Here is a 56,203-nt window from a genome sequence, read left to right on the forward strand (position 1 = left end):
CCGCGAACCCATCATAAGGGGGAAAACTGTTACCTATCTATCCGGTTCAAACTGTTACCCATCTATCGGCTGGACACTGGCCGCGACGCCGGCATTCTTCCCGCAACGCTGGAGATTGGCGAAATCGCCGATGACAGCACCCCTCTCCCCGTCACTATACGGGGAGAGGATGCCGGCAGGCAGGTGAGGGGCGGCGCAGACGCTGGCCATTATGAACGGTCGCTGTGACGCTGTAGGATTATCCGGGTGGATCCTGGCGTCACGAGCCTGGAATCTTCGAAGACTGTTCCTCTTGCACGCCAACGATCTCCCTATATTCCCGCACTTCGCCATCGAGCCCGCGCAGCCGCCAGCTCTCCCCCTGCCTGCCCTCGACATGACAGGGCCCGATCGGCACCTTGCCGCCGCCTTCCGGCAGGTCGAGCACATAGACGGGGTTGCAGATGCCCGACAGCCGCGCCCGCAGCGCTTCAGTCAGCGCCTGTCCCTGCGCGATCGTCGTGCGCCGGTGCGCCATGCCGCGCGCGAGGTCGCCATGGTGCAGGTAATAGGGTTTGACGCCGAGGCGGTACATCAGCTCGCGGCAGAGCTCCTCCAGCGCCTCGATGCTGTCGTTGACACCCTTGAGCAGAACGCTCTGGTTGAGCAGCACGAAGCCGGCTTGCCGAAGCGTGCGGCAGGCCACCTCGGTAGCGCCGGTGATTTCACGCGCGTGATTGAAATGGGTGACGACAGTGACCATCAGCCGGCCCTGCAGCGCCACGACGAGCCCTGATGTAATGCGCGACGGCAGCACCACCGGCACGCGCGTATGGATGCGCAGCAGCCGTACATGGGGGATCGCTTCGATGCGCGCGGAGATTTCGGCCAGCGCCTTGTCCGGCAGCGACAGCGGATCGCCACCGGTCAGGATCACCTCGCGGATTTCGGGATGCTCGGCGATATAGGCCAGCGCCGGCTCCAGCGCCTCGCGCGTATAGCCCCTGCCGATCGCGGTCAGCGATTCCTTGCGGAAGCAGAACCGGCAATAGACCGCGCATTGATAGGTCGGGAACAGCAGCACCCGGTCGGCATGGCGATGCGTCAATCGCGGCACCGGGCTGAATTCATGGTCGGCGATCGGATCGTCGAGCTCGCCCTCCGCCTCCTCCAACTCCTGCGGAGAGGGGATGACCTGCGCCCGGATCGGATCGGCCGGGTCGTTCCAGTCGACCAGGTCGAGATAGGCTTTGGGCGCGCGCACCTTGTGGTTCGCCGCCGCGGCTTGGGCGGCCGCGCGCTCGGCTGGGGACAGCGGCAGAGAAGCAAGGTCGCGCACGTGGCGCACACCGGCGCGGACGTCCGCCTGCCAGGCGGTGTCAGGGCCGACGGCGGGTGCATCGTGGAGGTTGGTGTCTGAAGTCATCAGGGTTCTCAGGACAGTTTCTGGCGGAGCTATCGGCCGGATGGCCAGGCGGGTCAACCTTCTGGGGTGGTCGCCGCCATCAAATCAACCGCCTGCAAATCCGTAGGTATTTAGCCAAAATGGCACTATTCTGCGCAGTCTGGGCTTCAGGGAAAACGAATGGACTTCAGCACAGGCCATGGTTACCTGCTCATCGGCGGCCTCATCCTCGTCGGTACTGGGCTGCTCATCCTGTCGCTGATCGTCAATCTGCGCGTCGCCCACAGTGTGCGCGACGACGTGCGCCATCGCGAAAAGCTGCTGGAATACCACCGCAACATCTTCTCGCAGTTGGGCGTGATCCTGATCGGCATCGGCGTGTCGCTGTTCATCTTCTTTTTCCAGCAGAATTACCAAGACCAGCGCAGACGCGAAGCGGATCTTCAGCAGGTTCTGGCCAAGCTGGCGGCGCGCATCGCTCGCGGCGCTCCCCTCGTCGAGTCACTTGGCGAATTCGACGCGCTGCTGGATGACGGCGGGGCCTATATTAGTCCCGAACTTGGTGGAACCAACGCCGCCATCGGCGCGCAGGGAGCGGAGCTTGGCAAGCAGGTCCGCGAAATCCTGCTGGTTGAGCGCGACGTCGACATCCGGGACTTCGACATCCTCAACCTGTCGCGCGATTTCGAGTCGTCGTTCGTCGTCAACGAGCTCGATCCGACGCTATGGTTCGACATCGTGCGCGACGAGAGCGAGATCAAATATGCCATCACCCAACTCACCCTCGACTACAAGGACCTGCAGGATGCGATCGGCGGCGAGCCGATCGAGGTTGCGATCGCCAATCCTGAAACCGAGCGCAAGATCAAGCACGAGGTGCTCGACATCTTCTACGATGCCGACCTCTTGCGCCAGCGCAGCAGGCGATTTCTTGGCCGCGCATGCTGGCTTCTCAGCCACGGACGCAGCTTTGTCAGTCTTGCACCGGTCGACGCGATCGAAGCCGATGCGAGGTCACATCAGGAATGGATAGACAGGTCGAAGCCCTTGCTGGCGCAGACGAAATCGGGCAACGGCGATTGCTTCAAACTGCTCCGGTACGACCCGGAATCCTGAACTCCCGGCGGCACCGTTCGATTTGGAAGTCAGTCCCCCACACGTTGCAGCGTGGCGAGATGATTGTCGTCGAGAAAACCTACGGTCATGGCCGACGCCTTGCCGTCAGCGCCGACCACAAAACTTACACCCGAGGGGCTATCCGGCGTCTCCGCGTCGGGGAAGGTCAGGAAAAGGTCACCGTCGAAATGCCTCAATGAGTAGGACCGGCCGGCGGCCGGGCCTACCCTGAGCACAAGGTGGTCTCCCGCTTCCGACACAATCGCATCGCCGATGAAGTCGTTGGCGTACCGGCCGGCATAGACGCTGTCCGGCCCGGCTGGCCGTGGCGGAGACGGCGGCGCGGCATAGGCGGCCTTGGCCGCCGCGACCGCCGGACCGAACAGGCCCGCATAGATATCATTCCACGCCTTGACCCAGTCCTTCTCGACGTTACCGTCGAAGACGAGATCGGCGAAGCTGTCGGACAATCCCTCCGGCAGGCCAGTCGGAAAGGCGTTGGCGACGATGACGATGCCCAGCTTCTCCTTTGGGAAGACTGTCACCAGGGTACGCGCCCCGACACTGAAGGCGCCGGCGTGGCCCCAGCTCAGGCCGTGTCGGCCGAATTCGACGTTCCAGCCGAGGCCGTAGAACGATGCGCCGCCGGAGACGGGGTTGTTGCCGCGCGCTATCAGCGGAACATGCGTCTGGCTTAGCGCATCGGCGGCAATCAGTGTCTTGCCGGCATAAACGCCGTTGCCGAGGATGAGGCGCAGCCATTGCGAGAGGTCACGTGCCGTGGAGCTGACGCCGCCGGCGGGCGCCTGCGCATCCGGATCGCGCTCTATCTTCGCGGCCCAGGCGCCATCGACCTTGACGTGAAGCGCAGCACGGTTGCTTTGCTTGACGAAGTCCGAATGACGGGAACTGGTCGAGGCCATGCCAAGCGGACGGTAGAGTTTCTCCTCGGCGACCTCCTCCCAGGGCTTTCCTGTCGGCCTCGCGGCTGCCACGGCACCCTCTGTCAATCCGAAATTGCTGTAGGAATACCCGGCGCGAAAGCTCGACGATGGTGGCACGAACCGCAGGCGATGCAGTATCGCGACGCGGTCGTAGCCAATGTCCTCGAGGTCGTCTCCGGCGGTGCCCGGAAGCCCGCTGCGATGCGAAAACAGGTCGCGGACGGTGAGTTGGCTTGCCGGATAAGGATCAGCCAACCGGAAGGCCGGATCGAGATCGGCGATCTTCGAATCCCAGGACACGATCCTGTCGCTAACCAACGCCGCCACGACGGTGGCGGAAACCGGTTTGGAAAGGGAGGCGATCTGGAACACCGTGTCGGCGTCGACGGTCTCTGGCTTGCCGGCCTCGCGATGCCCAAAACCCTTGAGGAAGATCACCTCGTCATCGCGCACGACGCCGATGGCGAGACCGGGTACAGCACCGTCCGCGACGGCGGCTTCGGCAAGCGCTTCGAGCTTCGACAGGGCAGCAGTGATGCGCTCCGGCGTGAGGGTATCGGCCGGCGCCGTGCGCGGCCAAAGCGCCATTGCGGCGATGAAGACCCAAACCCTCCACTGACAGAGATTCCGATTCAGCCGCATGCACAAGCCTCCTCCCAAGTATTCACAAGGCCATGATACAGGCCCGCACGGGTGAGGCCAGCCCTTCTCGGGCCATTCGCGCAACCGGACGGTCGATCTCCTGATCGGCCGCGCCGACGACGTCATCGCCTCTGCCGGGCTACCGCATCGACATCGAAAGCGCGCTGATCGAACATCCGGCGGTCAACGAGGCAGCCGTCGTCGGTGTGCCCGACCCGCAGCGCACCGAAATCGTCAAGGCCTTCGTCGTTCTGGCGCCCGCCTTTCGAGGCAGCGAGGCGCTGGCCGAGGAACTGGCGCAGCATGTCCGCAAGCGCCTCTCGGCCCACGCCTATCCGCGCGAAGTCGAGTTCGTCAGCGAGTTGCCGAAGACGCCCAGCGGCAAGATTCAGCGGTTCCTGCTGAGGAAGGCCGAGGTGGAGAAGCGGAAGGGGTGACGCTGCCGATCTCCTTGTGGGGGTCCGAAGGACGGGCGAGACCCGTGGCTCGCCCGGGAACGGCCCGGCACTACTCCTTTGCGCGAAAAACCTCCGGCACGACGAACACTTCGTCGGCCCGGCCATAGCCGCCGTCGGCGACCTCCTCCACCAGCACCATCGTGAAGGGGCGCACACCCTCGCCGAAAAAGTCGACGAACATCGCTGTCGTTCGATGGATGAGGTCTTCCTTCTGCGCCCTGGAGAGCGCCGCTTGCGGTAACTTGATGTTGGCGAATGGCATGATCTTTTCCTTTCTGTGGAATTTCAGGTTCGGCGTTGAGCGGTCGGCGACGGCTCAGACGACGCCGCCATTGGCGCGGATGATTTGTCCGTTGACCCAGAAGCTGTCCGGCCCGGCCAGGAACGAGACCAGCCCGGCAATGTCGTCGGGCTGGCCGAGCCGGCCGAGCGGGATCATCTTGCCGATGGCCTCGATCTGCGCCTCGCTCTTGCCGTCCGTGAACAGCGCGGTCTCGATCGGTCCGGGCGCTACTGCGTTAACGGTGATGCGGCGCGCGCCAAGCTCCTTGGCCAGAATGTGGGTCATCGCCTCGACACCCGCCTTTGTGGCGGCGTAGACGCCGTAGCCCGGCTGGTAAAGGCCGACGACGCTGCTGGAAAAATTGACGATGCGGCCGCCGTCGCGAAGCCGGCGCGCACCTTCCCGCATGCCGCGGAACACCCCGCCGAGATTGATCGCGATCTGCGTGTCGAACGAAGCATCGTCGGTCTGCGCCATCGGCGACGTCTTCATGACGCCGGCATTGTTGACGAGGATGTCGATGCCGCCGAACGCCTTCTCGCCGGCGTCGAACAGTGCAGCGATACCGTTCGGATCGGCGATATCGGCCTGAACGGCGATCGCCTTGCCGCCGCCGGCTTCGATGCTGCGGACCAGTTCTTCGGCCTCGGCGCGGCCCCGTGCATGATTGATGACGACAGCAACGCCGTCGCGGGCGAGCCGTCGTGCGATGGCGGCGCCGATGCCTTTGGAGGCGCCGGTCACGATCGCGGTTCTGGTTTGGCCACCCGTACTTGTTTGATTGGATGTCATGGAAGTCTCTCCGTGTGTTGGTGACACGGATATAGGCCGGGCCACTTCCCGGATAATCGGCTGCCTATTGACATCACTATTCGGAAATTGCGAACAAAAGCCATGGATCGACTGGACACGATGCGGCTCTTCGTTCGCGTTCTGGAGCGGCGCAGCTTCACCGCTGCCGCGGCCGATCTCGGCCTGCCGCGTTCAACCGCGACGGAATCGATCCGGCGGCTGGAAGAGCATCTCGGCGCGCGGCTGCTGGAACGAACGACGCGGCAGGTGAACGCCACCCAGGACGGCGAAGCCTACTATCGGCGCTGCCTGTCGATCCTGGCCGAAATCGAGGATGCCGAAGCCGCCTTTCGCAATGCCGAGCCTTTCGGCCTGCTGCGCATCGACGCCAGCACGCTGCTCACCCGCACATTCCTGTTGCCGCGCCTGCCGGAGTTCCTCGCCCGCTATGTCAGGATCGACCTGCAGATCGGCCAAAGCGACCGGCTGGTCGATCTCGTGCGCGAAGGCGTCGACTGCGTCATCCGCGTCGGCGAGCCGCCCGACAGCGGCATGATCATGCGGCGGCTGGCTGTCATCCGCGAGATCACCTGCGCCAGCCCTGCCTATCTCGAACGCCACGGCACGCCCGCCTCCCCCGATGCGCTCGACGGTCACCAGGCGGTGGGCTTTGTTTCGTCGCGCACCGGCGAGACCCTTCCGTTCGAATTCACCGTCGCCGGCAGTATCCGTGAGGTGCGGCTGCCAGGCCGCGTCGCCGCCAACAATTCCGACACCGCCGCCGATCTGGCGCGGCTTGGCCTCGGCCTGATCCAGGCGCCGCGCTATCGCTTCGAAAAGGATCTGGCGGATGGGACGCTCGTCGAGGTGCTGGCCGACTATCCGCCCTCGCCGACGCCGCTGTCGGCGCTCTACCCGCAGAACCGCCAGCTCTCGCCACGCCTGCGCGTCTTCCTCGACTGGGCCTCGCGCATCTTCGCCGAGGCCGATCTCTAGGGCAATTCCAGGAAAAATGTGAAACGGTCTTCCGGGGAAAGCGCGTACGGGCTGAGGCCGTTCCGGTCCAAAGGCGGACAAAAGCGAATGAGCGCACTTGATCCGCAACCGAAGTTTCACGAAAATCGTCCCAAAGCCGGTTGCCGCCATTCAGTGCGCCACATTCGGTCTGTTGGACTGGACATTGCGGCGCCTGGCCCAATCGCCGCAGTTGAGGAACCGGATAGCCATTATGAGGAGACTGTTTATAACGGTCGCTGAAATCGCGATGACCAAGGGGAGACGATGCGCTACATACGTCCGCTTTCAATAGAAGATGCCGTTGGCCAGTTGGCCGGGTCGGCTGGTACGGCCGCCATCCTTGCGGGAGGCAGCGACCTCCTGGTCAGGATGAAGGGCGGCTTTGCCGAACCAGAGCTGATCGTCGACATCAAGGCGATCGATGGCTTGAGCGAGATCCGGGAAACGGCTGAAGGCTTCAGCATCGGCGCCGCGGTTCCCTGCGCCGTCCTGGGAGAGAACACCGCCCTCAAGAAGGCATGGCCTGGTGTCGTCGAGGCGGCCAAGCTGATCGGCTCGAAGCAGGTGCAGGGACGCTGCACCATCGTGGGCAATCTCTGCAACGCCTCGCCGGCCGCCGACAGCGTGCCGGCGCTGGTTGCCGCCGGCGCCAAGGCAGTGGTCGTCGGGCCGGCGGGCCGGCGCACGATTCCCGTGCAGAGCGTGCCGACCGCGCCGGGCAAGACGTCGCTGGCCAAAGGCGAGATCATCGAGGCGATCCTGCTCGACAAGCGCGAGCCGCGGTCTGGCGATACCTATCTGCGTTTCATTCCGCGCACCGAGATGGATATCGCGGTGGTCAGCGCCGGCGTGAACCTGACGCTCGATGAGCACGGGGTCGTCAAATCGGCCCGCGTAGCGCTGGGCGCCGTGGCGGCGACGGTGCTTTTGGTCGAAGAGGCGGCGGAGGTGCTCATCGGCTCCAGGCTGGACGAAGCGACGCTGGAGCGGCTCGCCAAGGTCTGCGCGGGCGCCTGCCGTCCCATCGACGACAAGCGCGGCACCATCGAATTCAGACGAAAAGTTGCGGGTGTGCTGGCCCAGCGGGCCGCCACATCAGCCTATGCACGTGCAGGAGGCAAATGATGGCCGGTATAGCAGTTTCAACGACAATCAACGGCGACGCTGTCGAGTATCTTTGCCAGCCGGACGAGACGCTGCTGGACGTCCTGCGCGATCGGCTGGGGCTGACGGGCGCCAAGGAAGGCTGCGGCACCGGCGACTGCGGCGCCTGCAGCATCATCCTCGACGACCGGCTGGTGTGCTCGTGCCTGGTGCTCGGCGCCGAGGCTGAAGGCCGGCGCGTCGAGACCATCGAGGGCATGGCCCATGGCGATACGCTGCACCCGCTGCAGCAGAAGTTCCTCGAGCATGCGGCGCTGCAATGCGGCATCTGCACGCCGGGCTTCCTGATCGCGGCCAAGGACCTCCTGGCCAAGAACCCCGACCCGACCGAGGAGGAAATCCGCTTCGGCCTTGCCGGGAATCTCTGCCGCTGCACCGGCTACGACAAGATCGTGCGCGCCGTCCAGGACGCGGCCATCGTGATGAAGGGAGCCTGAGATGAATTTCGATCCACGTTTTTCCGGACGTAAATTCACCTCCGTCGGCACGCGTCCGATCCGTCCCGACGGCATCGACAAGGTGACGGGCCGCGCGCGCTACGGCGCCGACTTCAACATGGCCGGCCAGTTGGTTGGGCGTGTTCTCAGAAGCCCGCACGCCCACGCCAGGATCGTCAAGATCGACACGTCCAAGGCGGAGAAGCTCGCCGGCGTCAAGGCGGTGATCACCGCGGCCGACCTGCCCGACCTCACCGATGGCGATGCCGCCATGTACGACGTCCTCGACAATTGCATGGCGCGCACGAAAGCGCTCTATGACGGCCACGCGGTGGCCGCGGTCGCCGCGATCGACGCCCGCACCGCCAGGCAGGCGCTGAAGCTCATCGAGATTGAATACGAGCTTTTGCCGCATGTCACCGATGTCGACGAGGCGGCGAAGCACACGGCGCCCCTGATCAACGATGCCATCTTCACCGAGGGCCTCGAGGAAAAGCCGGTAAAACCCTCCAACATCACCAAGCGCAGTCAGTTTGGCCATGGCGATGTCCATCAGGGCTTTGGGCAGGCCGACTTCATCGTCGAGCGTTCCTTCAAGACCGAGCAGACGCACCAGGGCTATATCGAGCCGCATGCCTGCGTGGCGAATTTCAGCTCCGACGGCACCGCTGATCTCTGGGTGTGCACGCAGGGCCATTTCGTCTACCGCCAGCACTGCGCCCAGCTGCTTGGCATGGAAGCCTCGAAACTGCGCGTCACCTCCTCGGAGATCGGCGGCGGTTTCGGCGGCAAGACCCATGTCTGGGCCGAGCCGGTGGCGCTGGCGCTGTCGCGCAAGGCCGGACGGCCGGTGAAGCTGGTGATGACCCGCGACGAGGTGTTCCGCGCCTCGGGCCCGACCAGCGCCACCTCGATCGACGTCAAGATCGGCGCCCGCAAGGACGGCACGATCACCGCCGCCGAAGCGACGCTGCGCTACAGCTGCGGCCCGTATGCCGGCTCCTGGGCCGAGATCGGCGCCATGACGGCATTCGCCTGCTACAAGCTCGATAACGTCAAGACGGTCGGCTACGAAGTGCTGGTCAACCGGCCGAAGACCGCGGCCTATCGCGCGCCTTCGGCGCCGATGGCAGCGTTTGCGGTGGAAAGCGCGGTCGACGAGCTGGCCAAGAAGATCGGCATGGACCCGGTCGACTTCCGCATCAGGAACGCCGCGCAGGAAGGCACACGGTCCTCCTACGGCCCGGTCTACGGACCGATCGGCATCGGCCCGACGCTGGAGGCGGTGAAGAGCCATCCGCACATGAAGGCGCCGCTCGGCCCGAACCAGGGCCGTGGCATGGCTTGCGGCTTCTGGTTCAATTTCGGCGGCCAGACCTGCACCGACCTCAACATCGGCATGGACGGCTCGGTCTCGCTTGCGGTCGGCACGGTCGACGTCGGTGGCTCCCGCGCGTCGCTGTCGCTGGTGGCGGCGGAGGAACTCGGCATCGACTATTCCCAGGTCAAGGCGATCGTCGCCGACACGTCCAGCCTCGGCTACAACGACATGACGGACGGCAGCCGCGGCACCTTCTCCTCCTCGATGGCAACGATCTCGGCCGCCCGCAACGCGATCAAGATCCTGCGCGAGCGCGCCGCGCAGATGTGGGACATTGCCGTCGACGACGTGGTCTGGGAAAAGGGCCACGCGATCGCCAAGGGCGAGAAGCACGGCAATCTCGGCAAGCTGTCGCTGAAGGAGATCGCAGTCGAGTCGGGCAAGACCGGCGGACCGATCGCCGGCCACAGCGAACTCGTTGCCGATGGCGCCGGCGTCTCCTTCGCCACCCATATCTGCGATATCGAGGTCGATCCCGACACCGGCGCCACCAGGGTCATCCGCTACACGGTGGTGCAGGATGCCGGCAAGGCGGTGCACCCGACCTATGTCGAGGGACAGTACCAGGGCGGTGCCGCGCAAGGCATCGGCTGGGCGCTCAACGAGGAGTATATCTACGGCAAGGACGGGCGGCTGCAGAACGCCGGCTTCCTCGACTACCGCATCCCGGTCTGCTCGGACCTGCCGATGATCGACACGCAGATCCTCGAAATCCCCAACCCCAACCACCCTTACGGGGTGCGCGGTGTCGGCGAGACATCGATCGTGCCGCCGCTGGCGGCGATCGCCAATGCGGTGTCGAACGCCGCGGGCGTGCGCATGACGCACATCCCGATGTCGCCGCCGCGCATCCTGGCGGCGATCGAGGCGGAACGGGAATGGTCGAAGTAACGCTCTGGGGCTCGCTCGCCGCGACCGCCGGAGGCCAGAGCAAGGTCGAGATCGAGGCCAAGGACATAAGGGAACTGTTCAGGAAGCTGGCTGAACAGTATCCCGGCCTCGAGCCCTGGATCGACAAAGGCATCGCCGTCGCCATCGACGGGACGATCTATCGCGATACGTGGTCGAAGAAGCTGCCGCAGGGGGCGGAGATTTTTCTGCTGCCGAGGCTGGCGGGGGGGTGAGCGGGGCGGATCGTGATCTCGACTCCAAGATACCAGCCTGAAGTGTCAATACCAGCCAACCCGCAGTAGCGCCTTTCAACGCAACGTCGGGCAAGAACTGCACTTCTGCACTATTAATCACTAGTTGTCCGTATCCATGAGTTGGCGCTTGCAAGGATTGGCAGCTTCGCGCCTCATGCCGGTCGTTTAAACAGGGCCAAACGCATCCGAAAGTTGACGCTGACCGCGCAGAACTCTTCGTTACGTCAAGAGGGAAGATTTGGCGGCTTGCCAATTGCCGATGGTACGTCTTTGACTGGAAAATCATTTAAGACTAGCTGTCGCCGCTAGCCGACCAACTGGCGTTCAACGGACATCACACCATGCGACAGGCGGTGCGCGATCGAATTGATTACGGCGGGGTGGCTGCTCTTATCCGATCGCTAAGATGGGTAGGGAGGTCTACCAAGCCAATGCAATTGCCAGAATAGCTCTCGACAATCTTGAAAAGGCTAGGGAAATAGCCCTGTTGCCGCTTGGTGCGATGGATCGGTATGTACGCTGAAAACGACTTTCAACTCCTCGAAGCCCGAACTGGCGATGTCCGGGTGGAAATCCCTTGGCGGCGTAAGACGGAATACATGAATCCACACGTAGTCTTCAGTGTGGAGCACCTTGAGCGTTCCGCGTTCGCCGAGAATATCACTGCGGTCATAGGCAAGAATGGTACCGGAAAATCGCATCTTCTAACGTCGATCGTGCAGACGTTCATTGCGCTTGAAGATGTTCAAGTATCAAGGCGCGACAAAGTCGGAAGCCTCCCACTCGAATATCTCTCTTATCGTGTCGATGGACAGCTATGCACCGTGGAGCGGCGGCGGAGGCGCAAATTGGAACTCCACGTTGATGGTCGAGAGGTCACCATTTTCGACCTGCCTTTGCCCCGGCGTGTCGTCGCCCTAACCGTCTCACCCTTCGACAAATTCCCCGTTCCGCGGGCCATGGGCTATTCGGCGGAACCAGCGAGGACATCATTATACGAATATCTTGGGCTACGCGATCGTTTCAACAAGGCGTCACTTGAAAACTTACTGTATCGGTCGCTGAATAATCTGTTTGACGAGGGGCACGATGATGCCTTTCGTCGAATCAACATTGGAGCTGTGTTTGAGTACTTGCAGCTGGGTCCTGCTTTAACGGTAGCCTACAGATTGAGGATACCGAAAATTATCCGAGATGCTATTGCCGAACAAAAGACTCTCAACTATCCGGAAATTGGCAAGGACTACTCACAGCGGCGCCGTGTTGAGCAAATGCTAGCGGATGGTCTGGACGTCAATTATCTGCGCGAACTCCTTGAGACAGCAATCTCACGCGCCGAATCGGGCATGATCAGAACAACGGCGAACTTCGCGCTCGGCGGTCAGATCGACGACGCGTTCAGGACACTACAACCGCTTCGACGAGCGGGTTTCCTTAGCATCAAGGGCATTGAGGTTACACAGTTCAACGGCCTCGTGTCCGACCTAAGGCGCGCAAGCTCGGGGCAACTGAGTATGATAGTTTCGCTACTTTCGCTTGCTTCAGTGATTACCAATGCCAGCTTGGTGCTCATTGATGAGCCTGAACTTAGTCTACATCCGGAGTGGCAGACCGAGTATGTCGATCTTCTTGTGAAGACGTTCTCGCGATTCCAGGGATGTCACTTTGTCATCGCCACTCATTCACCGATGGTCATTTCGGAGTTGCCGGATCACGCCAAGGTTATTGCGCTGGACCGAGCTGACATTCCAACAGTAAAGGAAACCGCAGGGCAGTCAGCGGACTTCCTGCTGGCAGAGTTGTTTGGGGCGCCGTCGCCGGGAAACCTGTACGTAAGGCAGCGCATTGTCGAAGCTCTGAAGCTCGCAGCCAACGGTCAAGCGCACTCCCAAACGTTCGAAGATGTGTTGGCGAATCTAAGGAAGTTAGCAACTGAACTAGAACCTAATGATCCAGCCGGTGAATTGATTGCGAACCTAGAAGATGTCGCACGCGACGCGGGCACGAAGGCCACGAAATGATTCCCGTCGCATACTCTCAGGCAAACCAGCAGATCGTCGACGGCTACAACAATCGCCCCCCAGCCACTGGTGACTTCGTTTACTGGAGTGACAACGCCGTGAGTCCGGTCCGTAAACAAATCAAGGATCACTACATCGCCGAGCAGCAGCAGCGGTGTTGCTACTGCAATCGCACGTATCCGACCAACAATAATGCGGTCTGGGATGGCGAACACATCATTGCAAAAAGCTTGGCGGCGAGATTTCTGTTTGAACCTAGGAATCTGGTTGCGTCTTGCAAAGACTGCAACATCTCGAAGGATGAGAACGAGGTACGGGTTACCCCCTCCCGAGTGAGCTTTCCTGACAAGTCAGCGCACTACAAAATCGTTCACCCACACTTTGACACCTACGCAGACCATATTCGGTGGTTTGGCGACGCCGTTAAATCGCTGACTCCGAAGGGATCGAAGTTGATCGCGATGTGCAACCTAACACGCTTTGGTCACCTCAAAATAGGTGCTGATCCGGCGCCGCCGAATCCTATGTTCGATCAGATGGTGGGAAAATTAATGGACCCCCAATCGTCGAAAATAGAGCTGCAAATGGCTCTGGCAAGTATAGGTGAATACGTTAAGTCTATCCCCCAAAAATGACACGCGAGACTTAGAAGGCGTGGAACGTCATCTGGATCGCCCCGTCAGATCAATTCCAACAACAGCTATTTCATCAATCGCTGGAAATCGTGAGGCTAGCAACTGCCAGTGACAACGTAGAGCGCTCACTAGCCCGTCGAAGTCGGTGCGGGAACCGGTTGGAAGCTCCCAAGAGTGTTTGCTCCCTTGGTGGACTAAGACATAGATACCCTGCAGTGAGCGGCGATCTCGGAGGTAGGCAGCGGACAGCTGGTTTTCGAGGCGCTCGAACAACTCAGGGCCGGTCCATTTATCGGCCAGCTTCAATTCTACGGCGACCGGTGTGTCTATTCCTGAGCCGTGAAAGCGGAGATCGGGTCGTTTTGCGTCCGCAAGCTCCTCCTCTTGTGGCAGAGAATAGCGGCCGGCAGCTTTCTCTCTTAGCTCCCTACCGATGAACAAACGCATGTTGCTTTCTTCGTTCACTTTCCGAAGGATAGACGCAATACTGCTAGCGCCATTCTCAAGATCATCTTTGAGATCTAGGAGACGACCAACCGCAAGTTCCGCAAGCTCGCGGTGGGACGTGGGGGTGCGTTCTTGACTTAGCGTAAAATCTCGCACCTGGTCAGGTGTCCAAGCGTCCAAGTCACCATCTTGCTCGGCTCGACGATGCGCGCGGAATAAAATCCACTGGCGCGTGGAGTCGCTTTCCTCGGCCTCGGCTAATTCCTTCATTGCGAAGTATGATTCCTTACCGGGAATATTTTCCAGGACGTTTAGAATCGCATTTCTTGCGTCTTGCGCATGATCGCGCAGTTCCGGCGAATAGACTCCACCATTTGTGCGATCGATGTCATCTGCCCGACGGATATGCAGATGCATTAGCTGATAAAGCGCCTTTAAGTGTGCAGGAGTCTTGAAGGTGTCGCGGGCGACCTTAAAATTACTGCGCCTGTCCCCAAACAGACGTGTGACGAAAATCATCGCCGCCCCGGTCCGCAGGTCATCGCTATCAATCTCTGAGAGATAGTGCTGCAGTGAGGAGATTGCTTCGTCCGGAGCGACTCCAGTCCATGTGGCAAACCAGTGAGCACTGTGAGAAGTGCGGGGTGTGGTCATTGCTTTCGACTTTGCCAGCGTGGCGATTTCATTATCAGGAATCGAAGAGCCCAGAACCATTTGGATCAGCTTATCGAGCGTTTCGGTGTTTCGGGGCTCCGTTGCTCTCAACAGTTCGAAAACTCTGCGTCCAATTTCGGACCAGGCCCACTGTCCCGACCAACTCAGGTCGTCGATGATGTAATGCATACCTTCCTCTGGCTCCTCATTCACTTCGAAGGTCAGTTCCTGCATGAGGAAGTTTGCCACGACGACAGGATGAGCCTGGAATAGGCTCGGGAACCATTCAGGAAATCCGTTCAGCTCATGCGACGCATAGCGGCACGCACGAAGCGCGTCATTCGCGCTGAGACCGGCCGCCCAACCGGCGGTCTCCCTGGCCTCAATAGCGAGCCCAGTTAGGCCAAAAATTATCGAAGCCGATGTCTGATTGGCAGGTGACCCTTCCGACCTGACCTTTGGTGTGGCGCGCCGCCAATGCTTGATTGCGCCCTCGCGATAAGCGAGCGCGACGGCTTCGCCGAAGGTTGGGATTAGCGTCTTCCACGCCCCCATAGTCCATTTGCCGCCACGTTCCGCAGCATCGCGTGTTTGGTGGTGCAGGTACCATTGCGTGCGGGAGATATCGTCGGGATTGGGGAACTTCGGGTCGCGTACGGACTCCACGTTGTTGCGAATGTATTCCTGCGACTTCCGCTTGTTCGCTTTCTCTGTGCGTTCGCGTGCCTTTGCCTGCTTTTTCCAGCGGGCTTCTTGGGGTGTTAGCTGACTACGCGGTGGCGGATTGATGAGCGTTTGGAAGCGTTGCGATAGCTCGCTATTTCCAGCGGATACAGAATTTTTAAGTAGGTCATAGGATTTCTTCGACCTACCGGCGAGGACATAGGCGTCATACGCGAGGGACAAGGCAATCAGCTTGTCGTCGATGAACGGCCTTAGTGCCACCTGGCCGCAAAGGTACTCGAAATCGTCCGGGCCAAATTTCCAGAATGCGCCAAAGATCGAAGCCTGCCATGGCGAGGTGACTCGGTTCTCGCCTCGAGATGCGTGGCGGGCGACGTCGACGTCCGACCAAAATACAGCGCGATTGAGTTCGGGCCACGAGGGTACCAACTCCGCTATCCCAGTCTTCAGCTCACGGATGTCTGGGCTAAAGTGATGCGATGCGCGCAGAGCGTGGAGAGTGCGCAATACTTCTGGGCCCAGCGCGGCAGGCGCGCGAGCAACAACCAGTCGCTCTGCGGTCTTTGCCGCGGTCTCAAGAAGCCAGCTATTTTCCTTCGATACGCGCGCAAAGCGTTGGTCAACGTATGGAGCGTGAGAAAGGAGTTCGTCGAACGCGGCCGCCAGTGACGCCAGAGCCTCGATTGCAGCGCCATCCACAAAGCGGCCCAGAGCGTCCGACAGCTGATCAACTTGGAACCGCTCAGGTGGCTCGGCCACGGCCAGAGCTGATATCAACCAGTCTAGCTCTGGCTTCGACTGGCCCAACACAGACACAATCTCGCCGAGCCACTCACGCTTGATTGGAGGCGTTTCAGCTAGCAACGCATCGCGTACGTCACCGAGGTCCTCAGGAGAACCGATTTCGTGAAGTGCGCGGATAGCCGCTATGCGACGATACTTCCCGCCATCACTTTTAAGGGCCACCTCCTTGGTCTCGTTAAGTGCCCCCTTGATCTGTCCTTGCCAAACCATTCGGAGGAGGAAACCGACAGCATCGTCGTCGTTCTTGTATTCTCTAAGCAGTTGGCGGATGTCGTCCGTAAGGTCTACATTCGCGAAGCGCTGGACGGCGCCCAAGTCTGTCGGCGAGCGGGGCGCGTAGTTGGCGGCAATTTCAGCCGTCACGTCTCTTAGAACTTGGCGCCGTGTCGCCAAAGGTAGCTTAGCCGGATCGCCGCCTTCAAAGAGGACCTCTGGAGCAACGCTGCGCACTCGCTCCCTGATCCGATCGTCGAACAGTGCAAGCCACGGAAGAAGCGGACGCGTCGTTGGAACGATGATTTCCACATCGTATTGCGTTCTAAAAAATAGACTCTCTATCGCACGCCGTGACGTTGCATGAGTGAGCAACTGCCTCAGCCAATCTGCCGCCAGATACTCGCGCACAGTTCGATGATGAAAACGCACAGCTCCATATGCAGGAGCGTCGAATATGGGTCGGTCGAGGATAGCTTTTCGCTCGCGTGAGTCCCAGTCGGGTAGCACCTTATCTGCGGAGATTCCTCGCAGTCCGTGGCCACCACCGGGAACCTGAATAGCTGGGTTTCTGCCTAGCGTCGTCGCGGCAGCAAGTAACCGCGCGCCAAAGGTCGCCTTGTCCTCTGAAAGCGGAAAGGCATCGTCTCTGTTCTGGTCCGGCTCCTTCAAACGGCGCGATATGCCATTCTGCATGATCTCAAGTCGGCCGCCGATCAGGTTTTGGTCCAACCAGAGTGAGATGAGGTCTTCAAGGTCTTGAGGGCGAGTTGTGAAGTACCACGCATCCGCTTTCTGGATGGCCTTCACAAAATCTTTGACGTTGGTAACGCCGGAGGCATCGACAAACCTCTCAACCCTCACCGGATCTAGGTCGTCTAGCGTGACGATGCGAAATGGTGCGGCAGGATTCTCCTCCGGTGCCGCCTTTGAAGATGTCGAAGGGTAGCGTTCGGGTTGGTCACCGTCAACACTATCAAAATCGGAGGAGTCCGTCCCGCTGTTGTCCGGGCCGCCGGGACTAGCGGTGTCCTCGTTTGCCACCCTCACTATTGGTGTATATGGCAAGTACCGCTTGCACATCTCGAGGTCGGTTTTCGGTCGCCATGCAGAGATTCTCCCCGTCAGCAGGATGTGTGAGCGGTCGAGAGCCAGCCGCACCTGGTCGCCCACCAGCTTGACGGCAAGTTCAAAGTCTTGGGCGTGTCGGAGCCGAGCCTCATCCACTGAGTCGAGAAGCAGCCAGCCCTCTCGCCCGGACGAGAGCCAATCCTCAAACTCCTTGAAACTGCCGACGTCGAAGGCATTCGCGAAATGCGAGGGAATGTTTTCGAGACGCAGGAAGAAGGCATCCTTGCCCTCAGAGCGCAGGCGTTGGGCGACATGTCGGATCTCTTCCGTCTTTCCAGAGCCTGCCTCGGAGAGTATGACGACCCGGTATTCGGCTAGGAGCTGATCCCAGGTGAGTGAGTCGCTGGCAAAGAAGGTCCGTGACAGGTCGGCGTCGTCGTTATCGCTTGCATAGCGAGAGAGCTCGTGAAACGTGCGATCCAGCTCGATGTAGCGTCGATTGCCCTCGGGTCTCGGCATATAGGTCCATCACTTGTTGCTTTATGAATCCTACTTGTTGGGAGGCGGCGAGGCCAGAAGATCGTTTGTGTCTACAGGGAAAGTCGCCGCGAATTCGACTTCTTGAGTCAATTGGCTGGCAAGGTGACCGGCTAAGGACATGTTGCACAACATGTAGTTCGTTTGTCGCATGCGATTTTGTGATTGGAAGCTGAGCGTCCGCTTTCCAATTTTCCGGCGTCCAAAGCTGCCAGCCCGCGTCCGGCCCAACAGTAGCCATCCCCCTCAATCCACCCCCCTACCGCTCCTCGACAATCCTCAGATAAGCCGCCGTCACGAACAGCACGATCAGCCCGAACAGGATGCGCCTCGCGCCCTCCGGCATCTGCAGGATGGTCAAGAGCGTCGTCAGCACGGTGAGGATCAGCGCGCCGATGATGGTGCCGGTGTAGCCGCCGCGGCCGCCGAAGATGGAGGTGCCGCCGATCACGGCGACGACCACCGAGGGCGGCACCAGCGGTTCGGCGAGCGACAGCGATGGCGCCTTGATCAGGCTGATAGCAGGCGGGTGAGGCCGGCGAGCACGCTGAAGATCACATAAGGCCCAACGGCGGCTTACCATCACTCGCGCCGCTTCGCAGGCCCCGGCGCCTTTTGCCCGGAAGGCACCGCCAAGGCTATGGATACTTCGTTGGACGCACCCCAGGGTTCAAATCGCCCTGCAGTTCCTTCGGCAGCGGCAGGCTTGAGCATTGCAGGTGCACTTCGCGGGCGAACAGCTTTCGTTGCTTCTGCTCATGCTCCTTGATGGCTGCGACGAGCCCCATCGAGTGTGGACCAAGCAGAACGCCGAACCCCCACCCCGGATGCTCCTTCTCGCGAGCCTGGTAATCCGAAGCCGCCCTGCGTGCCTGCTGGCATGCCGGCGAAGCCCATTTCTGGTCCTGCTGCGAAAGCGACGCCTCATAGTCGACCGGGGAGGTCGCGCATCCGGCCACTGCCGCAGTCAATGCGAGGCAGATTGCGTTTCTCATCCGAAGCCTCTCCTAAGCCTTGTGAAGGGGCCTGCATAGACCTCTTCATCGCACAAGGCGATAGCTCTGCGGTCAGGCGCCTTCCCCCGCTCTCCGCAACCCATCGCCCTCTCCCCGGGCCTTCCCGCAGCCGGATTCGAACATGCCTGGAACCAAATCACGGGGCCTGGAACCAAATCACGGGCGAGACTGTTCAGTTGTAACTTTGATCCCACGCCGACATCCCGGCCGGCAAAGCGGCGACATTGAGGAGTTCTCACCATGAAGATTTCATCCGGATTTCGTTCCATCGCGGTTGCCGCCATCGCCACCGCGAGCATCGGTTTTGCCAGCGCCGCGCATGCCGACAGCGGCACGATCCGCTTCGCCGTCTACAAGGCGGCGTTTTTCGTCGGCGGCTCCGGCGGCAAGGGCACCTTCACCTTCCATGGCAAGAGCTACCCGATCTCGATCGGCGCCGTGTCTGGAGGCCTGGCTTTCGGCGTGTCCAAGACATATTTCCGCGGCACGGTTCGCCATATCCGCCGCGCCCGCGACGTGACCGGGGTCTACGGAGCAGCCGGCGGCGGCGGCACGATCGGCAAGGGAGCCCAGGTGATCATCATGACCAATGACAAGGGCGCCCAACTCGAACTCACGGGCAAGCAAGTCGGCCTGCAGGTCAACGCCGACCTCAGCGGCATGGCCATCTCGTTCGAGTAAGGCCGTCATTCCAGCCGGACCATATTCAAAGGGTGGTGCCGGCTTCGAGCCGACGCCGCCCTTATCATTTACCTAGCTCCTCAACCCCGGCGCTTCCTGCCCCGTCCGCTCGACATATTCCGTATAGCCGCCGCCATAGGTGTGGATGCCTTCGGGCGTCAGTTCCAGCACGCGGTTGGAGAGCGCCGCCAGAAAATGCCGGTCGTGCGAGACGAACAGCATGGTGCCCTCGTACTGCGAAAGTGCCGTGATCAGCATCTCCTTGGTGGCGATGTCGAGATGGTTGGTCGGCTCGTCCAGCACCAAAAGGTTGGGCGGGTCGAACAGCATCAGCGCCATCACCAGCCGCGCCTTCTCACCGCCTGACAGCACGCGGCATTTCTTCTCGATCTCGTCGCCGGAAAAACCGAAGCAGCCGGCGAGTGCCCGCAGCGGCGCCTGGCCAGCCTGCGGAAACGCGTCCTCCAGTGTCTGGAACACGGTGCGCTCGCCTTCCAGCACCTCCATGGCGTGCTGGGCGAAATATCCCATTTTGACGCTTGGCCCGCGCGCGACCGTGCCGGTGTCGGGCTCGGAAGCGCCGGCGACCAGCTTCAAGAGCGTCGACTTGCCGGCGCCGTTGACGCCCATGATGCACCAGCGCTCGCGGCGGCGGACCTGGAAGTCGAGCCCCTCATAGATGGTGCGGCTGCCATAGCCCTTGTGGACGTTCTTCAGCGTCACGACATCCTCGCCGCAGCGCGGCGCCGGCAGGAAATCGAACGAAACCGTCTGGCGGCGCTTCGGCGGCTCGACGCGGTCGATCTTGTCCAGCTTCTTCACCCGGCTCTGCACCTGCGCGGCATGCGAGGCGCGCGCCTTGAAGCGCTCGATGAAGGCGATCTCCTTGGCCAGCATTGCCTGCTGGCGCTCGAACTGTGCCTGCTGCTGCTTGTCGGCGATCGCCCGCTGCTGCTGGTAGAATTCGTAGTTTCCGGAATAGGCGGTCAGCGAACCGGCGTCGATCTCGACCACCTTGTTGACTATGCGGTTCATGAACTCGCGATCGTGCGAGGTCATCAGCAGCGCGCCGTCATAGTTTTTCAGGAAGGATTCCAGCCAGATCAGGCTCTCCAGGTCGAGATGGTTCGATGGCTCATCGAGCAACATGGCGTCGGGCCGCATCAGCAGGATGCGGGCCAGCGCCACGCGCATCTTCCAGCCGCCGGAGAGCTTTCCGACATCGCCGTCCATCATCTCCTGCGAAAAGCCGAGACCGTCGAGCACTTCCCGCGCGCGGCCATCCAGCGCATAGCCGTCGAGTTCCTCGAAGCGGTGCTGCGCCTCGCCATATTTTTCGATGATCTCGTCCATCTGGTCGGCCTGGTCGGGATCGGCCATGGCCGCCTCGAGCGCTGCCATTTCGGCCGCGACTTCACTGACCGGCCCGGCGCCGTTCATCACTTCGGCCACAGCGCTGTGGCCTTCCATGTCGCCGACATCCTGGCTGAAATAGCCGATGGTGACGCCGCGATCGACCTGCACCTGGCCTTCGTCGGGCTGCTCCTGCCCGGTGATCATGCGAAACAGCGTCGTCTTGCCGGCGCCGTTCGGCCCGACGAGGCCGACCTTCTCGCCCTTCTGCAGGGAGGCCGACGCTTCGATGAAGACAAGCTGACGGCCGTTCTGCTTGCTGATGCTTTCAAGTCTGATCATGCGGTGTCCGGGCTATATGCTTGCGTGAAAGGATTTGCCTGGCGCCTTACGCGAAGGATGGCCGCAAAGAAAGAGGCGCAAGCGCCGCATACAGCGGAACGCCCTTGCCTTCCCCCCTTGTGGGGGAAGGTGGATCGGCGCGTCAGGGCCGAGACGGATGAGGGGTGTTCCAGCGGAATGAGACGTTGGTGTTCCCTGGAACACCTCTCATCCGACCTCGCTTCGCGAGGCCACCTTCTCCCACAGGGGGAGAAGGGAGAACCCCACCCAGACACACTCCAGAAACAACATTCAACATCCGGGAAAAACTCGCGAAAACATCGCCTGTCATAACCACCCTCGCGGCGGTCAAGCGGGCTGCTGCACAACGCGAAGAAATGGTCCCGAAAATGCAACGACGTTCGACCGGATGGATGGGTGCCCTGACAGGCATTTCGCTCGCCATGCTGGCGGTCGCACAGTCGGGGGCGGAAGCAGCGGTCACCCGGAGCGAATATTGCAGCCAGCTCGGTCTTCAACTCGACGGAGCCATCCAGACCAAAGCCAAACCCGGTGCCAGTGCGAGCCAGATCGCCGAGGCAACCGCGCTCCAGGACAAGGCGAACCGGTTTTGTGCCGAGCGCAAGCAGGCCCAAGGCATCAGGACCTACGCCAACGCCCTGAAGCTCCTTGGAGTGACGCCGGTCGACTTGAACCAATAGTATCTGCCTTTGAACCATCAAGCACGCCAAGGCTGCTTGATTGCCCCTCCTTCCTGACTTCCTCCCGGGAAAAGGCCGCCGCTCGCAAAAGCGAGGGCGGCTTTTTTCTTGGCTACGCAATGCCGGAGGAAATGCGCGACAGACACCTGTCAAATCCGCACAAAAACAGATGCTTATAACAATTCGGCGATTCAGATACTGAAGCACTTCATGCGACGCTGAGTGCCGATCGCAATCTGCCCAGGAATCGGGTGGCGGGCCGCATGCGCAACGCATACCCCTCGCCGCAGAAAGAGCCTGAGCGGCTTACTTCCTGCCTTGCGGGTAGATCGTCTCGCCGCGCTTCAGCATGGCCACAAACGTCTCGATCTTCTTCTTGCGCCCGGCCTCGGTCTTCATGTTGTGGGTGCGGAAGGCGAGCGCGAAACGGTTCTGCGCGCTGAGTTTTTCAAGCATCGCCTTCGCGGCGGGTTCGGCGTCTATGGCTGCTTGCAGATCGTCGGGGATCTTCATCTCCTTGCCGCTGCCATAGGCGCGCGCCCAGCGCCCGTCCGCCTTGGCCGCTTCGACCTGTTTGAGTCCATGCTCGGTCATGCGGCCCTCCTCGACCAGCCGCGCGACATTGTCGATGTTGATCAGGCTCCAGATGCTCTTCCGGCTGCGCGGCGTGTAGCGCTGCAGGAAACTCTTGTCGTCCAGCCCCTTGCGCACCGCATCGATCCAGCCGAAGCACAGCACCACGTCGATGGCTTGCTTGGGGGTGATCGACTTCAGTCCCGACCCCACCTTGTGAACCATGATCCACACTTCGGTTTCCGTAGCGTGGTGCTTGCCGAGCCACGCGTAGAAGCTGCCCGCATCCGGGAATTCATGGATCTTGTCGGGATCAACCTTGACCGGCGCCATTAGCCGACCTGCTTGTTCAGTGCCGCTCGCGCCACCATAGTTCCTGCTCCCACTGTCGTCTTGCCCCCCGCATTGCGCCCATCGTCATTGCCCGGCATGTGGCACCGATCGCTGTCAGTTTCCGTCAGTTGCGTCACCACAAGCTAAGGAAAGCATCGCCGCGCGACTTCGTCGGGGAGAAGAGAGGGCGCGCGATATTCCACCGCCATGCTATAGGACCGCAAGGTGTCAGTCTGGGGGAATATGCCACCGTGAAATCTCTGCTGCTCGCTTTTCTATCCTTGCTGTTGCCGAGCCTCGCCCTTGCGGAGCCGATCGAAACCCGGAAAATCGTCACGGCTGTGACTGGCGACTTCAACGGCGATGGCGCCGTCGATCTTGCCATGGTGGTCGAGACCGAGCCCGGCCAGCCGATGGACGTCCACTTCTTCCTCAGGGACAAGGAGCACAATTACCTCAAGCCTGTCGAGATCGTGCACGAGCAGATCCACGGGGAATGGAACGGCTACGACCGGCCGGGCTACGAGAACTCCGACACCGAGCCGGAACTGACGATGCTGCCCAACGGTTCGATCAAATTCTACCTGCCAGCGATGCCGGTCGGAAGCGAACGGACCGACATGACGCTGACCATCGCCTGGCGCAACGGTGCCTTCATCGTCGCCGGCTTCGCCTATAGCCATGATGACTATTTGAAGGAGAATGCCGAAAGCGCCTGCGAGTACAATGTGCTGACCGGCAAAGGCACCAGCAGCGAAAAGCAGCCGGACGGCAGCACCAAGCACAAGACCGTCTTGATCGAAGGCCAGGCCATCGCTTTCAAGGACTGGAACCCGGGCGCTGCCTTCACTGCTTGCGGCAACTGATCGCCCTGCATCATCGGCGCTTCCGATAGCGCTATCGGTTTCTTCTGTTTTCACTTGCCGCACCGAACTGCCATTTCCCTGCCCTTGTCCATCCAAGCAAAGGCAGAGCGAAATGAGCATTTCAAATCAGAAAATCCTGATCGTCGGCGGCGGCTCCGGCATGGGTCTGGCGCTGGCCCGGCGCTGCGTTGAGGCTGGGGCCATGGTGATCATCGCCGGTCGCGGCGAGAACCGGCTGCGACAGGCGCGCGAGGCGCTTGGCAATCCCGCCGGGCTGGAGACGGCCGTCGTCGACATCACGCGCGAAGACCAGGTCGCGGCTCTGTTCGCAGGCATCGGCGACGTCAATCACATCGTCAGCACCGCAGCCGACATCGAAGGCGCCTACCAGCTATTGCCGGCGCTTGACCTGAAGGCGGCGCAAAGAATGGTCGAGAGCAAGCTTTATGGCCCGCTGCTGCTCGCCAAGCACGGTGCGCCACGGCTGGCAACAACCGGCTCCATGACCTTCGTTTCCGGCATCGCCGCCTATCGGCCGGCCGCACGCGGCTCCGTCGTCGCGTCAGTCAATGCGGCGCTCGAAGGGCTGGTGCGTGCGCTGGCCGTGGAGCTCGCGCCGATCCGCGTCAATGCCGTCTCACCCGGCTGGGTCGACACCACGATCTGGGCGCAGGTGGCCGGCGATCGCAAGGACGCGACCCTGGCCGCGATGGCCGAGCGGCTGCCGGTCGGGCGGATCGGCCAACCCGATGACATCGCCGACGCCATCGCATTCCTGATCGGTAATGGTTTTACCACGGGATCGACGCTGCATGTCGAGGGCGGCCACCGCCTGATCTAAACCGCCGCTGCCTCCGTCAGAAGTTGTTGGCAAACAAGGCCTTGGAGCGATTCGCCGATTCAAGTCCTGAACCAGCCTTGGCTGGCGACGAAACCGGCACCAGCGTGTCGCGCGCGGCAGTGAGCAATTGCCGCAGTGCCGGCGGCTGGACGCGCCGGCGCCGCCAGATCATCGTCAGCGGCGCGGTTCGCATCGGACCGGGCCACGGCAGTTCGACGATTTCACCACGCGCCAGCGCATCGGTGACGGCAAGGCGTGGAACGAGGGCGGGCCCCGCGCCGGCCGCCACCAGCCGCGCAATGGCGCCGATGCTACCGACCTCGGCGGCAAGTCTGGGTGCGGCAACGCCCGCCTCGGCAAAGGCCGTGTCGAACATATGCCGGTAGATGCATCCGGGCTCCGTTGCCACAAAGGAGAGCGTGGCAAGGGCGGCCAGGTCATGCCCGGTGCTGCCCCGCCCAGGAGCCGCGATCAGCACAAGCGGTTCGGCTGCTATCGTGCGCCTGGCGAAGCGTTCATCGGAAGCGTCCTTCGCGAAGTCACGGCGGTCGAAACAGAAGGCGACATCGATCTCGCCTTCCTCCAGATGGCGCAGCAGCGCGCCGCTGCCCGCCACTTTCATCCGCACAATGATGTCGGGATGACCGGCCTGGAATCCAGGTAGCCAGGGCGCCAGCCGTGCCGAGGCAATCGTCTCCAGTGCGCCGATCGTCACCTGCCCGCTTGTCTGACTTGCCGCCGCCTGCACGGCCGCGCGCGCCTCGCCATCGAGCCGCAACAGATCCTCGGCGATCGGCTTCAGCGCCAGCCCCGCCGGCGTCAGCTCAAGGCCTGACTTCGCGCGTGTGAACAGGGCCGCGCCAAGCTCCGTTTCGAGCGCCTGGATCTGGTCGCTGACGCTCGATTGCGCGAGGTGGACCACTTCTGCGGCACGCGTGATGCTGCGGCTCCGCGCCACCGCAAGGAAGGTCTTGAGCAGTCTCGGATGCATCGGCGGCTGACGCACCTACTGCAGCTGCGGCTTTTTCAGAAAACTGCCGCGGTCGGCCGATTTGACGCGCAGCCAGGTTTCGCGGCCGTCGCGCAGCACCCGCATCGGAATCTCGGCCCCCGCCGAGCCGCTTTCCCACAGCTTGCGATAGAAATCGGCCAGCCCGTCGACCGCGCCGTCGCGGATGTCGGAGATGATGTCGCCCTGACGCAGGCCGGCCTTGGCCGCCGGGCCGCCCTCTGTCACGCTCATCACCACCACCCTGCCGTCGCTTTCGGCCGACAGGGCGCCGAGCCACGGGCGCGGTGGCTTGGCCACCTGGCCGCGCGTCAGGAGGTCGTCGAGAATGGGCGGCAACAGATCGATCGGCACCACCATGTTGATGTCGGCCACCTCGCCGTTGCGGCTCATCTGTAGGCGCAGCGAGCCGATGCCGAGCAGCGAGCCGTCGGCGCCGAACAGCCCGGCACCGCCCCAGGACGGATGCGCCGGCGCAATGAAGATCGCCTCGTCGAGCAGATATTCCCAATAGCCGGCGAATTCCTGCTTGGTGACGATCCTGGCCTGCACCGACTGGCCGATGCCGTCGGCCAGCACGACGGCGTCGCCGATCCTGGCCTTGCCGGCATCGCCCAACGCCACGGCCGGCAGGCCGAGCGGCGCCAGCGCCTGCACCAGGCCAAAGCCCGATTCCTGGTCATAGGCGAGCGCGTGCGCGGGGATGACGCGGCCGTCATGGCTGGTCAGCCAGACCTCTTCCGCTTCGGTGATGAGATAGCCGATGGTCAACACCAGTCCATCATTGCGAATGACGACGCCGCTGCCTTCCCTGAGCGTGCCGAGCGCCCCGGCTGTAAAGGCATCTTCGGGAACAGTAGCCCGCACGGCAACGACCGAGCGCGGATTGGGATTGATGGTCATGCTTTTGTCCTGGATGGGCTTTGGTGACATCTTCTATAGGTATGCCACGCCGGAGAAGGCGCAAGGGCGAGGAAGTGCCCAATTGCCGATGCCGGCTCTGCGGGCATCGATAATAGTTCAACGCAAGTTGAACTTACACATCCGCAGCCCTAGTTTATGGCGACCTGCCATCCTTCCCCGACACGAGGCCACGAAATGACCGACTACACACCGCCGAAAGTATGGACCTGGAACAAGCCGAGCGGCGGAGCCTTTGCCAGCATCAACCGGCCGATCGCCGGACCGACGCATGACAAGGAACTGCCCGTCGGCAAGCATCCGTTGCAGCTCTATTCGCTGGCGACGCCGAACGGCGTCAAGGTCACCGTCATGCTGGAAGAGCTTCTGGCGCGCGGCCACAAGGGCGCCGAATACGATGCCTGGCTGATCCGGATCAACGATGGCGACCAGTTCGGCAGCGGCTTCGTCGAGGTCAATCCCAACTCCAAGATCCCGGCCCTGATGGACCGCAGCGGCGAAACGCCGGTGCGCATCTTCGAATCCGGTTCGATCCTGGTCTATCTCGCCGAGAAGTTCGGCGAATTCCTGCCGACCGAACAGCCGGCCCGCGCCGAGGTGCTGTCCTGGCTGTTCTGGCAGATGGGCTCGGCGCCGTATCTGGGCGGCGGCTTCGGTCACTTTTATGCCTATGCGCCGGAAAAGTTCGAATATGCCATCGACCGCTTCTCGATGGAGGTGAAACGCCAGATGGATGTGCTCGACCGCCGGCTGGCGGAGACCGAATATCTCGGCGGCAAGGACTATTCCATCGCCGATATGGCGGTGTGGCCCTGGTATGGCGGGCTGGCGCTCGGCCGCATGTACAATGATTCCGCCGAGTTCCTGTCCGTGCAGGAATACACACATGTGCAACGCTGGGCCAAGGCGATCGACGCACGACCGGCGGTCAAGCGCGGCCGCATGGTCAACCCCGCTTTCGGCGAGCCTGCCATGCAATTGCATGAGCGCCACGACGCCAGCGATTTCGAGACCAAGACACAGGATAGACTGGCCGCCGAATAGGCCATAGCGGGTCGCGGCAAAGGAAACCCGCCACCGACGCGACGTCGGGGCGGGTTTTCCCCAAGGTCCAGTGCTGCGGGAACCCCCCCCTTAGTGCAGCACTTCAACGATCTGGCGGGTCTCCGGATCGACGAGGACCGTCTGGTCATTGATCACGGCGACGCGATATTTGACGTCGGGCACCTCACGCAATTCGACAGTGTCCGGCACCGAGGAGCCGAGCTTGAGTTCGACCCCCAGAAGGTTCACCGAGGCAAGCGGTTCCCTCTTGATGTATTCGCGAACGACCGTCTCCTGCTCCGGCTGGACGACGACGACGCTCTCCGCCAGCGCCGCACCAATGCCGCCCATCAGGACGACTGCGGCCGCCGCGCTTGTAAGATAAAGTTTCATGACCGTCTCCTAGTGACAATTGAATTCCGCCCTCCATAAAAACTCCACCGCTGCCATGCGGTTCCATCAAACTTCAGAATTGAAGATGTTACGTTTTCGGCTCGGATATTAATTTGTTGCTGATCAGACATGCGGCAGACAGCGCGGAAATGCTTGAAAACTTGCACAAATGTGTACGGACATTAGAAGACGAAAAATTCCTGCTGTAGCCGGATTGGCGAAGCACCTGTCGTCGCCGCGTCAAATCAGCCTCGCGTCTGGACAATGGGAGCACGAAAAAGGCTCGCCCCGCCGGGAGCAGAGCGAGCCATGGCAGTTCCGATGGAGGTGGCAACCTCACCGGTACCGCTAGAGAACGCGAAGCATCATCACTTGTTCCACCTGACGGCCTGAGCTCCATGCGAAGGAGGTCGCGCATTCGTCATGTTCCCACGATAACGCTGCGCCGAAATCTCCGGCAGGGATATGCTCGGACGCTGTCTCAGTGACCAAACACCGTGGTCGCGCTGGTGGCGAGGTTCCCCGAATTGCCCGGGCGCACACGCGCGAGTGATCCTGGCTACCCGGTCTTAAAGCCGGACACCGTCGCGACGCAATGGCGGGAAGGCGTCTACCGGATCCTGGCTCGGCGCGATATCATGCGAGCCCCTGAAGATCAGCCTCACGATGAGCACGAAGTAGCCGACCTGCAGGACAAGCAGCGTCGCTATCGTCCAGGCAAATGCCTCCCAGAAAGAGCCGGTAACCATATAGGTCCAGACCGCGACGATGATGGCCGTGGCTGACATTCCTACGAGAAACTGTCCAAAATACATGGTTTCCCAAAACCGTCGAAACCGCGGCGGTTCCGATCAGTCCCTGCCTCATTCCCATTTCCCGCAGACAACATTTCATTATTTTAGCAACTTCGCAAGTAAGCGGCCCATCTCCACTGCGCTCTCCATTGCGCGGCGACTTGGCAAGCGTGGCGATCCGGGGACGGCGGCGGGTGCTGGCGGGGGCTGCCAGCTGTCGGCAATCCAGAAGCACGCCTGCAGTTCAAGCACGGGAACAAACGCCGGCACCCCGAGTTTCGCCTGCAGTTTTCAAGGAAAGGAGCCCAATATGGCACCGCGCAACAAACCAGACGCCGATATCGAAGATGACGCACCGCAGGCGGACGGGCCGACCATCGAGCAGCAGGATTGGGATGCAATCAAGGGCGGCGAGATCCTGCCAGAGTCCGTGCCGGAAAACGGCGACATGCGTTACGGCATCGAAAAAGACGGCGATCTGCCCGACGAGGACGACGATAACGCGTACCAGGACAGCGACGACGCCCTTCCCGATGATGAGGAAGAAGCCGCGATCACGCGCGATCAGAACCGCGAGGGCCCATTCGACGAGACGTGAGCCATTCGTCGCCCGAGACATGACTGCCTGTTGTTGAACTTGCCAAAGCCACATTTTCCATGCCCGTTTCGCGGGAAAATGTGCTTGGCTGGCTAAGTTTTCCCCCTAAGCTTTATATGAGATTTACCTAAAATAGCGGAACATCCAAGGGACATTATCGGAACTGAACAAGGCCCCTTGGACTTTTGCGCACAACAGATAAGACCTTGGTCCTACAGGAAATAGCAAAAGCCCGACCTGACCGATTGAAGCTCCGCCAAGGGAACATCGGGCCGCGCTTGTCGTTTGTCGCGAAGGTTCGGCACCCCTGGTGTGCCATATCTGGAGAACGGCGCGATGCCCCACCGATCCACCATCGTCAAGACAGGCCATGGTCCAGGCACGGCGATCGCCGTGCTCATGGTTGGATTGATGGCGGTGGGCATCGTCTTCGTTGTTCTCGGCAGTTCGCTCTACTTCAGCGAGCAGCCTGCGGATCAACGTGCCCTGCCTTCGCCGCCCGCTCGATCGACACACGATAGCAAAGCGGCAAACTGAACGAGCCCGAACCAATTGCCGAGCGATGGCGAGATTGCGGCCGCGCGGGTCCTCCAGGCTTCGTCCAGTGGAGCGGACGGCTTCGGGCGATGTATTGTCCACCGGAGGCTTTTGGCGCCGCTTGCATTAATATTAGACTTATAGAATATAAGGATGGCCGGCGACCGCCAGAAGTCGGCTGGCCCGGCGTGCCTCCCTTTGCACCTGGCTGCCGGGCCATTTCTCGCCAACGGATCGCATGCGTCGGTGCACCGTCATCTTGACGTCTTCGCTTCTGTCTGGCGCGGATTCACCTTCGCGCCGCCTCGCCATGTGGAGCTCCAGCCTCGGCAAACGGCATTCTGCTCGGCAACCGCCGGAAAAATGCGGACGCCGAGCCGATCGCGCTGGTCAAGCCGCTAAGACGTGCTGGCTAGCTGCTAAAACCGAAGGATGACCGAGGGCCCGCGTCTGCGATAGCACCGGACGCGACGGCGACCATGCCGCCAATAACTACGGCAGACCCGTCTCCATCGCCGCCCGTGCCGGCGCCGGCGCCAGCCCCGATCCCAGTCCCGATCCCGGTCCCGATCCCAGTCCCGATCCCAGCGTCGATGGTCGACCGGCTGCACCTCCGCATGTGTACCGTCGTCGAAGGCCTCTGTTTGTGACGCCTCTATTTCATCGAGAATGCCGTTTCCGGCGCCTGGAACACCGGCCACTGCTTCGGTCGGGCGAATTGCCCCTGCAAGGGCTGCTGCCCCGGCAATGCCAAACATTGCTGTCAAGAAGGATCGCCGATCCATAGTAAACCTCCCAACGTTGCATAAGCTGAACGAAGCGCTCGCTTGCCGAATGAGCAGGCCCGCGCTCGGTGAAGATAGAGGATTCGCCAGCCGCCGAAGCGGCTTGCGAATCCTATCAGCGCAGGAAGGGACGTTGCTGCGCCGATCGACGACATGTCAGCCAAGGACTATTCACATCCCCAGAAAGGTGACGGCCGTCGCGAAAATCGGTGCGAGCAACCAGCGCGCTTGGCCAACACTTTTGTCCATCTGTTTCTCCGAATCCGGGAGACAAACAGTCGTGAACAGAGAGCCGTTCCCGTCGGTAAGACTAATGCGCTCGCGGACCGGACTTAAGTCGCACTTCTCATCCGACCGAAGCCCCAGCGGAGGAACATTTTCATTTGGCTCAAGTTCAGTTGCTCGTCAGCGTTGGACGATCTTGTCATGCTGACTCGCAAGGAGAAACAGTATGAAAATGCACCTAACGGGCACCGCTGCGGCGCTATTGCTGTTGGCCGGAGTCGGCGCCGTTGCCGCTCAGGACGTTGTCATTCAGCCTGAACAGGACACGGTCATCCGCGAGTATGTGAAGAAGCAGCCCCTCGCTTCGGTCAAGGTTCCCGGTGTGGAACTGAATATTGGTAGCGCGTTGCCGGAAACGGTCGAGCTTCATGAGATCCCCGATGTCCAATACCGCTACGTGGTCGTCGACAACCGCACCGTCCTGGTGGATCCGGGCACCCGCAAGATCATCAAGGTCTACGAGTGAATTTCGAACGGTCCCAAACCCGCCGCCAGCCACGGCGGCGGGTCGCACATGTCAGGTTCCAATCAGGACGAGTGAAGATGACAAGCAAAGCTGTGAGATCCCCTGCTTTGGGCGTTCGCCTGGCCGATCTCCAAGCCAGAATGCGCGATGCGCGGGTAACGGATGCCGAAATGAAAACCTTTCAAAAGGTCGCGGCCATCATGGAAGATCGTCATGGCCGGATCGATGCCGACGACCTGATTGCGGCGTCGTTCCTCGCCGATCCGGTGCAGGAGCGACGGACGCCTTGAGGGGCATGCCGACAACCAGCAGACTTTTTGATTCCCCGTCCCGGGAAAGCGCGCCGAAAGTCTCAGCCGAATCCGCACTTTTGCTCCGGCCTATTCCGCTTTCGCGGAAGTTTCGAGCGACCTGCGATGTGCAATGTTGCTAATGCGGCGGTACGAGCCGCCCTGGTTGACGCGGGCGCCCGAGCCATCCCAACAATGCGCCCCCCCGTCCGCGTCGACCACGGCAGCCGCCCAGCGCTGTCTTCCCTCGCGAACTCCTCAAGCCGGCCTGCCTGATGCGGCCTGCGGCGACGGTCGGGCTTCAGCCGCCGACAAGCGCCTTTGTGGTCACCAGATTGACACCGGCCTCCGCGAATTCGCCATTGTGCCTGGTGATGACCTGTTCGGCACTCTCGCTGGCATTGTCCAGCGTGCTGTGCGCATCGGACACCACGGTCACGCCGAGCCCTCTGGCGATCGCGCCCTTGACCGTCGCGGCCACGCAAAAATCGGTCTGTGCGCCCAAGAGCACGACAGCACCCGCACCTTGCCCGGCCACCCAGTCGCCGAAGGCGGGATTGCTGAATGCATCGCGCACCGATTTGGCAAAGGTCGGCTCGTCCGCCGCCTGGCCGAGCGCGGGCCAAACCGGCCAGCCCGGCTCATCCGGTGCCAACGGATCGCCATCGGGTCCGTCATGCCTGATAAAAGCGACCTTGCGCCCGCCGCGCCGCGCCCAATCGATCACCGCCTTGGTGCGCTCGACAATGCCTGGCGCATCATGGATCGGCGGCTCGTGCACACCGTCGAACATGCCGGTCTGGAGATCGATGACAATGAGCGGCGCGTTGTCCGGGAGGCTGGGAGCTGACATGGTTTTTCATAGCACGGCGGACAATGCGATCAAGGTTCCGTTCACTCCGGCGCGCCGGCAAACAGCACGATGCTGTCGCCGCCGGCGGCCGGCCAATCCCTGATGGTGCGGTCGTTGCCGCCGGTCAGCACCGTGCCATCGGCGGTGAAGGCCACCGCGTAGATCGGGCCGGTCCGGCTATCGAACATCGCGATCTGGTTGCCGGTGTCCATGTCCCACAGCCGCGCCGTGCCGTCGAGCGAGCCGGAGACCAGGCGCTGGCCGTCGGCCGACAGCGCCAATGCGTAGACAGTGCCTTCGTGGCCTTCAAAGCGGCGCGCTTCGCGGCCGCTGTCTAGATCCCAGAGCTTGATCGTGTAATCGCCACTGCCGGTGACCAGATGATGCCCGTCGGCGGTGAACGCGGCGCCATATGTGCCTCGCTCATGCCCGTGCCACCTTCGTAATTGCTTGCCGCTTTCGATGTCCCAAAGTTTCAGTGTGCCGTCTATGCTGCCGCTGAGGGCTTGCCTGCCATCGGGCGCGACGGCGACGGCGCTGACCGACCAGCCGTTCCCGCTCATGGCGTGCAGCACAGCGCCCTTCTTGAGATCCCAGACGATGACATTGCCCGTGTCGTGCCCGCTGATGGCATGTTTGCCGTCCGGGCTGATCGCCAGCTTTCTGACGCCGCCATTGCCGCCCGAGGAGAAGACATGCAGCACCGCGCCGTCGGAAAGTTTGCGCTGCACGATCTCGCCGTCGTCGCCGGCCGTCAGCGCGCTGACGCCGTCGGGCATGAACAGCGCCGTGCGGGCCATATCCTTGTGCACGCCGAGAGTGCGGATCAGCTGCTTGGCGGCGATGTCCCACAGCTTGATCGTGTGATCGGTGCTGGCGCTCATGATCGAGTGCCCGTCGGGCGCCACCGCCAGCCAGACGACCGAGTCGCGGTGGCCCTCGGGCTGCGTCGGTAGCGGCGGCGGAGCCGGCGGCAATGGCGCCACGATGGGCGGCGGAATGACCGCGACCTCCGGCGGCGCCGGAGGCGCGGGCGCGGTCGGCGGCACTAGCGTTGGCGGGGTCGGTTGCACCAGCGCCGGCGGCGTCAGTGGGACCGGTGCCGCAGGCGGATTGGCGGCCTCCGGCGGCGAAGCAGCTTCTGCTGGTGCAGGCGGTGGGGCTGCCGGCTCTGAGGCCGGCGGCGCGCTGGCGACATCCTGCCCCTTGGGTTCGTTGGCCTTCGGCTCGCCAGGATTGGGTTCGTCGGCCTTCGGTTCGACGGGCTCGCTGGCTATGTCGCCGCCCTCATGCCAAGGGCCGAACCGGTCGGCGGCCAGTGCGGCGACCACGACCAATGGCAGGACGAGAAAGACTCTGCGCAGGCCGGGCCTGCCAACGTCCTGCATCTCCGCCGCGCGACCAAACAGCGGCGCGCCCGCTGCTTGGCCCGACCGGTCCGGCAAGAGGCCGGCCCAAAACAGCCCTGCACCAAGCAGGCAGGCGAACGCCGCCACCAGGAACCCCGCCAGCCGTAACGAGGCTGGATCCATCGGCGGGCCTGAAAAGCCGCGCCAGAGGAAAGCCTCGCCGATTGCCGGCCAATAGATCCGCGCCAGGCAGCCTATGGCGACAACGACCAGGGCAAGCGCGAGCAATCTGTCGGCACCCTTGTTCATTGAAATCCCTCGGGCGTTGTTGCGGCCCTCACCATGTGACGGTTGCCCCGCATGTCGACGTCGAGACTATCAGCCGCAAGCTCGTGTCGCCAAGAGCCCGTGTGGACGCCCGGCTTGGTTGACACATCTTGCGTATCTGCCATTCTCGCGTAGGGATGAGGAGAGATTACCATGAAGAAGACTTACGCGAAGCCGGCTCTCGTCAAGAAGGACAAGCTTTCAGCCGTCACGGCAAACGGCTCGACCAGCGCCACGATATAATCTGGCACACTCTTGGCCGAAACGTGCCTGGCGCTGGAGCAATTCCAGAAAAAGCATCGAAGGCCTTCGATCCCTGATGGCGTAAACAAGAATTGGAGGGCGGGCGCCTTGCCGCTCCTCCTTGGATTTATTGCAGTTTTACCGATTTCAGCCGCATGGTTGACAGATGGCCGCAGTCTGGCATCATCGGATCGGGATTTTAGGAGAGTCTGATATGAAAAAGATCTATGTGAAGCCATCATTCTTGAAAAAAGGCCGGTTGTCGGCGGTCACTGCGGCCAACGGCGCCTCGATTATTATTGTGCCGGGCTGACCGTCAACATAACCTGGATTGAAGCGGGGCGAAATTTCGCTCCGCTTTGGCGTGCCCAAATCTCAGCGCGTCAGGACCAAATCGTCCAACACCATTTGCCAATAGTGCTTCGTCGACAGGCGAACACGCGTTACAGCTTTGAGCATCGGGGCGTAGTGCAGCGGCGTCAGCGCCGACAGCGTGACCTCGTCGCTTGCAATCAGCTGCTCGCCAAGCCAGCTTTCGATCAGCGCCACCTCCCCTTCTGACGCCAGCCAGGCGGCGCTCAGCATGACCGAGTGAAAGCCGAACGGCCGTTCGCAGCTGAATTCGGCCGGCAGCCCGCTGCTGGTGTAGAGCACATAGTCACCGGAGACATTGCCATTGACATAGCCCTGGCTGTCCTTGGTGTAGTCGCGGGCCATCGCATTCAGGTTGCGCCACGTCAATCCGGCATGACCGGCCGGAATTTTCCTGAAGGGGCGCGACGTCACATCGTCGAAATCGATCGTTTCGAGGGCGGCATCAGTGTCGATGCCGGCGCGTTGCGGCGACAGCAGGCCGAGATCCGCCGAGTAGGGCGACAGCGTCAGCCGCCGCTCCAAGCCGCCGCCGCTGACGCTGGCCGTGTCGGCTTCTTCAGCCAGGTCGAAGCTGAAGACGGCACCCGGCGCCAGTGCCCGCGTCTCCAGGACGTGCCCGTTCCCCGACATGGAGAGGGTCGCTGGTCCATCGCCGGCAACGCGCCCGCTGACGCGGCGCGGCGGTGCCAGACCGACCGGCAGCAGCATCTCCTGCGATACCATCCCGGCCGGCGAACCCGGCAGCGGCATGAAGTGTCGGGACTGAATGTCATTTTCGCTTTTCGCCTGCCAGCCGGGCGGTACCGAAACCACAAAGCGCCAGTTGCCCGGCTTGCGGATCACGGCCTTTCTGCTTTTCACCGACATGGGAAAATTGGCAAAGCCGGCATTGTTGGTGCGCGCGGATGCGGCGAGCTTGCCCGCCTCGTCATACAGCCGCACCATGATCCCGGCCATCGGCCGGTCTCCGGCGCCGTATTTGCCGTCGCGATCGACATCGAAATAGACGAAGGATGAGTAATTGAGCATACCCCCGCCGGCGTTCCATTCGGTACGGACGGCATAGTCGGCAGCCGGATTGGTCTGCCGCCGTCCCTTGCGGCGGCTGCGCTTCCGCCACAGCAGCCAGGACATGACAGCAGCCGCAAGCACGACAATGGCGGCGGCCAGTATCTCGACGGCGCCCAAGTCAGGCATGGAGCCTCGATTCACAAATCTCGTGGGGGGTTGCGTTCACGGGCGATCCGGCTGCGTTGGAGTACTTTGCCGACAGGTTATTGCATGTCGGCCAAAAGCGAACCCGGATTGGGACAGCAACATGCATCGAGACAAAAGACTTTAAGCGCGTTGCAGGGACCCGTTCAAGCGCGACGCAATGAAAGCAGTCGCCTACTTCAATTCCACCCACACCGGCGCATGGTCGCTGGCGCCGTCCTCGCCGCGCACGTCGCGGTCGATGCCGGCGGCGGTCAGGCGGCGTGCCAGTTTCTTCGACAGCAGGATGTGATCGAGCCGGAGGCCGGCATCGCGCGGCCAGCGGTTGCGGCGATAGTCCCAGAATGTGTAAAGCGTTTCCTTCGGATGCTTCTTGCGCAGGGCATCAAGCCAACCCTGATCGAGCAGGCGCTGGAACGACGCCCGGCTTTCCGGCTGCACCAGCGCGTTGTCGTCATAGGAGCGGGTGGCGTAGATATCGCGCGGCTCGGGCACGATGTTGTAGTCGCCGGCCAGCACCACCGGCAGGCCGGTGTCGAGCAACTGTTCGGCATGCACCTCCAGCCGTGCGTGCCAGGCGAGCTTGTAGGCGAATTTCGGGCCGGGCTGAGGATTGCCGTTCGGCGCATAGAGACAAGCGACGATGATGCCGTTCACCGCCGCCTCGATATAACGGCTCTGCCTGTCGGCATCATCGCCGGGCAAGGCATCGCGGGTCAGCACTGGCTTGGCGCCCCGTGCCAGGATGGCAACACCGTTCCACGTCGGCTCGCCCTTCCACACCGCGCCATAGCCGGCCGCCGCCAATGCCGAGCGTGGAAACTGCATGTCGCGCGCCTTCAGCTCCTGCAGGCAGGCGACATCGGGCTTTGCCACAGCCAGCCATCCCAGCAGGTTTTCAAGCCGGCTGTTGATGTTGTTGATGTTGAAGGAGGCGATCTTCATCGCTTCAGGAAGCGATCCGACCCGACCACGCCTTGACCGTCTCGGCCAGCGTCTTCAGATGGTCGGCCGCCGAAAATCCCGAGATGCTCTTGCGAGGCTTGAGATCGTGGTCGCCGTCCTCCAGCCAGATGACCTCGATGCGATCGGAAAGGTCATAAGTCGCAACCTCGTCCCTGGTGCCGAACTCGTCGCGGGTACCCTGGAAGATCAGCGTCGGCGTCTTCAGATCGGCAAGGTGTTTGGTGCGCAATTGCTCGGGCTTGGCCGGCGGATGGAAGGGATAGCCGAGGCAAACCAGCCCTGAAATCTCGCCCTTGGCAAACATCTCGTCCGCGACCATGGAGGCGACGCGCCCGCCCATCGACTTGCCGCCGATGATCAGCGGTCCCGTCACGCCCTTTGCCCTGAGGTCGGCTATCGCCTTGATATATTCCGGGTTCAACGTCTCGGCCCTCGGCGGTGGCTTGCGGTGGCCGTAGCGGCGGGCAGCCATGTAGTGGAATTCAAAGCGTGCGACCTGTAAGCCTGCCGCGGCCAGCGCCTTGGCGGTGGCGGTCATTGAAGGCGAATCCATCGACGCGCCGGCGCCATGGGCGAGCAGGATGGTGATGGCAGCGGTGTCGGGACCGTCGAAGAGGAAGGTGGTCATGGTGTGATGTCCGGCGCGACGGCGACGCTGCTGATCTCCCCCCTCGTGGGGGAGATGCCGGGCAGGGCAGAGGGGGGCGTGAAGGAATGCCAGTCTTCGGTCCGGCTTGCGTGCGGGAACACGCCCCAAAATTGGCCGATCTGTTGGCGGGACAGCGCCCCCCCTCTGTCCTGCCGGGCATCTCCCCCGCAAGGGGGGAGATTGGCTGTCATCGCGGCCTTCGCCAATCATGCTCACCCCGCCGTCCGCGCCAGCTGCAGATCCACGAACTGCACTCCCTTGGCTGCAACCCGCGCCCATTCCGAATCCGCGTCGAGTTCGAGATAGCGCACCCACAGCTGCCGCGCCTCCGGCAGATTGCCCGCGTCGAACTCCAACCTCGCAAGGTTGAACACCGGATCGGCATAGGTCTTGTCGAGCGCGATCGCCTTCTGCAGGTGCCTTCGCGCCGAGGCTTCGCGACCTTGCTCGCTCATCAGTCCGGCCAGGTTGAACCACGCCTCGACGAAGGCTGGGTCGAGTTTTATCGCATTGATATAGTCATGCGCGGCGTCCACCGCGTGGCCGCCGGCGCGCAGGCAGTTGGCGCGGTTGAAGGCGGCAATCGCATCGCTCGGATCGATGGCCAGGCAACGCTGGTAGAGCGCGGCGGCCCCATCATGGTCGCCCTGCTCCTCCGCCGCTTCCGCCTCGGCGAACAGCTCCTCCAGCGTGTCGTCACCCTCTGCCCCGGCTGTTCCGAGATCGAACAGCAACTGCCCATCGAGTTCGCTCTGGCCGCCTTCGAGATAGATCGCGTCGGCGCGCCCATGCTGCGAGCCGACATTGAGCGACTTGGCGGTCAGCGACGCCACCGGGCCGGAGCGGTGGACGGAGCGCGCGATCGCCCCCCATGTCGCGCCGCCGGCGATGAGCCCGGCATATTTGCGCGCCAGGATCAGGTCGCGGAACGAATAAGGTTCTGTGTCATGCTCGAACGCATCGAACAGCGACAAAAAATCGAGGTCGGAGCCTGATAGCCGCGACTGATCGATCAGCGATTGCCGCGACAGTGAAGACGCCTCCGGTGTCTTCATCAGTCCGAGAAGGCGCAGGAATCCGTTCTCGCTGATCAGCGTTCGACCGGCCGCGCGCTCGGCGGCGACACTGCGCTCGATCCCGGCATCGCCGTTTTTGACGAGGCCTGCCCTGGCGAGAAGTGTCCGGCCGAAGACGACATGCGTGGTGCGCCTGGTGATACCGCGCCGCAGCTGGCCGTGCTGGCGTTCCACTTCCCGCGCAGCCAGCCTGAGCGGAAAAGCCGCCAGCGCGCCTATCGTGCCGAAAACAGCGCCGGTCGGCGCCGTCATTTCTTGCTCTTGCCGACCGCCTTCAGCAGATTGGCCTTCAACGGATTTTCAGCAGCGCCACCCGCTGCCGCCTTCTTCGCGGCGGGCTTGGCAACCTCGTCGGCCTTGCTCTTCGATTTGGCCGGCGGCTTCGATTGCGACAGGCTGGCCTTCAGCGCATCCATCAGGTTGATGACATTGCCGCGCTCTGGTGCCGCCGCGATGATTGGCTTGTGGCCTTTCAGCTTCTCGCGGATCATCGTCATGAGTGCCGCCTCGTAGCGGTCCTCATAGTTCTTCGGATCGAAGGTGGTTTCCTTCTGCTTGATCAGCGCTTCGGCGAGCTGCAGCATTTCGGGGTCGGGCTTGCCGGCTGGGATGTTGCCGAAATATTCAGCCGTCCCGCGAACTTCGTTCGGGTTCCTCAAGGTGCACACGAACATGCCGTTCTCGCGCGCGCCGATCGTCACCACGCGCTCGCGGCTGGACAGCACCAGGCGGGCGATCGCCAGCTTGCCGGATTTGCGCATCGCTTCGCGCAGCACGGCAAAGGTCTCTTCCGCCATCGCACCGTCGGGCGCCATGTAGTAGGGCGCGTCCTGATAGATGACGTCGACCTCGTCCTCGTCGACGAAGGCCTCGATGTTCATCGTGTGATTGGATTCGATGCGCACCGCATCGAGGTCGGCATCATCGATGATGATGTACTGCTTGTCCTCGTATTCGTAGCCCTTGACCAGATCAGCACGCTCGACGAGCCCCAATTCGGGGTCGACCGGTTTCATGTTGATGCGGTTGTGGGTCTTCTTGTGCAGCTGGTTGAAGCTGATGCGCTCGCTGGCGCTGGTGGCGGGATACAACCGCACCGGACAACTCACGAGGCTGAGTTTGAGGTAACCTTTCCAACTTGCCCTGGGCGCCATGAAACACTCCTACGCGGCCATGCACTGACATTTGCTGCAGCGCTTTTCGTCCGAAGGACGATTGGCGCCGAGGAAATCCTACACCGACCCCACACGATACGGGCAAATCCCTGACGAAATCTTCCGGTACGTCTTTGAGGTCGTGGCGGAGAGAATAATTCAAATTGTCGGAAGCGTCGATGGACTTGGAATTGAGACGCTGGCGGGGCTGCGCCCTCATCTCGCGACTACTTCCTCGTTCCCTCGAACACTGGCAAATCCCGCGCGAACTCGTTGATCTCCGCCCACGGATCACCCGACGTCGCCAGCAGCCCCGGCAGGGAGGAATAGTTCAGATCCTGCGGCGCATCGATGGATTCCAGATCGCTCCAGCTCACCGGCGTCGAGGCCGGCAGATTGGTGCGGGCGCGCAAGGAGTAAGGGGCTGCGGAGGTGTGGCCGCGCGCATTGCGATGATAATCGATGAAGATGCGCTTCTTGCGGTTGTCCTTGCCCATGGTGGTGGTGAAGGTGTCCGGCGCCGTTGTCGCCAGATGCGTGGCGATGGCGCTGGTCGCCTGGTGCAGTTTCTTCCAGTTCTGCTTGCCCGTCACCGGCACGGTGATGTGGATGCCGCTGCCGCCGGAGGTCTTGGCGAACGGCACCAGCCCCAGGCGCTCCAATTCGCCCTTGATGTGCACGGCGGCCTCGACCACCTCGCGCCATGAAATCCCCTCGCCCGGATCGAGGTCGAGGACGATCTGGTCGGGTCTGTCGAGGCCGGTGCGGTGGGTGCCCCAGGTATGGAACTCGACGACGCCGAACTGCGCCAGCGCCAGATACCCTTTCGCGCCTTCGACCGAGAGATAGGATTTGGTCTCGCCCTCGGAATTTGTCGCCTCGAATGTCACCACCGAGGGCGGCATGCCGGTGAAGGCGTGGCGCTGGAAGAAGCAATCCTTCGGCAGGCCGGTCGGGCAGCGCACCAGCGACACCGGCCGACCGAGGATGTGCGGCAGCATGAAATCGCCGACCAGCGCATAATAGACGGCGATGTCGAGCTTGGTCGGGCCGGTCTTGCCGAACAGCCGGCGCGTCGGATTGGTCACCCAGATGGTGGCAAGGTCGGCCTCGGCGATCAGCCGCTTGCGTTTGGACGAGACCGGCGTCGACAGGCCGACATCCCTCAAACCGCGGAAGACGCCGTGGCGCAGTGCGTTGTCCGATGTGCGGTTGGCGTAATGGATGTGCGCCGACAGCAGCGGCCGCACCCAGTTCATCTCGCGCATGATTTCGCGCGGGACGCCCTCGGGCGGCGTGGCGCCTTCCCCCAGCGGCTCCAGCCTGCCGAGCAACTCACCGGCGGTGGCGGCATCGAAACCGGTGCCGACCTTGCCGCGATAATGGAATTCACCATCCTCAAACTCTGCCATGCCGAGCGCCGCCAGCCCTTCGGCCGCATCGGAGATGGTGAAGCCTGCGATGACGAAGTCGTCCGACAGCAGCGCCTTGGTCTTGGTCCAGCTTTTGCTTCGGCCGCTCTGATAGATGGCCGTGGCGCGCTTGGAGACGACACCCTCCAGCCCCAGTTCCGCCGCCTGGTCGTAGAGCCCCTGCCCCGAGCCCTCGACATGGTCGGAGAACTGGATGGCGGAATTGGCGCCGAGGCCCGACAGCATCTGCGCCAGCAGCGCCTTGCGCCGGACCAGCGGCGCCTTGGTCAGGTCCCAGCCGTCGAGATGGAGAAGATCGAAGGCGTAGAAATGGAGCTTGCTGCCGGCGCCCTGCGCCAGCGCATCCTGCAGCAGCGCGAAGCGGCTGATGCCCTTGGCATCGAGCACCACGATCTCGCCGTCGACGATGGCGTCGCGGCACGGCAGTTTGGCGAACGCATGCGGCAGGTCGCCATAGCGCTTCGTCCAGTCGATGCCGCCACGGGTGATCAGCTTGACCGCGCCCTCAGTAAGATGCGCCATGGTGCGGTAGCCGTCGAATTTGATTTCGTGCAGCCAGACTTCCCTTGTGTCCTCGCCATCCGGTGGTTTTGGCATCTGCGTCGCCAGTTGCGGCTCGATGCGAGCAAGCATGGGGGCCTTGAACGCGCCCGGCAGCGTGCCGGGCTTCAGCGATCCCTGTCTGGGCGCGGGTTTGGCGGCTGGCTTCGCCGGCGCCGCCAGCTCCTCGATGCGCAATCCGGATTTGACGCTTTCCGGCCGGGCCGTGAGGATGTCAAGCGCGGTGTCGGCGGCGAGGTCGCGCTCCTTGAACAGCAGCCAGTTCTTCTTGTTTTCGTCTTCGCCGGGTTTCGGCTTCAGCCGGGTCAGCATCCAGCCGCCATTGAGCTTGTCGCCGGCCAGCCGGAACTTGAAGGCGCCGGTGCGCAAACTCTTTTCGACATCGTCCATCGGCGCCCAGCTGCCGGTATCCCAGACGATCATCGGCCCGCCGCCATACTCGCCTTCGGGAATGACACCTTCGAAGTCGATATATTCGAGCGGATGATCCTCGGTCTCGACCGCCAGTCTTTTGTCGGCCGGATTGAGCGAAGGGCCGCGCGGCACCGCCCAGCTTTTCAAGACATCGCCGACCTGTAGGCGCAGATCATAATGGTCCGCGGTGGCGTGGTGCTTGTGGACAACGAAGCGGTTGCCTTCGTCCGTGATGAGGCCGCCTGCCGGTTCCGGCGTTTTGGAAAATTCACGCCTCGCGCGGTAGGATTGGAGCTTTGGCGGGGTGGTCATGGCAAAGGTCCAAGCACGGAGGCCAGGAACAAGCCAGTCGCGCTCAATCGTCAGCAGCCGGCGTCAACTCGAGCTCCGCCGGCGACAGTCCCTGCTGCAGCTGGCTCAGCCGGAATTCGTCGACCCAATAGGCCTCGCCGTCGACCAGAACCCGGGCCTGGTAGCTGCCTGCCGAAAAACGCTGCGCGGTGATGTAGACCTTGTGACGATCGAGCGCCTTGCGCACCGCGGCGCGCTTGGAATTCTGACCTGTGACGGGACTGAACATGACACTGCCCTCGGTCGCCCCAGACACACAACGCGGCCGCTGCCGGCAGCCTGACGACTGGGGTCAAGGATGGCGGAGACGCGCCGTCCTGTCAATTTCGCGGACAGCGCAGGATGCGGCCCGGTCAAATTTGCCAATCTTTTGAAGATGTTTGAGCCTCGGCCTGAATCAAGACGTGAAGCGCGCCGCCAAACAATCGCCCGTCGCTGCCGCCCTGCTACGCGGCCGGCATGCCCGAATGAGCAGATTTTTGAACTTCCGTGCCGATGAGATCGAGTGTCACCGCCGCAACATCGGCAACCTGGAGCCGCTGGACGCAATAGACCCCACCGGCGTTGTTTTCTTTACACACACCTGGAGCGATGCATGGGCAAGGCATGGGCGGCTGGAGCGTCCGGTTGGGAACACCGAACGGGCCCCATTGCTCTGGCGACGTCAGACCGTACAGCCCCACCGCTGGAGTTCCGACAGAGGCCGCGATGTGCATCGGGCCGCTCTCATTGCCAAGAAAGATCGACGCTTCGGCCAACAATGCCGTCAGGACCTCAAGCGAGGCTTTTCCGACGACACTTGCGACCGGCGATGCTGCCACTTCAAGGATCCTTTGCGCGGCAAGCCCTTCATCCGGCCCGCCAACAAGGAGGGATCGCAGCCCGGTTTTGGCGTATACTTCGTCGATGACCGCAGCAAAATGTTGCGGCGGCCAACAACGGCCTTCGAACCTCGCGCCGGCATGCACGGCCACGTAAGACTTCTTCGCCAAAGCGTTTTCCGCAAGAAGCCTGGCACACTCTTCCTGGGCAGTACTGGTCAGCTGCAGCCGAGGTGTTGGGTCCTCACAATCCAGCCCAAGGGCGCGGAGTGGAGACAGGTTCCTGTAGAGATAATGCGGTCCGCCATGTCCGAAGGTCGCGGCGAGAACGTTTGCAAGCTGGATTTCCCAGAACTTCATCGGATGCTCGGAAGGATCGAAGCCGACGCGAAGTGGAGCGCCGATCAAACGATGCATGATCCGCGAGGTTTTTGAATCGGTAAGGTCGATGCTAAGATCAAATCTTCGACGCCGCAAATCAGAGATGACGCCACGATAGTCGCTCAAACGCTTGCGCAGAGTCCTTCCTCTGCCACGGGATTCAAAGCCAACGGCAACATCGGCGATCCCTTGCGCGACGATGAACTCCTTGAGACCCGGCGCACAAAGCATGGTCACCGATGCTTGTGGATAAGAAAGACGTAGATTGCGAACCAAAGCAGATGTCAGAACGACATCTCCAATGTACTTCGTTTGGATAATGAGGATGGAACGAATCCCATCTCCTAAACTTGCATTCATCGAGATGATCTGCCGAAAACGCTAACTAAAAAAATCTGCCGAGGACACTCATTTCTGAACGTCAAGCCGCGCTTTCAGATATAGAGTTAACCGACCCTGTCAACAAGCTTGCCTGCCGGCCTTGGTGCTCTGCATCGCAGGACCGGCAAACGTTCGTCCTCAGTCCTTCAATCGCCGCAAGCGGCGCGTCAGGCCCTGGACGGCCTTGAGCAGCCGGGGACGCGACCGCGTCATGCCTTCGACCCGGCTGCGCAGCAAAATGGCTGCGTTCGCAGCCCTGCCCCGCACCGTCACCGGTTCGCAAATCTCGGCCAGTACCGAGCTCGAGGCGCCGATATGTTGCTTGTAGCCCTGGCCGCCGACCGACAGGTCGAAATAGTCGAAGCCCCGCTCGCATCCCCACATCATCAGCTTGCCCATCGTCGTCAGGCCGGGTGAGACATTGGCGACCGCATTCTGGTCGATGCCGAGCAGGAGGGCGTGAAGTGTGCCTTTTCTGACCAGCACATAGATGGAGGCGAGCCAGGCTTCACCGACGCGTAGTCCGAAGAGCCGCACCGATCCATTGGACAGGCCTCGCAGCGCCGCGGCGCGGTAGAAATCGACGACCGGCGCCTCAGTCAGGAGGTCGAAACGCCCGAGCTCACGGAAACGCTTGAGCCGCAGTTCCAACAGCGCATCCAGGAGCTCCTCGGCCAGATCAGGCGTGTCGGCCTCGATCAGAGCGAGGCCACCAAGCTGTTCGAAGCCGCGACAATGCTTGCGGAAGGCCTTGGCGAAGGACGGCTTGCAGATCCGCTTGATGAGCGTCTCCGGATCACCATGCAGGACGAGGCCGGAGCTGACCTGGATGGAGTCCCGCGCCACCGAAAGCAATGCCAGCGGATTGGCCACGCCGTGGACCTGCTGCGGAATTCCCGCGATATGGATGCGATCCGCCGGTGGCAGCACGGCACGGACCGCCGCCCACATGGCGTCGGCACTCTGCCTGGTCCACGCTCTCCCATCCGCCAGCAGCGGCACTGAGTAGTCGCACACGCGACAGCTCAGCCATTCGATCACGTGGTGGCCGAGAGCCCGCCGCCGCATCAGCGGCAGCAGCATGGCCGGCGCGCCGGTCACGGCGTCACTCACCTCGACGAGGACCAGATCCGCTTCTTTGGGCATCAGCCGTGCGGCGATTCCTTCGACCCAGGCATAATGCTGGTGGGCAGTGCAGACGCCGTGAGCTTCAAGGAGCAGCCATAGCAGCCTTACGGTGTCGAAGCTGGTGTGCAGCCGAGCCGTGAAGTGCGCGGTTGCATCAACGTTGGCGACAGCAGGGGAAACCGGCCCACCGGGCAAATCCTTTATCGGAGTCGTTCCCGCCGCGTAGCTTGCCACATGCTTCTCCCGTCATTCTGATCCCCCGCGCAGGCGCCGCAAACCCCGCATCAGTCCCTGGAGCCTCTTCAGCAGCCGAGGTTTGGAGCGCACGAACACCTCGGCCCGGTTGCGGATCTCGATGGCTGCGCTCACGGCGCTGCCTCGCACCGTAATCCCGTGGCAAAGCTCGCGCAGACCCGAACCCAAGGCACCCATATGTTCCTTATAACTCTGGTTGCCTACCGACAGGTCGAAATAATTGAAATCGCGCCCGCGCGCCCAGCTCATCAACTTGCCCATGATCAGAAGTCCCGGCGAGACATTGGGCACCGCGCCCTGATCGATTGAGATCAGCAGAGCATGAACGGTGACTTGATGGATCAGCAGGTATTGGACCGCGATAAGAGCTTCACCCACACGCAACCCGAAGAGCCGCACCGACCCATCCGACAGGCCCTCGAGAGCAGCGTTTCGATAGAAATCGACAACCGCCGCCTGCGTCAGCAGGTCGAAGCGGCCCAGTTCGCGAAAGCGGCTGAGCCGCATCCGGACCAGGCCGGCGAAGATGACCTCCACCAGGGCCGGCGTGTTGGCTTCGACCAGTTCCACGCCGCCAAGCCGTTCGAGGCGACGCCAGTCCTTGTTGAAAGCCTTGACGAAGGATGGCCGGCATAGTCGCTTGAGGACGGTCTCCGGATCGCCGTCGATGGTGAGGCCGAAGCTGGTATGCAGGGAATCGCGCGTGGCCGCCAACAAGGCCAGCGGATTGGCGACACCGCTGATCGATTGCGGAATTCCCCTGATCTGGATACGGTCCGCCGGCGGCAGCACGGAACGCACCGCGGCCCACGCGGCCTGCGCCGACTGCGTCGTCCACGGGCTCGCATCGGCCAGCAACGGTGCCGAATAGTCGCAAACGCCACAGCTCAGCCACTCGATCACCCGATGGCGGAAAGCCGGTCGCCGTATCAACGGCACCAGCATTCGCGGCACGCCCGTCACGGCGTCGTTTACCTCCACGATGAGCAGTTCGGCACCTTCCGGCATCAGCCGCGCTACGATCCCCTCGGCCCAGGCATAATTCTGGTGGGCGGTGCACACACCGTCCGCCTGGAGGCGCAGCCAGAGCGGCCTCACCGCTTCCAGGCTGGTGTGGAGCCGCGCCGTGTATGCATCGTTGGCGACGACGGTGGCCGGATGGGAGGACTGGCCATCGGGCGAGCCGGTCGCCGCAGCAATTTGCACCGCCTGGACTGCCATATTTTTTCCTATCGCTTTGCCGTGGCGAACGACAGCGTGCGCCGCCACGCGCCCAACCGGCTGTCGCGCGCCTCGTCGGGATGCTCGATATTCCACATGCGGTGATGCGCGAAATACCATGATGCCACGAGCACGAACATCTCCGAGACGGCGGAACCCAACAACGCCCACGGCGGAGACGCGATTGCCAGCAGGGCCGCGATCAGTGCCAGCCCGACGACCGCGCCGCCCGTCGTGGTGAACGCGACGATCCGAAAATCGCCGAGTATCTCAAGCACGATACGGGGCATGATATAGAGCATGATCGGGACAAAATTCGCGATCACGAAAAGTCCGATGAACCAGGTCGAAGCGTCCTGGAGAGCCTGGGATTTTATCATCGGCAGGACGAACATGATGGCGCATCCATATGCAAGGCCGCCAAACCCCATGACGAGCGCCCAGATCTTGGCCTGCGTCCAGACACGGCCTGTTTCATTGTTCCGCATCAGCCTGGCGAGATCCGGCTGCGTCATGTTGACGAAAGCAAGGCTGATGATGCGCAGCGGGGCAAACAGCACCAGAACCGCCGCCAGCGGTGCGTAGGCGGCAGGACCGGCAATGCCGGCGACCAGCAGCGCCAGACATTGACCCTGGATGTTGGTGGTGGTCGCGCTGAATGCCGACCAGCGCAGCTGGGGCCACAGTCTGACATAGCGTCGCCGCGTCGGCATGCGGAAGCTGATGCGAAGCGAGCGCCGCGCCAGCCGGACCAGGACGAAAATGCCGAATACATTTGCCGCGGCTAGTGCATAGAACACGGTCTGCAGCGGGTCTTGGACCAACCAGATCGACAGCCCGGTCAGGACACAGCCGGCGACTGTAAACGCGCCATCGCTGATGGAGACGACAACCTGCTGGCGCCGTGCGAAGAAAGCCGTGCGCATATGGCTGCGCAACGACCAGGCACCGACGAAGCAGCCGGCGGCAATTCCGCTTGGATCGCCAAGGACATGCATCAGGACTGCCGTGCCGACGGCCATCAGCAACGCCACGATCAGCGCCGCCGTTCCGAACGCCACGTCATAGGTATCGACGCCGGCGCTGTTGGTGCTCTTGCTCATCCAGATGCTGGCGGGAACGGCGGTGAGTGACCTGATATAGGACAGGCCGACACCGCCCATCACCATGCCGATGGCGAAGAGGCCGTAGCCCTGCGCCGACAGCATGTGCAACAGCATGATGTTGAGGGCAAAATGAAAGCCGCTCTGCATCGCCTCGCCGCCGATCATCAGCACGAGGCGTCGAACCAGATGGCTCGGAAACGCTAACTTCACGGCCGCGTCTCCGCTTCGCGGGCAGCAGGCACCCTGCCCGGCCGCGCGATGGTCGTCTTCAGCTTGTCGGCGGCGATCGCGGTGATCGCCGCGGCCGCGACCGGCTCGCTGAAGATTGCCTCGTAGCGCGCGCGCCCGGCAGCGACAAACCCGCGCCAGGCCTGAGGGGCGAGGATGATCTCCTGCAATTTCGCGCCAAGAGCTGCTGCGTCGCCGGGCGGAACATGCCAGCCGGTCTCCCCGTCGCTGACCACTTCCACCAGCCCGCCTATCGCCGACACAAGCGGCGGCCGGCCGTATGCCATCGCCTCAATGGCGACGCGGCCCAGCGATTCCGGACGCCGCGACGGCACGGTGACGATATCGGCCCATCGATAATGCTCCGAAGGGTCGGGAATGAAAGGCAGGACTCTGACGCGCCCGGTAAGCCCCATGGTTTCGACCAGTTCGGCAAGCGCATGCTCGCGCTCAGTGCTTTCGAAGGCGCCGCCGACCAGTCGCACCTCGATCCTCGCTTGGAGTTCCGCCGGCATCGAGGCGATCGCCTCCAGCAGGATCTCCTGCCCCTTGATCCGGTTGATACGGCCAAGCAGCAGCACCCGCAATGGGCGCTTGCCATCATACGTCATCGGTTCGACCGCCGCCGGCCCGGCAACACCGTTGTAGACGACATACGCACGCGCCGCCTTGGGATCACCAAACGCGGCGCGTGTCGCGTGTGAATTGAAGATCAGATCGGCATGGCTCCAGCGCATCAGGCCGACGAGTATCCTGCGCATGGCGCCTTCGGGGATTTCGTGGATGTGCAGGACGGCCTTTTGGGGAAGAAGGCGTGCGGCCAGCGCGTAGTCGGCCACGATCGAGGTGTTGACATAGACGAGGTCGCAATCCTTGAGCCGCCGCCACGCCCTGAACACGGCAACCGGCAATCGCGCCATCTCGACGGTCGCAAGGCGCGCAATGGCCTGGCGCCTCAGCACCCACAGCGGTTCGAAGACGATCCGGCTGGCATGCGCTTCCAGAATCCGCACGATCGGCCCGCTACGTGGCAAAACCACTTCGATGTCGGCCGACGGAAACGCGGCGCGCAACGCGGCAACGCTCTCCGCAAAGCTGCGGTCAGAACCATAGAGTTCATAACCCTGATGAACGCAGGCAATCCGCATCTTTATATCCCGCCGGGTGCTACAACCATCGCGCTGGGCGATTGTGGCAGAAGCCCGTCCGCAAGAATCATGCCTGGTTCGATACGCCCGACTGCCGGCCGTACGCCCCAGGCATTGCTTCGTTTCGATACAGCTACGCACAGAAGGGTTGACCGAGAATGAAACAACCATCGGCTTCAACACCGTTTTTTTACAACCCCGCGCGATGATCCCTCGCAGGATACCGAAATCGGGAGCTGGCACGGAAGTTGCCATCTGCCCATTATAAATTAAGCAATATCTAATGTATGAGACATGTGAAAGTGCGCCGGCCATGAAACCAGAAACGCCCGCCATTCTGATCCTGGGGACCCGCGGCATACCCGCGGCCCATGGCGGCTTTGAAACCTTTGCCGAAAAACTGGCGCTATTTCTTGTCGGGCGCGGTTGGAAGGTCGGCGTCTATTGCCAGGATGAGGTCGAGCGGATCGACCAGAGGGTGCGCAACGAAACCTGGCGCGGCATCGAGCTCATTCACATCCAGGTCGCCTCCAAGGGACCGCGCGCGACGCTGGAATTCGACTGGCAATGCGCCCGCGACGCCGCCCGGCGACCGGGCGTTTGCCTGGTGCTCGGCTACAATGGCGCGGTCTTCCTGACTTGGCTCAGGCTGAAGCGACGCAAGATCTTCACCAACATGGACGGCATCGAGTGGCGCCGCCCAAAATGGGGAATGGCGGCGCGAACCTGGTTCTGGCTCAACGAATGGATCGGCGCATGGGCCTCGCATCGGCTGGTCGCCGATCATCCCGCCATCGCAGATCACCTGGCGACGCGCCGGCCGCGCAGCGCCATCGCCACCATTGCCTATGGCGCCGATCCGGTGACATCGGCGCCCGAGGCGCCGGTCCGGGCGCTCGGCCTCGAGCCCGGGCGCTATCTCATCTCGATCGCCCGCATCGAACCCGACAACAGCATCCTGCCGATCGTCGAAGCTTTTTGCTCTGCCAAGCGCGACATGAAGCTGGTGGTGCTGGGAACGCTGTCCGACGACATCCCCTATCATGCCGCCATCCGCAAGGCGGCGAATGACTCGGTGGTCCTGCCGGGCGCCATCTACGACCAGGCGACGGTCAAGGCGCTCAGATACCACGCCCGCGCCTATCTGCATGGCCACACGGTCGGCGGCACCAACCCCTCGCTGGTCGAGGCGCTGGCGGCCGGCAACATGGTGATCGCCCACGACAATCCCTACAACAGATGGACCGCCGGGGCTGCGGCGATCTACTTCACCGACAAGGACAGTTGCGCCAAGCGGATGCAGCAGGCGCTGGACGATGATGCCTTGGTCCAGGCCTGCGGCGTTGCCGCCAGCGCGCGCGCCCGCGAAGCCTTCCGCTGGGACGATGTCCTGCTTGCCTATGAAAATGAGGCCTATCATTTGCTCGGCGTGACCGCCGCCAAGACCACCGCGATGGATCACGCATCGCCAGGAACCGTATGACAGGCTGGTCGCGCCGGCGGGTGCTGCGGACGGCGCTGTCCACCGCGGCGGCGCTCGGCTCGCTCCCGGTCGCACCAATCGCTCGCGCAGCCGCCGGGCCGCGATTTCGGCGTGGCGTCAACGCCTGGCCCTGGTTCTCGCTGACGCGCGAATTTCCCGCTCCGCGCACCGACTATGGCTGGCCGCCCTTCCAGTCGCAACGGCCGGTGCCGACCCCGGACGACCTGCGTCGGCTGCGCAGGACCGGGCTCGATTTCATCCGTCTGCCTGTTGATCCCGGCCCTTTCCTGGCCGCCGACGCCACCACGCGCGGCCGGTTGCTGGACATGCTGGATGCCGCCGTCACGGCCACCCTCCACGCCGGTCTCGGCATCATCGTCAACATCCAGGCCAATGCCGCCACCCATTACTGGAACCCCGACCGCATGGTCTCCAGCACCGCCGCACCCGCGTTCGATCTCTACCGCGGGCTGGTCGGCGAGCTTGCCGGCAGGCTGGCGCGGTTCCAGCCCGGCAGGGTGGCGCTCGAGCCGGTCAACGAGCCGGCGCAGGCCTGCGCGTCGAACGTCTGGTCGCAGATCCAGCTTTCACTTCTGACGGCGGCGAGAGCATCGGCCGCGACCCTGCCGCTGATCGTCACCGGCGGCTGCGGCTCGATGGTGAGCGGACTGACCGCGCTCGATCCGGCACCCCTGTCCCCGTTCGAGCCGATCCTGTTCACCTTCCACTTCTATGAGCCCTATCTGTTCAGCCATCAGGGGGCACCCTGGATGCGCGAGCCCGTCTACCGGTCGCTCAACAATGTGCCGTGGCCGGCATCCGCCGGCTCGCTGGAACCGACGCTGGCATCGGTCAGGGCGCGCATGGCGCAGGACACCGAAACCCCTGAAGACGCCAAGCAGGCAGCCTATGCCGAGACCGAGCGTGTGCTGAAAGTCTATTTCGACGCCCGGCCCGACCGCTGGTTTGTCGACAAATATCTTCGCCAGGTTCGCGACTGGGCCGACGGCCACGGCCTTGCGCCGGAACGCATCATCATGGGCGAGTTCGGCGCGCTGCGCACCGACGCCCGCTATGTCGCCGCCCCCAATCCGGATCGAGCGCGCTACATCGCCGATGTCAGGCGAAGCGCCGAGGAACTCGGCCTCGCCTGGGCACTGTGGGATCTCTTCGATGGCATGGGCATGATGGACGACACCACCCGGGCACTGGACCCCGATATCATCGCGGCGCTTGGCCTGACCATGCCGGCGGACTGACGGGCCTGAACGCTGCCCGCGTCGGCCGGTAAAGCACCAGCGCCAGCACCACGAACTTGGTCAGCAGCGTCGTCTTCGACGCGACGCTTTCCGAGGTGTTGATCAGAATGACCCAGCCCAGCATCGGCAGCCAGATGCCGGGATGGCAGCGGCGCGCCACCTCGAACAGGAACAGCACGAAACCGAACGTCAGCAAAAGGGTGAAGAAGGCGCCCTGATAGAGGACGGTGCGGATAATCGGGTTCTCGATGCCCTGTTCGAGACCGTTGATGCGGCGCAGGCTGTCGATTAGGTCGACATCCGGCCCCACGATCAGATCGCGTAATTCCAGGTGCTTGAAGAGCTCGAACATCTCGACGCGGGCATTGGCGCTGCCGCTGTCCGACACGAAGCGCTCCAGCAGCGCGTCGAAAAAGCCATAATATGCCGCCACGATGATGACGACCGGCAGCAGCGCGGCAAGCATGAAGCCGAGTGCCGCACCCAGGAGATTGACGCGTCCCCGGCGCAATTTGCTGATGCCCTTGGAAAGCAGGTAGCAACCGCCCAGCACAATCGTCATCACCATCGCCGAACGGCCGCCGAACGCGACAAGTGCCGCGCATTGCAGGCCGATCAATCCTATCCGCACAGGCGTCGACAGGGATCTGGCACCGGAGAGCAGCGCAAGCACGTAGATCGACGTCACCATGGCATTGGCGAGCGGATGTCCCTGCAGAGCGCTCGAGCGCAGATCGGTGGTAAACGCCACGCCGTCGAGGCGATAGGGGAAGATAAGCGTCTTGGTGGCGAACTCGAAAAGGGCAAGCAGCGCATTCGCCGTCATGACAACGTGAACGACGGTCTGCAGCCCGGCGAATGTCCGTTCGTCGTCCTCGCTGAGCATCAGCACCAGAAGTGCCGCGGCCACGAACGTATCGATCATGCCAGCCATGCCGGGCCGCTGCCTGGCGATGACGACGAACAAAAGCACGATCGATATGGCGGCCATCAGCGCGCTGGCCGGCCGCCTGTCGGCGAGATGGACGATATAGCCGACCGGATTGCCTGACGCACAGGAGCGCCAGGCAAACAAGAGGACGATGAGATAGGTGGACGGGTGGATCTTGGTCGCCGGGTTGCCGAACAGGCCATCATAATTGTAGCCGACCAGCCACAGCATGCCGCCCGAGATGCCGAACAGCACCGCTACCGCCGCGATCAGTCCGAAGCGCGTCAGCGCATCGAGCGACGTGCCGGCGCGGGGTGCGGCAGCACCATGGTTCGAAGCGCTTGCGCTCCAACCGGCAGCCATATCAGGCGGCCTCGTCGACCAGCAAGGCCGCCGTCGGCAACCGCCCCATGACGGAAACCGCCTGCGCGGTCGTCGTGACGTCGCGCATCGGGGTGGCGTTCAGCGTGGCGACGAGTACGATCTCGTCGGCCATGGCAACCAGCGGCGAGGCATTGAGATTGTCGGCCAGCGCGCCGCCGTCGATGACGACGAGTTCGAAGCTCCGGCTGGCCCGGGCCAGCATCTGCTGCGCAAAATAGATGCCATGCGCTTCCTGGAAAACCGCCTTTGAGCGGCCCCTGCCCAGCACGGCAACGTTGCTGCCGGCGGCGTAATGGCTGACGGCCTCAAAGGCGTACTCGCCGCGCAGCACATCGAGGATCCCCGGCTGCGGATCCTTCTGGTCGCCGCCGCCGGCATTGGCATCGATGAACAGCACCCGGCTGCCCCTGGACGCCGCGGCATTGGCCAGCAGCCGCGCCACCCGGCTGCGCTGCGCGCCCTCGCCCGGCGACGATGTCACCAGGATGGAAGGCACCAGCGGCCAGTCCGCCGGACGCTGGCCCGAACTGAACATGCGCCTCAGCGCAAGGCCGACAACGGCGTCGGTCTTCTGGCTGGAGGCGGCGGCCGAACTTGCGCCGAAAGGCCACCAGCGCCACCCAGTGCCTGAATTTGCCGGCACCACGCCCAGCACCGGCGCGTCGATGGCCGACTGCATCTGCGCGCTGGAAAGCACCGTCGGCGAGGAATATTCGGCGATCAGCGCCAGACCGGTGCCGAGCCCGAGGCCGCCGAATATCGCGCCCAGCAACAGCAGCGGCAAAGGCGGCCAGCTTTTCTTCAACGCGGGCATGGCATTGGAGATGATGCGCGCATTGGTGCTGTCGACATTGATCTGCTCGCGCGTCTCCTGGGCGCGCTGGAGATAGTTCGAGTACACGGAGCGTAGCGCCTCGAGATCGCGCTGCAATTCGCGCAACCGCACCGAGGCCTGGTCGGTGTCGAGCGACTTGCTCTTCATGCCGGCGACCTTGGCTTCCAGCGCCTGCTGGTTGGCCAGCGCCCGCTCGTAGTCCGTCTCGGTGGCGGTGGCGATGCGGCCGAGCTCGCGCGCGATCAGCTGGCGCGTGTCGCGCAGCTGCTGCTGGGCTGCGATCAGCGAAGGATGACGCGGCCCCAGCTCCGTGCCGAGCTGCGAGACCTGGTCGACCAGCGTCGCCTCCTGTGCCCGCAGGCTCGAGATCACCGCCGAGCGCATCGCTTCCGAGGTTGCGTCCGCCGTGCCGCTCTGCCGGCGCATCTGGTCGACCTGCGCCTTCAGCGCCGCGGTGCGGCTCTGCGCCGCCGCAAGCTGCGTGTTGATCTCGGTCAGTTCCTGGTCGCTGACCAGGTTCCCTGCCGCCATCACCATGTTGTTGGCGGACTTATAGGCCTCGACGGCATTCTCGGCCTGCTGGACGCGTTTGCGCTGCTCGTCCAGCCGGGCGGTGATCGACTCGGAGGCGTCCCTGGCCATTTTCGCGCGCGCGCTCGCCTGATCGACCAGGTAGGCCTGCGCGATGGCGTTGGCCAGGAGGGCGGCCTTGTCGGCGCTCTTGGCGGTGACGATGACGTCGAGGACCAGGACCTTGTCGGCCCGCTTGACCGCCAGGCGCCGGCGCAGCGCGTCGAGTGTCTGCACCGACCTGTCGCCTTCGGCCGATGCCGAACCGAGCAGGCGCGACAGCAAGCCCTGCCCGTTGAATTCCGGATCCTGCGTCAGGTTTGTCGCCGCGATCGCCCGCATCAGCACGCCTGTCGACTGGACCACGCTGACCTGGCTCTCGACCTGCGTGATGCCGCCATCGGGTGAGATACGGCTGGGATTGACGTCGTTGGTGACCACCTGCAGGTCCTGCGGATCGATGAGGATTTCCGCCGCCGAGCTGTAGAGCGCGGGCGTGAAAAGACCGTAGAGAAGGGCGACCAGCGTCAGCAGTGCGACAGTGCCGAAGATCCAGAACCGGCGGCGCACCAGGATGCGCTTCAGGTCGCCCAGTTCGACAGTCGAAGCTGCGTATGATCCCGCGCGTGCCGCATCCGGAGAGTGTTGCTGAGGAACCATGGGCAGGGATGATTGCATGGCTGCCTCCGACAATACTCCATATGCCGGCAAGGTCAGTTGCGGCGCTAACTAGCTATTCCTCCAACTGTTAAAACATTGTTAATTATGTTGAGAGGTGACGTGAATTTTGGCACGCGGTTTGCTTAAAAATATACATATCGAGGTGTTGGTTACGCGGCGAGCGGAGACGGATGCAGATGGGGTTACAATTTGACCGGACCGGCCTGGCCGGCAAGGCCGGGCACCGCGTTTTCGGGCCTCCACCATGCAGATAAGTCTACGCCTGGACGGAGACTGTGTCCGCGCCTTTCATCTCACGCTGCTGGAGCGCCTTGCCGCGCTCGGCGACGAACTGTCCGTCGATGTCAGGCCGGCGGGCAGCGGCATTCCGCGCAGCGCCGCAGCCCTGTTTCAACTCGAAACGGCGATCCACGGACTGCCCCATGATGGACTGGCCCATGATGGACTGGCCAAGCGTGTGCCGCTTTCGGCGCTCGCGCCCTATCGGCAGTCCCCCGCTTCGCCCGACCTGGTCATCGACCTCTGCGGCGATGTCAGGCTGGAAAGCACACGCGTCTGGCACGTCACCTATGACGGCGCCAGCGGCGAAGCGGCCTTGCTGGCCTCGATCCTCGCCGGCCGCACGCCACTTGCCCGCATCGAGGAGAACGGCGTTGCGATCGCGGCCGGGCGTCTGGGCACAGAATATGGCGGCATCGCGCTGGCGTCCTTCCAGGATATGCTGGCGCGCACAGCAAGCCTGATCGTCGCTGCCATGTCAGGCGCGGC

51 protein-coding genes and 2 pseudogenes (1 of these 53 cut by a window edge) are annotated in these 56,203 nt (G+C 62.6%); 24 read left to right on the forward strand and 29 right to left on the reverse strand.

The features are described 5' to 3' along the window. The coding region (locus AC0L2U_RS29295) for a hypothetical protein (RefSeq protein ID WP_473603054.1) at positions 1 to 228 on the forward strand (228 nt) is incomplete at its 5' end. 31 nt (positions 229 to 259) lie between these two features. Here AC0L2U_RS29295 and AC0L2U_RS29300 read toward each other — a convergent pair. Then, complete coding sequence (locus AC0L2U_RS29300) at positions 260 to 1,405, reverse strand: KamA family radical SAM protein (protein WP_473603056.1); 1,146 nt, start codon at positions 1,403 to 1,405, stop codon at positions 260 to 262. 159 nt (positions 1,406 to 1,564) lie between these two features. Between AC0L2U_RS29300 and AC0L2U_RS29305 the strand changes: the two genes are divergently transcribed. Beyond that, on the forward strand, positions 1,565 to 2,500 hold the full coding sequence (locus AC0L2U_RS29305) for a hypothetical protein (protein ID WP_473603057.1): 936 nt from the start codon (positions 1,565 to 1,567) through the stop codon (positions 2,498 to 2,500). A gap of 29 nt (positions 2,501 to 2,529) precedes the next feature. Here the strand turns inward: AC0L2U_RS29305 and AC0L2U_RS29310 are convergent, their stop codons facing one another. Continuing rightward, a complete protein-coding gene (locus AC0L2U_RS29310) occupies positions 2,530 to 4,086 on the reverse strand; it encodes a serine hydrolase (RefSeq protein ID WP_473603058.1) in 1,557 nt (518 codons plus the stop codon). A gap of 103 nt (positions 4,087 to 4,189) precedes the next feature. On the opposite strand from AC0L2U_RS29310, the pseudogene AC0L2U_RS29315 reads away from it, so the two are divergent. Further along, a pseudogene (locus AC0L2U_RS29315) lies at positions 4,190 to 4,523 on the forward strand (AMP-binding enzyme); the annotation flags it as partial. A 70-nt stretch (positions 4,524 to 4,593) separates the two neighbouring features. On the opposite strand, the gene AC0L2U_RS29320 reads toward AC0L2U_RS29315, so the two are convergent. Next, positions 4,594 to 4,806 carry a tautomerase family protein gene (locus tag AC0L2U_RS29320; protein WP_127269408.1) on the reverse strand — a complete coding sequence of 71 codons (213 nt, stop codon included), beginning with the start codon at positions 4,804 to 4,806 and terminating at the stop codon, positions 4,594 to 4,596. A gap of 54 nt (positions 4,807 to 4,860) precedes the next feature. Beyond that, positions 4,861 to 5,619, reverse strand: coding sequence for an SDR family oxidoreductase (locus AC0L2U_RS29325; RefSeq protein WP_128364934.1), 759 nt, complete (start codon positions 5,617 to 5,619; stop codon positions 4,861 to 4,863). Positions 5,620 to 5,721: 102 nt separating this feature from the next. Here AC0L2U_RS29325 and AC0L2U_RS29330 point away from each other — a divergent pair, with 102 nt between their 5' ends. The 7 genes from AC0L2U_RS29330 to AC0L2U_RS29360 all read left to right on the forward strand — a co-directional run bounded on the left by AC0L2U_RS29330 (position 5,722) and on the right by AC0L2U_RS29360 (position 13,419). Next, positions 5,722 to 6,615 (forward strand): LysR family transcriptional regulator, encoded by an 894-nt coding sequence (locus tag AC0L2U_RS29330; protein WP_473603059.1) that lies wholly within the window; start codon positions 5,722 to 5,724, stop codon positions 6,613 to 6,615. 285 nt (positions 6,616 to 6,900) lie between these two features. Further along, positions 6,901 to 7,761, forward strand: a complete 861-nt coding sequence (locus AC0L2U_RS29335; protein WP_473603060.1) for an FAD binding domain-containing protein — start codon at positions 6,901 to 6,903, stop codon at positions 7,759 to 7,761. Beyond that, positions 7,761 to 8,237, forward strand: coding sequence for a (2Fe-2S)-binding protein (locus AC0L2U_RS29340; RefSeq protein ID WP_013530647.1), 477 nt, complete (start codon positions 7,761 to 7,763; stop codon positions 8,235 to 8,237). Before AC0L2U_RS29335 ends, AC0L2U_RS29340 begins: the two co-directional genes overlap by 1 nt. Before the next feature lies 1 nt (position 8,238). Continuing rightward, the gene (locus AC0L2U_RS29345; RefSeq protein ID WP_473603061.1) at positions 8,239 to 10,509 is read left to right on the forward strand and encodes a xanthine dehydrogenase family protein molybdopterin-binding subunit; all 2,271 of its coding nucleotides are present in this window, start codon (positions 8,239 to 8,241) and stop codon (positions 10,507 to 10,509) included. After that, entirely contained in the window at positions 10,497 to 10,742 is a 246-nt protein-coding gene (locus AC0L2U_RS29350) for a MoaD/ThiS family protein (protein ID WP_127383011.1), read from the forward strand. Before AC0L2U_RS29345 ends, AC0L2U_RS29350 begins: the two co-directional genes overlap by 13 nt. A 533-nt stretch (positions 10,743 to 11,275) precedes the next feature. Beyond that, entirely contained in the window at positions 11,276 to 12,784 is a 1,509-nt protein-coding gene (locus AC0L2U_RS29355) for an AAA family ATPase (protein WP_473603062.1), read from the forward strand. Next, positions 12,781 to 13,419, forward strand: a complete 639-nt coding sequence (locus tag AC0L2U_RS29360; RefSeq protein ID WP_473603063.1) for an HNH endonuclease — start codon at positions 12,781 to 12,783, stop codon at positions 13,417 to 13,419. The genes AC0L2U_RS29355 and AC0L2U_RS29360 overlap by 4 nt, the downstream gene beginning before the upstream one ends. Before the next feature lie 27 nt (positions 13,420 to 13,446). Here the strand turns inward: AC0L2U_RS29360 and AC0L2U_RS29365 are convergent, their stop codons facing one another. From AC0L2U_RS29365 to AC0L2U_RS29375, 3 genes and pseudogenes are all read right to left on the reverse strand, one after another. Then, positions 13,447 to 17,811, reverse strand: a complete 4,365-nt coding sequence (locus tag AC0L2U_RS29365) for an NACHT domain-containing protein (RefSeq protein WP_473603064.1) — start codon at positions 17,809 to 17,811, stop codon at positions 13,447 to 13,449. A gap of 277 nt (positions 17,812 to 18,088) precedes the next feature. After that, positions 18,089 to 18,390, reverse strand: a pseudogene (locus AC0L2U_RS29370) (ABC transporter permease); the annotation flags it as partial. 77 nt (positions 18,391 to 18,467) lie between these two features. Then, positions 18,468 to 18,824 (reverse strand): hypothetical protein, encoded by a 357-nt coding sequence (locus AC0L2U_RS29375; protein ID WP_473603065.1) that lies wholly within the window; start codon positions 18,822 to 18,824, stop codon positions 18,468 to 18,470. 261 nt (positions 18,825 to 19,085) lie between these two features. Between AC0L2U_RS29375 and AC0L2U_RS29380 the strand changes: the two genes are divergently transcribed. Continuing rightward, positions 19,086 to 19,526 carry a hypothetical protein gene (locus tag AC0L2U_RS29380; RefSeq protein WP_127267000.1) on the forward strand — a complete coding sequence of 147 codons (441 nt, stop codon included), beginning with the start codon at positions 19,086 to 19,088 and terminating at the stop codon, positions 19,524 to 19,526. A 72-nt stretch (positions 19,527 to 19,598) separates the two neighbouring features. Here the strand turns inward: AC0L2U_RS29380 and AC0L2U_RS29385 are convergent, their stop codons facing one another. Further along, a complete protein-coding gene (locus AC0L2U_RS29385) occupies positions 19,599 to 21,221 on the reverse strand; it encodes an ABC-F family ATP-binding cassette domain-containing protein (protein ID WP_127255771.1) in 1,623 nt (540 codons plus the stop codon). A gap of 389 nt (positions 21,222 to 21,610) precedes the next feature. Here AC0L2U_RS29385 and AC0L2U_RS29390 point away from each other — a divergent pair, with 389 nt between their 5' ends. Beyond that, positions 21,611 to 21,922 (forward strand): hypothetical protein, encoded by a 312-nt coding sequence (locus AC0L2U_RS29390; RefSeq protein WP_164762488.1) that lies wholly within the window; start codon positions 21,611 to 21,613, stop codon positions 21,920 to 21,922. Positions 21,923 to 22,228: 306 nt separating this feature from the next. On the opposite strand, the gene AC0L2U_RS29395 is transcribed toward AC0L2U_RS29390, so the two are convergent. Then, positions 22,229 to 22,828: a YdeI/OmpD-associated family protein gene (locus AC0L2U_RS29395; protein WP_473603066.1), complete on the reverse strand. Its 600-nt coding sequence runs from the start codon at positions 22,826 to 22,828 to the stop codon at positions 22,229 to 22,231. Positions 22,829 to 23,079: 251 nt separating this feature from the next. Between AC0L2U_RS29395 and AC0L2U_RS29400 the strand changes: the two genes are divergently transcribed. Beyond that, on the forward strand, positions 23,080 to 23,694 hold the full coding sequence (locus tag AC0L2U_RS29400; RefSeq protein ID WP_473603067.1) for a hypothetical protein: 615 nt from the start codon (positions 23,080 to 23,082) through the stop codon (positions 23,692 to 23,694). Positions 23,695 to 23,806: 112 nt separating this feature from the next. Beyond that, complete coding sequence (locus AC0L2U_RS29405) at positions 23,807 to 24,535, forward strand: SDR family oxidoreductase (RefSeq protein ID WP_127396890.1); 729 nt, start codon at positions 23,807 to 23,809, stop codon at positions 24,533 to 24,535. 16 nt (positions 24,536 to 24,551) lie between these two features. On the opposite strand, the gene AC0L2U_RS29410 is transcribed toward AC0L2U_RS29405, so the two are convergent. Then, entirely contained in the window at positions 24,552 to 25,526 is a 975-nt protein-coding gene (locus AC0L2U_RS29410; protein WP_292696221.1) for a LysR family transcriptional regulator, read from the reverse strand. Between the two features lie 15 nt (positions 25,527 to 25,541). Then, on the reverse strand, positions 25,542 to 26,447 hold the full coding sequence (locus AC0L2U_RS29415; protein ID WP_013530631.1) for a S1C family serine protease: 906 nt from the start codon (positions 26,445 to 26,447) through the stop codon (positions 25,542 to 25,544). Positions 26,448 to 26,642: 195 nt separating this feature from the next. On the opposite strand from AC0L2U_RS29415, the gene yghU reads away from it, so the two are divergent. Next, positions 26,643 to 27,509, forward strand: a complete 867-nt coding sequence (yghU, locus tag AC0L2U_RS29420; protein WP_473603069.1) for a glutathione-dependent disulfide-bond oxidoreductase — start codon at positions 26,643 to 26,645, stop codon at positions 27,507 to 27,509. Positions 27,510 to 27,599: 90 nt separating this feature from the next. Here the strand turns inward: yghU and AC0L2U_RS29425 are convergent, their stop codons facing one another. Next, complete coding sequence (locus tag AC0L2U_RS29425; RefSeq protein ID WP_027035237.1) at positions 27,600 to 27,902, reverse strand: DUF1236 domain-containing protein; 303 nt, start codon at positions 27,900 to 27,902, stop codon at positions 27,600 to 27,602. 569 nt (positions 27,903 to 28,471) lie between these two features. Next, positions 28,472 to 28,690, reverse strand: coding sequence for an exopolysaccharide production repressor protein (locus tag AC0L2U_RS29430; protein ID WP_306462370.1), 219 nt, complete (start codon positions 28,688 to 28,690; stop codon positions 28,472 to 28,474). A 316-nt stretch (positions 28,691 to 29,006) separates the two neighbouring features. Here AC0L2U_RS29430 and AC0L2U_RS29435 point away from each other — a divergent pair, with 316 nt between their 5' ends. The 4 genes from AC0L2U_RS29435 (at position 29,007) to AC0L2U_RS29450 (ending at position 31,657) form a co-directional block, all read left to right on the forward strand. Next, the gene (locus AC0L2U_RS29435) at positions 29,007 to 29,294 is read left to right on the forward strand and encodes a hypothetical protein (RefSeq protein WP_127268526.1); all 288 of its coding nucleotides are present in this window, start codon (positions 29,007 to 29,009) and stop codon (positions 29,292 to 29,294) included. 336 nt (positions 29,295 to 29,630) lie between these two features. Then, positions 29,631 to 29,831 carry a hypothetical protein gene (locus AC0L2U_RS29440; protein ID WP_127396224.1) on the forward strand — a complete coding sequence of 67 codons (201 nt, stop codon included), beginning with the start codon at positions 29,631 to 29,633 and terminating at the stop codon, positions 29,829 to 29,831. A gap of 1,236 nt (positions 29,832 to 31,067) precedes the next feature. Further along, positions 31,068 to 31,367, forward strand: a complete 300-nt coding sequence (locus tag AC0L2U_RS29445; protein ID WP_292681855.1) for a DUF1236 domain-containing protein — start codon at positions 31,068 to 31,070, stop codon at positions 31,365 to 31,367. Between the two features lie 77 nt (positions 31,368 to 31,444). Next, positions 31,445 to 31,657, forward strand: coding sequence for a hypothetical protein (locus AC0L2U_RS29450; protein ID WP_127811366.1), 213 nt, complete (start codon positions 31,445 to 31,447; stop codon positions 31,655 to 31,657). 301 nt (positions 31,658 to 31,958) lie between these two features. Here the strand turns inward: AC0L2U_RS29450 and AC0L2U_RS29455 are convergent, their stop codons facing one another. Beyond that, on the reverse strand, positions 31,959 to 32,510 hold the full coding sequence (locus tag AC0L2U_RS29455; protein ID WP_127396221.1) for an isochorismatase family protein: 552 nt from the start codon (positions 32,508 to 32,510) through the stop codon (positions 31,959 to 31,961). A gap of 41 nt (positions 32,511 to 32,551) precedes the next feature. After that, entirely contained in the window at positions 32,552 to 34,168 is a 1,617-nt protein-coding gene (locus AC0L2U_RS29460) for a WD40 repeat domain-containing protein (RefSeq protein WP_473603070.1), read from the reverse strand. A 171-nt stretch (positions 34,169 to 34,339) separates the two neighbouring features. Here AC0L2U_RS29460 and AC0L2U_RS29465 point away from each other — a divergent pair, with 171 nt between their 5' ends. Together AC0L2U_RS29465 and AC0L2U_RS29470 are read left to right on the forward strand one after the other, a co-directional pair. Further along, complete coding sequence (locus AC0L2U_RS29465) at positions 34,340 to 34,429, forward strand: putative RiPP precursor (RefSeq protein ID WP_128290124.1); 90 nt, start codon at positions 34,340 to 34,342, stop codon at positions 34,427 to 34,429. 214 nt (positions 34,430 to 34,643) lie between these two features. After that, positions 34,644 to 34,742: a putative RiPP precursor gene (locus AC0L2U_RS29470; RefSeq protein WP_127326585.1), complete on the forward strand. Its 99-nt coding sequence runs from the start codon at positions 34,644 to 34,646 to the stop codon at positions 34,740 to 34,742. 62 nt (positions 34,743 to 34,804) lie between these two features. Here the strand turns inward: AC0L2U_RS29470 and AC0L2U_RS29475 are convergent, their stop codons facing one another. The 12 genes from AC0L2U_RS29475 to AC0L2U_RS29530 all read right to left on the reverse strand — a co-directional run bounded on the left by AC0L2U_RS29475 (position 34,805) and on the right by AC0L2U_RS29530 (position 49,292). Next, positions 34,805 to 36,001: a hypothetical protein gene (locus AC0L2U_RS29475; RefSeq protein ID WP_292335420.1), complete on the reverse strand. Its 1,197-nt coding sequence runs from the start codon at positions 35,999 to 36,001 to the stop codon at positions 34,805 to 34,807. 192 nt (positions 36,002 to 36,193) lie between these two features. After that, on the reverse strand, positions 36,194 to 36,964 hold the full coding sequence (locus tag AC0L2U_RS29480; RefSeq protein WP_473603071.1) for an exodeoxyribonuclease III: 771 nt from the start codon (positions 36,962 to 36,964) through the stop codon (positions 36,194 to 36,196). Between the two features lie 4 nt (positions 36,965 to 36,968). After that, positions 36,969 to 37,613: an alpha/beta hydrolase family protein gene (locus AC0L2U_RS29485; protein ID WP_127809769.1), complete on the reverse strand. Its 645-nt coding sequence runs from the start codon at positions 37,611 to 37,613 to the stop codon at positions 36,969 to 36,971. A 233-nt stretch (positions 37,614 to 37,846) separates the two neighbouring features. Further along, on the reverse strand, positions 37,847 to 38,962 hold the full coding sequence (locus tag AC0L2U_RS29490) for a tetratricopeptide repeat protein (protein ID WP_127809768.1): 1,116 nt from the start codon (positions 38,960 to 38,962) through the stop codon (positions 37,847 to 37,849). Then, positions 38,959 to 39,864, reverse strand: a complete 906-nt coding sequence (gene ku / locus AC0L2U_RS29495; RefSeq protein WP_024501732.1) for a non-homologous end joining protein Ku — start codon at positions 39,862 to 39,864, stop codon at positions 38,959 to 38,961. Before ku ends, AC0L2U_RS29490 begins: the two co-directional genes overlap by 4 nt. Before the next feature lie 227 nt (positions 39,865 to 40,091). After that, a complete protein-coding gene (gene ligD, locus AC0L2U_RS29500; protein WP_473603072.1) occupies positions 40,092 to 42,584 on the reverse strand; it encodes a DNA ligase D in 2,493 nt (830 codons plus the stop codon). Between the two features lie 43 nt (positions 42,585 to 42,627). Next, entirely contained in the window at positions 42,628 to 42,852 is a 225-nt protein-coding gene (locus AC0L2U_RS29505) for a hypothetical protein (RefSeq protein WP_127317999.1), read from the reverse strand. Between the two features lie 217 nt (positions 42,853 to 43,069). After that, on the reverse strand, positions 43,070 to 44,185 hold the full coding sequence (locus AC0L2U_RS29510; RefSeq protein WP_127809766.1) for a glycosyltransferase family 9 protein: 1,116 nt from the start codon (positions 44,183 to 44,185) through the stop codon (positions 43,070 to 43,072). A gap of 159 nt (positions 44,186 to 44,344) precedes the next feature. Continuing rightward, positions 44,345 to 45,568, reverse strand: coding sequence for a GNAT family N-acetyltransferase (locus AC0L2U_RS29515; protein WP_127809765.1), 1,224 nt, complete (start codon positions 45,566 to 45,568; stop codon positions 44,345 to 44,347). A 12-nt stretch (positions 45,569 to 45,580) separates the two neighbouring features. Continuing rightward, positions 45,581 to 46,810, reverse strand: a complete 1,230-nt coding sequence (locus AC0L2U_RS29520) for a GNAT family N-acetyltransferase (RefSeq protein ID WP_128289404.1) — start codon at positions 46,808 to 46,810, stop codon at positions 45,581 to 45,583. An 8-nt stretch (positions 46,811 to 46,818) separates the two neighbouring features. Beyond that, on the reverse strand, positions 46,819 to 48,126 hold the full coding sequence (locus AC0L2U_RS29525) for an MATE family efflux transporter (RefSeq protein ID WP_127397079.1): 1,308 nt from the start codon (positions 48,124 to 48,126) through the stop codon (positions 46,819 to 46,821). Continuing rightward, complete coding sequence (locus AC0L2U_RS29530; protein WP_128289403.1) at positions 48,123 to 49,292, reverse strand: glycosyltransferase; 1,170 nt, start codon at positions 49,290 to 49,292, stop codon at positions 48,123 to 48,125. The genes AC0L2U_RS29525 and AC0L2U_RS29530 overlap by 4 nt, the downstream gene beginning before the upstream one ends. Before the next feature lie 313 nt (positions 49,293 to 49,605). On the opposite strand from AC0L2U_RS29530, the gene AC0L2U_RS29535 reads away from it, so the two are divergent. Continuing rightward, positions 49,606 to 50,775 (forward strand): DUF1972 domain-containing protein, encoded by a 1,170-nt coding sequence (locus tag AC0L2U_RS29535; RefSeq protein WP_473603073.1) that lies wholly within the window; start codon positions 49,606 to 49,608, stop codon positions 50,773 to 50,775. Then, positions 50,772 to 52,034, forward strand: a complete 1,263-nt coding sequence (locus AC0L2U_RS29540; RefSeq protein WP_128364195.1) for a glycoside hydrolase family 5 protein — start codon at positions 50,772 to 50,774, stop codon at positions 52,032 to 52,034. Before AC0L2U_RS29535 ends, AC0L2U_RS29540 begins: the two co-directional genes overlap by 4 nt. Here AC0L2U_RS29540 and AC0L2U_RS29545 read toward each other — a convergent pair. After that, the gene (locus tag AC0L2U_RS29545; RefSeq protein WP_127809760.1) at positions 51,997 to 53,328 is read right to left on the reverse strand and encodes a VpsF family polysaccharide biosynthesis protein; all 1,332 of its coding nucleotides are present in this window, start codon (positions 53,326 to 53,328) and stop codon (positions 51,997 to 51,999) included. The two genes, AC0L2U_RS29540 and AC0L2U_RS29545, sit on opposite strands and share 38 nt — an antisense overlap. A 1-nt stretch (position 53,329) precedes the next feature. Beyond that, positions 53,330 to 55,432, reverse strand: coding sequence for a GumC family protein (locus AC0L2U_RS29550; RefSeq protein ID WP_127272564.1), 2,103 nt, complete (start codon positions 55,430 to 55,432; stop codon positions 53,330 to 53,332). A gap of 247 nt (positions 55,433 to 55,679) precedes the next feature. Between AC0L2U_RS29550 and AC0L2U_RS29555 the strand changes: the two genes are divergently transcribed. Then, positions 55,680 to 56,203: the beginning of a glucosamine inositolphosphorylceramide transferase family protein gene (locus AC0L2U_RS29555; RefSeq protein ID WP_128289401.1), read on the forward strand. The gene runs 985 nt beyond the window's last position; only the first 524 of its 1,509 coding nucleotides appear in the window; its start codon is at positions 55,680 to 55,682; its stop codon lies off the right edge, out of view.

It is taken from the genome of Mesorhizobium sp. WSM4808 (assembly GCF_055811675.1).

What these genes read in the sequence shown, in the direction of transcription:
- AC0L2U_RS29545 (WP_127809760.1), bottom strand. Translation starts at nt 53,328, where the DNA reads ATGGCTGCCGGTTGGAGCGCAAGCGCTTCGAACCATGGTGCTGCCGCA.
- AC0L2U_RS29350 (WP_127383011.1), top strand. Translation starts at nt 10,497, where the DNA reads ATGGTCGAAGTAACGCTCTGGGGCTCGCTCGCCGCGACCGCCGGAGGC.
- AC0L2U_RS29330 (WP_473603059.1), top strand. Translation starts at nt 5,722, where the DNA reads ATGGATCGACTGGACACGATGCGGCTCTTCGTTCGCGTTCTGGAGCGG.
- AC0L2U_RS29550 (WP_127272564.1), bottom strand. Translation starts at nt 55,432, where the DNA reads ATGCAATCATCCCTGCCCATGGTTCCTCAGCAACACTCTCCGGATGCG.
- AC0L2U_RS29520 (WP_128289404.1), bottom strand. Translation starts at nt 46,810, where the DNA reads ATGGCAGTCCAGGCGGTGCAAATTGCTGCGGCGACCGGCTCGCCCGAT.
- AC0L2U_RS29440 (WP_127396224.1), top strand. Translation starts at nt 29,631, where the DNA reads ATGCCCCACCGATCCACCATCGTCAAGACAGGCCATGGTCCAGGCACG.
- AC0L2U_RS29445 (WP_292681855.1), top strand. Translation starts at nt 31,068, where the DNA reads ATGAAAATGCACCTAACGGGCACCGCTGCGGCGCTATTGCTGTTGGCC.
- AC0L2U_RS29360 (WP_473603063.1), top strand. Translation starts at nt 12,781, where the DNA reads ATGATTCCCGTCGCATACTCTCAGGCAAACCAGCAGATCGTCGACGGC.
- AC0L2U_RS29310 (WP_473603058.1), bottom strand. Translation starts at nt 4,086, where the DNA reads ATGCGGCTGAATCGGAATCTCTGTCAGTGGAGGGTTTGGGTCTTCATC.
- AC0L2U_RS29390 (WP_164762488.1), top strand. Translation starts at nt 21,611, where the DNA reads ATGCAACGACGTTCGACCGGATGGATGGGTGCCCTGACAGGCATTTCG.
- AC0L2U_RS29375 (WP_473603065.1), bottom strand. Translation starts at nt 18,824, where the DNA reads ATGAGAAACGCAATCTGCCTCGCATTGACTGCGGCAGTGGCCGGATGC.
- AC0L2U_RS29465 (WP_128290124.1), top strand. Translation starts at nt 34,340, where the DNA reads ATGAAGAAGACTTACGCGAAGCCGGCTCTCGTCAAGAAGGACAAGCTT.
- AC0L2U_RS29380 (WP_127267000.1), top strand. Translation starts at nt 19,086, where the DNA reads ATGAAGATTTCATCCGGATTTCGTTCCATCGCGGTTGCCGCCATCGCC.
- AC0L2U_RS29480 (WP_473603071.1), bottom strand. Translation starts at nt 36,964, where the DNA reads ATGAAGATCGCCTCCTTCAACATCAACAACATCAACAGCCGGCTTGAA.
- AC0L2U_RS29505 (WP_127317999.1), bottom strand. Translation starts at nt 42,852, where the DNA reads ATGTTCAGTCCCGTCACAGGTCAGAATTCCAAGCGCGCCGCGGTGCGC.
- AC0L2U_RS29395 (WP_473603066.1), bottom strand. Translation starts at nt 22,828, where the DNA reads ATGGCGCCGGTCAAGGTTGATCCCGACAAGATCCATGAATTCCCGGAT.
- AC0L2U_RS29475 (WP_292335420.1), bottom strand. Translation starts at nt 36,001, where the DNA reads ATGCCTGACTTGGGCGCCGTCGAGATACTGGCCGCCGCCATTGTCGTG.
- ligD (WP_473603072.1), bottom strand. Translation starts at nt 42,584, where the DNA reads ATGACCACCCCGCCAAAGCTCCAATCCTACCGCGCGAGGCGTGAATTT.
- AC0L2U_RS29455 (WP_127396221.1), bottom strand. Translation starts at nt 32,510, where the DNA reads ATGTCAGCTCCCAGCCTCCCGGACAACGCGCCGCTCATTGTCATCGAT.
- AC0L2U_RS29485 (WP_127809769.1), bottom strand. Translation starts at nt 37,613, where the DNA reads ATGACCACCTTCCTCTTCGACGGTCCCGACACCGCTGCCATCACCATC.
- AC0L2U_RS29335 (WP_473603060.1), top strand. Translation starts at nt 6,901, where the DNA reads ATGCGCTACATACGTCCGCTTTCAATAGAAGATGCCGTTGGCCAGTTG.
- AC0L2U_RS29530 (WP_128289403.1), bottom strand. Translation starts at nt 49,292, where the DNA reads ATGCGGATTGCCTGCGTTCATCAGGGTTATGAACTCTATGGTTCTGAC.
- AC0L2U_RS29425 (WP_027035237.1), bottom strand. Translation starts at nt 27,902, where the DNA reads ATGAAACTTTATCTTACAAGCGCGGCGGCCGCAGTCGTCCTGATGGGC.
- AC0L2U_RS29325 (WP_128364934.1), bottom strand. Translation starts at nt 5,619, where the DNA reads ATGACATCCAATCAAACAAGTACGGGTGGCCAAACCAGAACCGCGATC.
- AC0L2U_RS29415 (WP_013530631.1), bottom strand. Translation starts at nt 26,447, where the DNA reads ATGACCATCAATCCCAATCCGCGCTCGGTCGTTGCCGTGCGGGCTACT.
- AC0L2U_RS29435 (WP_127268526.1), top strand. Translation starts at nt 29,007, where the DNA reads ATGGCACCGCGCAACAAACCAGACGCCGATATCGAAGATGACGCACCG.
- AC0L2U_RS29340 (WP_013530647.1), top strand. Translation starts at nt 7,761, where the DNA reads ATGGCCGGTATAGCAGTTTCAACGACAATCAACGGCGACGCTGTCGAG.
- yghU (WP_473603069.1), top strand. Translation starts at nt 26,643, where the DNA reads ATGACCGACTACACACCGCCGAAAGTATGGACCTGGAACAAGCCGAGC.
- AC0L2U_RS29490 (WP_127809768.1), bottom strand. Translation starts at nt 38,962, where the DNA reads ATGACGGCGCCGACCGGCGCTGTTTTCGGCACGATAGGCGCGCTGGCG.
- AC0L2U_RS29365 (WP_473603064.1), bottom strand. Translation starts at nt 17,811, where the DNA reads ATGCCGAGACCCGAGGGCAATCGACGCTACATCGAGCTGGATCGCACG.
- AC0L2U_RS29540 (WP_128364195.1), top strand. Translation starts at nt 50,772, where the DNA reads ATGACAGGCTGGTCGCGCCGGCGGGTGCTGCGGACGGCGCTGTCCACC.
- AC0L2U_RS29450 (WP_127811366.1), top strand. Translation starts at nt 31,445, where the DNA reads ATGACAAGCAAAGCTGTGAGATCCCCTGCTTTGGGCGTTCGCCTGGCC.
- AC0L2U_RS29345 (WP_473603061.1), top strand. Translation starts at nt 8,239, where the DNA reads ATGAATTTCGATCCACGTTTTTCCGGACGTAAATTCACCTCCGTCGGC.
- AC0L2U_RS29300 (WP_473603056.1), bottom strand. Translation starts at nt 1,405, where the DNA reads ATGACTTCAGACACCAACCTCCACGATGCACCCGCCGTCGGCCCTGAC.
- AC0L2U_RS29355 (WP_473603062.1), top strand. Translation starts at nt 11,276, where the DNA reads ATGTACGCTGAAAACGACTTTCAACTCCTCGAAGCCCGAACTGGCGAT.
- AC0L2U_RS29385 (WP_127255771.1), bottom strand. Translation starts at nt 21,221, where the DNA reads ATGATCAGACTTGAAAGCATCAGCAAGCAGAACGGCCGTCAGCTTGTC.
- AC0L2U_RS29305 (WP_473603057.1), top strand. Translation starts at nt 1,565, where the DNA reads ATGGACTTCAGCACAGGCCATGGTTACCTGCTCATCGGCGGCCTCATC.
- AC0L2U_RS29430 (WP_306462370.1), bottom strand. Translation starts at nt 28,690, where the DNA reads ATGTCAGCCACGGCCATCATCGTCGCGGTCTGGACCTATATGGTTACC.
- AC0L2U_RS29410 (WP_292696221.1), bottom strand. Translation starts at nt 25,526, where the DNA reads ATGCATCCGAGACTGCTCAAGACCTTCCTTGCGGTGGCGCGGAGCCGC.
- AC0L2U_RS29510 (WP_127809766.1), bottom strand. Translation starts at nt 44,185, where the DNA reads ATGAATGCAAGTTTAGGAGATGGGATTCGTTCCATCCTCATTATCCAA.
- AC0L2U_RS29460 (WP_473603070.1), bottom strand. Translation starts at nt 34,168, where the DNA reads ATGAACAAGGGTGCCGACAGATTGCTCGCGCTTGCCCTGGTCGTTGTC.
- AC0L2U_RS29320 (WP_127269408.1), bottom strand. Translation starts at nt 4,806, where the DNA reads ATGCCATTCGCCAACATCAAGTTACCGCAAGCGGCGCTCTCCAGGGCG.
- AC0L2U_RS29405 (WP_127396890.1), top strand. Translation starts at nt 23,807, where the DNA reads ATGAGCATTTCAAATCAGAAAATCCTGATCGTCGGCGGCGGCTCCGGC.
- AC0L2U_RS29535 (WP_473603073.1), top strand. Translation starts at nt 49,606, where the DNA reads ATGAAACCAGAAACGCCCGCCATTCTGATCCTGGGGACCCGCGGCATA.
- ku (WP_024501732.1), bottom strand. Translation starts at nt 39,864, where the DNA reads ATGGCGCCCAGGGCAAGTTGGAAAGGTTACCTCAAACTCAGCCTCGTG.
- AC0L2U_RS29470 (WP_127326585.1), top strand. Translation starts at nt 34,644, where the DNA reads ATGAAAAAGATCTATGTGAAGCCATCATTCTTGAAAAAAGGCCGGTTG.